This is a genomic window from Armatimonadota bacterium (genome assembly GCA_013314775.1).
GTDB lineage: Bacteria > Armatimonadota > Zipacnadia > Zipacnadales > JABUFB01 > JABUFB01.
This window is the reverse complement of the sequence record JABUFB010000004.1, coordinates 1-57,671: the sequence shown is the minus strand read 5'-3', so window position 1 is coordinate 57,671 and position 57,671 is coordinate 1. Positions and strand designations below refer to the sequence as shown.

At 63.0% G+C, this 57,671-nt stretch carries 39 protein-coding genes (1 of these 39 running past the window's edge); 21 read left to right on the top strand and 18 right to left on the bottom strand.

Annotated features, from left to right (window positions below; translation table 11 throughout):
• The 6 genes from HPY44_04330 to HPY44_04305 form a co-directional block, all read left to right on the top strand.
• Nucleotides 1-172 carry the end of a DUF488 domain-containing protein gene (locus HPY44_04330; protein ID NSW55214.1) on the top strand. 350 nt of this gene lie to the left of the window's left edge, so 172 of the gene's 522 nt are visible here — the last part of the coding sequence; its start codon lies beyond the left edge, outside the window; the stop codon is at nucleotides 170-172.
• Nucleotides 173-186: 14 nt separating this feature from the next.
• Nucleotides 187-621: a DUF488 domain-containing protein gene (locus tag HPY44_04325; GenBank protein ID NSW55213.1), complete on the top strand. Its 435-nt coding sequence runs from the start codon at nucleotides 187-189 to the stop codon at nucleotides 619-621.
• A 130-nt stretch (nucleotides 622-751) separates the two neighbouring features.
• Nucleotides 752-1,369: a hypothetical protein gene (locus HPY44_04320; GenBank protein ID NSW55212.1), complete on the top strand. Its 618-nt coding sequence runs from the start codon at nucleotides 752-754 to the stop codon at nucleotides 1,367-1,369.
• Between the two features lie 39 nt (nucleotides 1,370-1,408).
• The gene (locus HPY44_04315; GenBank protein ID NSW55211.1) at nucleotides 1,409-1,486 is read left to right on the top strand and encodes a hypothetical protein; all 78 of its coding nucleotides are present in this window, start codon (nucleotides 1,409-1,411) and stop codon (nucleotides 1,484-1,486) included.
• Nucleotides 1,487-1,658: 172 nt separating this feature from the next.
• Nucleotides 1,659-2,786: a hypothetical protein gene (locus HPY44_04310; GenBank protein ID NSW55210.1), complete on the top strand. Its 1,128-nt coding sequence runs from the start codon at nucleotides 1,659-1,661 to the stop codon at nucleotides 2,784-2,786.
• A gap of 137 nt (nucleotides 2,787-2,923) precedes the next feature.
• Entirely contained in the window at nucleotides 2,924-6,757 is a 3,834-nt protein-coding gene (locus HPY44_04305) for a DUF4962 domain-containing protein (GenBank protein ID NSW55209.1), read from the top strand.
• Nucleotides 6,758-6,808: 51 nt separating this feature from the next.
• Here HPY44_04305 and HPY44_04300 read toward each other — a convergent pair whose 3' ends face one another.
• The 3 genes from HPY44_04300 to glyQ form a co-directional block, all read right to left on the bottom strand.
• On the bottom strand, nucleotides 6,809-7,873 hold the full coding sequence (locus HPY44_04300) for a deoxyguanosinetriphosphate triphosphohydrolase (protein ID NSW55208.1): 1,065 nt from the start codon (nucleotides 7,871-7,873) through the stop codon (nucleotides 6,809-6,811).
• 112 nt (nucleotides 7,874-7,985) lie between these two features.
• The gene (locus tag HPY44_04295; GenBank protein NSW55207.1) at nucleotides 7,986-10,124 is read right to left on the bottom strand and encodes a glycine--tRNA ligase subunit beta; all 2,139 of its coding nucleotides are present in this window, start codon (nucleotides 10,122-10,124) and stop codon (nucleotides 7,986-7,988) included.
• Nucleotides 10,125-10,177: 53 nt separating this feature from the next.
• Entirely contained in the window at nucleotides 10,178-11,056 is an 879-nt protein-coding gene (gene glyQ, locus HPY44_04290; protein ID NSW55206.1) for a glycine--tRNA ligase subunit alpha, read from the bottom strand.
• 540 nt (nucleotides 11,057-11,596) lie between these two features.
• On the opposite strand from glyQ, the gene HPY44_04285 reads away from it, so the two are divergent.
• From HPY44_04285 to HPY44_04270, 4 genes are all read left to right on the top strand, one after another.
• A complete protein-coding gene (locus HPY44_04285; GenBank protein ID NSW55205.1) occupies nucleotides 11,597-12,187 on the top strand; it encodes a ribonuclease HII in 591 nt (196 codons plus the stop codon).
• Nucleotides 12,188-12,200: 13 nt separating this feature from the next.
• Complete coding sequence (locus HPY44_04280) at nucleotides 12,201-12,857, top strand: DUF1559 domain-containing protein (GenBank protein NSW55204.1); 657 nt, start codon at nucleotides 12,201-12,203, stop codon at nucleotides 12,855-12,857.
• 701 nt (nucleotides 12,858-13,558) lie between these two features.
• Nucleotides 13,559-15,109, top strand: coding sequence for a hypothetical protein (locus HPY44_04275; protein ID NSW55203.1), 1,551 nt, complete (start codon nucleotides 13,559-13,561; stop codon nucleotides 15,107-15,109).
• A gap of 34 nt (nucleotides 15,110-15,143) precedes the next feature.
• Nucleotides 15,144-16,217, top strand: coding sequence for a M42 family metallopeptidase (locus HPY44_04270; protein ID NSW55202.1), 1,074 nt, complete (start codon nucleotides 15,144-15,146; stop codon nucleotides 16,215-16,217).
• Nucleotides 16,218-16,292: 75 nt separating this feature from the next.
• Here the strand turns inward: HPY44_04270 and HPY44_04265 are convergent, their stop codons facing one another.
• The 3 genes from HPY44_04265 to HPY44_04255 all read right to left on the bottom strand — a co-directional run bounded on the left by HPY44_04265 (nucleotide 16,293) and on the right by HPY44_04255 (nucleotide 21,526).
• Nucleotides 16,293-19,607, bottom strand: a complete 3,315-nt coding sequence (locus HPY44_04265) for a hypothetical protein (protein ID NSW55201.1) — start codon at nucleotides 19,605-19,607, stop codon at nucleotides 16,293-16,295.
• A gap of 2 nt (nucleotides 19,608-19,609) precedes the next feature.
• Nucleotides 19,610-20,788: a hypothetical protein gene (locus HPY44_04260; GenBank protein ID NSW55200.1), complete on the bottom strand. Its 1,179-nt coding sequence runs from the start codon at nucleotides 20,786-20,788 to the stop codon at nucleotides 19,610-19,612.
• 333 nt (nucleotides 20,789-21,121) lie between these two features.
• The gene (locus HPY44_04255; GenBank protein NSW55199.1) at nucleotides 21,122-21,526 is read right to left on the bottom strand and encodes a hypothetical protein; all 405 of its coding nucleotides are present in this window, start codon (nucleotides 21,524-21,526) and stop codon (nucleotides 21,122-21,124) included.
• Between the two features lie 247 nt (nucleotides 21,527-21,773).
• On the opposite strand from HPY44_04255, the gene HPY44_04250 reads away from it, so the two are divergent.
• Both HPY44_04250 and HPY44_04245 read left to right on the top strand, forming a co-directional pair.
• Entirely contained in the window at nucleotides 21,774-22,658 is an 885-nt protein-coding gene (locus HPY44_04250; GenBank protein ID NSW55198.1) for a thioredoxin family protein, read from the top strand.
• 107 nt (nucleotides 22,659-22,765) lie between these two features.
• A complete protein-coding gene (locus tag HPY44_04245; protein ID NSW55197.1) occupies nucleotides 22,766-24,115 on the top strand; it encodes a sulfatase in 1,350 nt (449 codons plus the stop codon).
• Between the two features lie 421 nt (nucleotides 24,116-24,536).
• Here the strand turns inward: HPY44_04245 and HPY44_04240 are convergent, their stop codons facing one another.
• From HPY44_04240 to trpD, 3 genes are all read right to left on the bottom strand, one after another.
• Nucleotides 24,537-25,196 (bottom strand): DUF1559 domain-containing protein, encoded by a 660-nt coding sequence (locus HPY44_04240; protein ID NSW55196.1) that lies wholly within the window; start codon nucleotides 25,194-25,196, stop codon nucleotides 24,537-24,539.
• A gap of 107 nt (nucleotides 25,197-25,303) precedes the next feature.
• Nucleotides 25,304-26,125: an indole-3-glycerol phosphate synthase TrpC gene (trpC, locus tag HPY44_04235; protein NSW55195.1), complete on the bottom strand. Its 822-nt coding sequence runs from the start codon at nucleotides 26,123-26,125 to the stop codon at nucleotides 25,304-25,306.
• 89 nt (nucleotides 26,126-26,214) lie between these two features.
• Entirely contained in the window at nucleotides 26,215-27,234 is a 1,020-nt protein-coding gene (gene trpD / locus HPY44_04230) for an anthranilate phosphoribosyltransferase (protein NSW55194.1), read from the bottom strand.
• Nucleotides 27,235-28,175: 941 nt separating this feature from the next.
• On the opposite strand from trpD, the gene HPY44_04225 reads away from it, so the two are divergent.
• A complete protein-coding gene (locus HPY44_04225) occupies nucleotides 28,176-28,676 on the top strand; it encodes a YbhB/YbcL family Raf kinase inhibitor-like protein (protein NSW55193.1) in 501 nt (166 codons plus the stop codon).
• A gap of 85 nt (nucleotides 28,677-28,761) precedes the next feature.
• On the opposite strand, the gene glmS is transcribed toward HPY44_04225, so the two are convergent.
• From glmS to HPY44_04210, 3 genes are all read right to left on the bottom strand, one after another.
• Nucleotides 28,762-30,636, bottom strand: a complete 1,875-nt coding sequence (gene glmS / locus HPY44_04220; GenBank protein ID NSW55192.1) for a glutamine--fructose-6-phosphate transaminase (isomerizing) — start codon at nucleotides 30,634-30,636, stop codon at nucleotides 28,762-28,764.
• Nucleotides 30,637-31,396: 760 nt separating this feature from the next.
• Nucleotides 31,397-33,307, bottom strand: a complete 1,911-nt coding sequence (locus HPY44_04215; GenBank protein ID NSW55191.1) for an ABC transporter permease subunit — start codon at nucleotides 33,305-33,307, stop codon at nucleotides 31,397-31,399.
• Between the two features lie 75 nt (nucleotides 33,308-33,382).
• Nucleotides 33,383-36,427 (bottom strand): extracellular solute-binding protein, encoded by a 3,045-nt coding sequence (locus HPY44_04210; protein NSW55190.1) that lies wholly within the window; start codon nucleotides 36,425-36,427, stop codon nucleotides 33,383-33,385.
• A 382-nt stretch (nucleotides 36,428-36,809) separates the two neighbouring features.
• Between HPY44_04210 and HPY44_04205 the strand changes: the two genes are divergently transcribed.
• Both HPY44_04205 and HPY44_04200 read left to right on the top strand, forming a co-directional pair.
• The gene (locus tag HPY44_04205; GenBank protein ID NSW55189.1) at nucleotides 36,810-37,820 is read left to right on the top strand and encodes a PEP-CTERM sorting domain-containing protein; all 1,011 of its coding nucleotides are present in this window, start codon (nucleotides 36,810-36,812) and stop codon (nucleotides 37,818-37,820) included.
• Nucleotides 37,821-38,258: 438 nt separating this feature from the next.
• The gene (locus tag HPY44_04200; GenBank protein ID NSW55188.1) at nucleotides 38,259-41,027 is read left to right on the top strand and encodes a heparinase II/III family protein; all 2,769 of its coding nucleotides are present in this window, start codon (nucleotides 38,259-38,261) and stop codon (nucleotides 41,025-41,027) included.
• Between the two features lie 116 nt (nucleotides 41,028-41,143).
• On the opposite strand, the gene HPY44_04195 is transcribed toward HPY44_04200, so the two are convergent.
• Entirely contained in the window at nucleotides 41,144-42,229 is a 1,086-nt protein-coding gene (locus HPY44_04195) for a hypothetical protein (GenBank protein NSW55187.1), read from the bottom strand.
• Between the two features lie 21 nt (nucleotides 42,230-42,250).
• Nucleotides 42,251-44,221: a hypothetical protein gene (locus HPY44_04190; GenBank protein ID NSW55186.1), complete on the bottom strand. Its 1,971-nt coding sequence runs from the start codon at nucleotides 44,219-44,221 to the stop codon at nucleotides 42,251-42,253.
• Nucleotides 44,222-44,388: 167 nt separating this feature from the next.
• On the opposite strand from HPY44_04190, the gene HPY44_04185 reads away from it, so the two are divergent.
• Nucleotides 44,389-45,867 (top strand): fibronectin type III domain-containing protein, encoded by a 1,479-nt coding sequence (locus HPY44_04185; GenBank protein ID NSW55185.1) that lies wholly within the window; start codon nucleotides 44,389-44,391, stop codon nucleotides 45,865-45,867.
• Between the two features lie 94 nt (nucleotides 45,868-45,961).
• On the opposite strand, the gene HPY44_04180 is transcribed toward HPY44_04185, so the two are convergent.
• Complete coding sequence (locus HPY44_04180) at nucleotides 45,962-46,306, bottom strand: roadblock/LC7 domain-containing protein (GenBank protein NSW55184.1); 345 nt, start codon at nucleotides 46,304-46,306, stop codon at nucleotides 45,962-45,964.
• A 225-nt stretch (nucleotides 46,307-46,531) separates the two neighbouring features.
• Here HPY44_04180 and HPY44_04175 point away from each other — a divergent pair, with 225 nt between their 5' ends.
• The gene (locus tag HPY44_04175) at nucleotides 46,532-47,620 is read left to right on the top strand and encodes a GHMP kinase (GenBank protein ID NSW55183.1); all 1,089 of its coding nucleotides are present in this window, start codon (nucleotides 46,532-46,534) and stop codon (nucleotides 47,618-47,620) included.
• Nucleotides 47,621-47,632: 12 nt separating this feature from the next.
• Here the strand turns inward: HPY44_04175 and HPY44_04170 are convergent, their stop codons facing one another.
• From HPY44_04170 to HPY44_04160, 3 genes are all read right to left on the bottom strand, one after another.
• Nucleotides 47,633-48,712, bottom strand: coding sequence for a hypothetical protein (locus HPY44_04170; protein ID NSW55182.1), 1,080 nt, complete (start codon nucleotides 48,710-48,712; stop codon nucleotides 47,633-47,635).
• A gap of 94 nt (nucleotides 48,713-48,806) precedes the next feature.
• The gene (locus tag HPY44_04165; protein NSW55181.1) at nucleotides 48,807-50,036 is read right to left on the bottom strand and encodes a PD40 domain-containing protein; all 1,230 of its coding nucleotides are present in this window, start codon (nucleotides 50,034-50,036) and stop codon (nucleotides 48,807-48,809) included.
• A gap of 118 nt (nucleotides 50,037-50,154) precedes the next feature.
• The gene (locus HPY44_04160) at nucleotides 50,155-51,453 is read right to left on the bottom strand and encodes a hypothetical protein (protein ID NSW55180.1); all 1,299 of its coding nucleotides are present in this window, start codon (nucleotides 51,451-51,453) and stop codon (nucleotides 50,155-50,157) included.
• A gap of 144 nt (nucleotides 51,454-51,597) precedes the next feature.
• Here HPY44_04160 and HPY44_04155 point away from each other — a divergent pair, with 144 nt between their 5' ends.
• From HPY44_04155 to HPY44_04140, 4 genes are all read left to right on the top strand, one after another.
• Nucleotides 51,598-53,217, top strand: coding sequence for a DUF2961 domain-containing protein (locus tag HPY44_04155; GenBank protein ID NSW55179.1), 1,620 nt, complete (start codon nucleotides 51,598-51,600; stop codon nucleotides 53,215-53,217).
• A gap of 142 nt (nucleotides 53,218-53,359) precedes the next feature.
• Nucleotides 53,360-53,833, top strand: a complete 474-nt coding sequence (locus HPY44_04150) for a GNAT family N-acetyltransferase (protein ID NSW55178.1) — start codon at nucleotides 53,360-53,362, stop codon at nucleotides 53,831-53,833.
• Nucleotides 53,834-53,888: 55 nt separating this feature from the next.
• Nucleotides 53,889-55,115, top strand: coding sequence for a DUF2088 domain-containing protein (locus HPY44_04145; protein NSW55177.1), 1,227 nt, complete (start codon nucleotides 53,889-53,891; stop codon nucleotides 55,113-55,115).
• A gap of 58 nt (nucleotides 55,116-55,173) precedes the next feature.
• Nucleotides 55,174-57,333 (top strand): hypothetical protein, encoded by a 2,160-nt coding sequence (locus HPY44_04140; GenBank protein ID NSW55176.1) that lies wholly within the window; start codon nucleotides 55,174-55,176, stop codon nucleotides 57,331-57,333.
• Nucleotides 57,334-57,671: the final 338 nt, after the last annotated feature.

Genomic DNA, 57,671 nt, shown 5'->3' with positions numbered 1-57,671 from the left:
TCTCATGTGCAGCGAAGAGGACCCCGTGCGTTGCCATCGACACGTGCTGCTCGGCAAGGTGCTCACGGACGCCGGGGCGGACGTGCTGCACATCAGGGGCAATGGAGACGTGGAGACCGAAACCCAGGTTGAGATGCGACGAGCACGTGGGCTGCAACCCGCGTTGTTCTGAACGGAGTGACCGGATTGATCCTCTATACGATTGGGTTTGCGAAGAAGAGCGCGTCTGTCTTCTTCGGCCTTCTCAAGGAACATGGGATAAAGCAGCTAATCGATGTGCGTCTGAACAATGTGTCTCAACTCGCAGGCTTCACAAAGCGAGACGACTTGGCCTACTTTCTCAAAGCCATCTGTGACGCTGACTACCGGCACGAACCCAAGTTCGCCCCGACCGCGGAGATGCTGAGGGAGTACCGTGAACTGGAAGACTGGTCGCGATACGAGGCGGAGTTCGTGGCGCTCATGCGAGACCGCCACATTGAGGACGTCATCGACAGAGCTGAGTTCGCCCAGCCATCAGTCCTCCTCTGCAGTGAGGCTGCACCGGAACAGTGCCACAGGAGGCTAGTGGCCGAATACCTCGCGGAGCGCTGGGGGGACCTGCAGGTCAGGCACATATAGGGGGGGCGACAGCGTGCGGATGATCTGTCTCGCGAATTCTAGGAAGCACAATGGACGCTGCATCGCCGGACTGCGGATCGATGGCAACGGTTGGGTTAGGCCTGTCTCCGCCCGCGAGCACGGTGAGTTGATGCCGTGTGACTACAAGTACGAGGATGGGGGTGAGCCTCAGGTACTAGACGTCGTTGAGGCGCCCCTGAGGGAAGCGAGCCCGAATGCTCACCAACCTGAGAACTGGCTGATCGACGATGAGTACTGGTGGGAAAGGGTTCGACCAGCGGATGACGATGACCTTGGCCTCATCGCCCGCGAGCTCGCAGCCCCTAATACCCCGATCTTCGGGTGCTCAAGGGATCGGATATCCGAGAGCGAACTGGTCCGCCGGCATCTGAGGTGGTCGCTCGCATTGGTCGCTCCAGCCAAGGCAACTCTCATCAAGGAATGGAATGAGTTCCGCAACCGGCCGCGTCTGCGGATGCGTTTCGAGATGGGGCGCCATGTGTACGTTTTCGCGGTGACCGACCCAAGTCTCGAAGGCACCTACCTGAGGCAACAGTACGAGTTCGGCGAGCACCAGTTGTACCCCAACGGACCGATATGCGCTGACGATGAGGCTCTGGTGCTGACGGTTAGCCTTGGAGAGCCGTTCCAAGGGGCATTGTACAAACTGGTAGCGGCGGCGTTCGCGGTACCAGACTGGGTCGTCAAAGAAGCCAGTATGCAGCGAACGGTGGGTCTGCGCCGTTGAGGGGCCCGTGTACGCCGCTGCATTCGCGTCACCTGCAACATGGGGTTCCTGGACGGCCACGCCAAGTGGATGCGGCACAACGAGGCCATCGTCGCGAGCCACTGGGACTGCAACTAGCCGCTTTGCGCCTCACGCACTTCGCGGGGAGCCTGGACCACCGGGCTCCCCGTTGTCGTGTGTGCCCGCACCCCGGAAGGTCATTCCGCGATGCGTGTCGAACCAGCGGCTCTGCAAACTCCAACGAAAGGCGGCACTCACCTTGACCCTCCGGCAGCGCTTCAATCGCGTCATGCATTACCAGAAAGTGGACCGCATTCCGTTCTTCGAGTTCGGCTACTGGGCGGAGACCCTGCCCAACTGGCACAAGCAGGGCCTGCCGCCCGAGATCGACAATGAAGCGAAAGCCTATGAGTACTTCGGTATCGAGAACTGGGGCGGATTCCCGTGCAACGTGGGCCTGCTCCCCGGTTTCGAGACGGAGATTGTTGAGGAGACTGACGACTACATCGTCTACCGCAATGGCGACCGCACGCTCATGCAGGAGCGCAAGGGCGTCATTCACACGATTCCGCATTACCTGGAGTTCGGCCTGAAGAACCGGGACGACTGGGAGCTTTTCAAGGAGCGTCTCGACCCGAATGACCCGCGCCGCCTGCCCCAGGGCGACGACTGGGACGCCGCGGTGAAGCGCGCCAATGAGGCCGAACACCCGGTGTCTATCAACATCGGCAGCATGATCGGCGTCCCGCGGAACTGGATCGGATTCGAGAACATCGGGCTCATGTCCTACGACGACCCGGATCTGCTGGATGACATCATCGAGCAGCTGTGCTTGGTCTGCTGCACGGTGATTGAGAAGGTGTTGAGTGAGGTGGAGTGCGATTTCGGCGCCGGCTGGGAGGACATCTGCTTCAACAGCGGCCCGATCCTGTCGCCGGCGTTCTTCGACAGGCACGTGGTGCCCCGGTACAAGCGGATCACTGACATCTGCCACATGCACGGCGTGGACGTAAACTGGACCGACTGCGACGGCAATGTGGTGCCGATCATTCCGCAGTTCCTCGCCGGCGGCATCAACTGCATGTTCCCCATCGAAGTGCGGGGCGGTTCGGATCCGGTGGCTATGCGCGCCCAGTTCGGCAAGCAGTTGCTGCTCTGCGGCGGCTTCGACAAGATGGCCTTCTATACCGGCGCTGATGGCATCGATGCTGAACTCATGCGCCTGAAGCCCACGGTGGACGAGGGGGGCTTTATCCCCTTCTGTGACCACCGCGTACCCGCGGATGTGCCCTACGACGCCTATTTGTGGTACCTGAAACGCAAGCGAGAGATATTCAAAGCGGGCATGAAAGAGCCGCAGTACGACGAGACGAAAATCGCACGGCCGGCGCCGGGGAAGTGGACGGGCGAGGAGTAGCGATGTGAGCACCGACGACCCACGCGCGGCGGCGCCTGAAAAGGCCATCCGCCGCGCTGTCGTTTCCGCCGGCCGCCAGGGTCCAGGCGGTGGAACAGCGAAAGGGAATGGAACGCTTCAGTTGGAGTTGATGCCCCGTGCTCAGCTTGATCCTCGCCGCCTGGGCGCTCACGATTATCACGGTTCCGCTCCACGCCGAAACAGTCTTCCAGTACGACTTCGAGCAGGGGACGGACCTCGCAGCTTACGAGGGCCTGCAATTCCAGGATTGCACCGCCGAGATTGTCCCCTTTGGTCCGAATGGCGCAGGGCATTGCCTGAAGATAACTTCAAAGCGGGCTTCGCGCTACTGCACGGTGACCATCCGGCGGCCCATGAAGCTCCTGCGCAACCTGGTGCTGAGTTTCGACCACCGGGAGGAGATCGAGGAGGGCAAGCGCGCCGCGTATCTGGGCCTGCTGTTCTTCGACCCCACGGGCAAGCAATGGTTCGGGAGCGACAAGTTCAACTCGGATTGGAAAACCGCGGAAGTGCGGGTGGCTGGGCTGAACTCGCCGAACGGCGGGGTGCTCACGCTGGGGAAGGAACTGAGCCATCTCAACCTGTATGGGCGAGCCGAGGGCGATACACAAGCCTTGATGACCGTCTGGCTGGATAATATCCGTCTCGAGACCAAAGAGTTCGCCGGCAGGCGCTCCGAGGCATCACGGGTGTCCACCGCGAACCCGCCCCTGTTCAACTGGTCGCGCACGGCCCGGCCCTCGCGCCTGGAATACTCGCGGGACCCGGACTTTCCCGAGAACGCCACTGTGAAGGTCACCACATCCCTGAACTTCCACACTCCCGATGCCCCGCTGGAACCAGGCGATTGGTACTGGCGCGTGTGGTCCGAAGATGAGCTGAGTTCGGGCTACACCGAGACCGCACGCATTGAGATAACCCCGGAAGCTCACCGGTTCACCACGGCCCCGGTGCCGGTGGCTGAAATCAAGGCCCGCAAGCGTCCGTGGGTCGTGCCGGTGCGTGAAGTGACGGATTCCGAGCGCGCACAGCTTGTAAGGCAGGCCGAGAACCTGCACCGCCAAGGGGTGCCGGACGACCCGCCACCCTATGCGCCGGGTAACCCCGACTGGCCCACGTGGATCGACTGGTACGGCAAAGTGCACGGGGGCATCACCAGCGGCACGGGACGGCGTCTGCAGCAGATCGCCGAAATCTGCGCTATCACGGGTGACCCGAAAGTCCGCGAGATGGCCCGAGAGATGGTACTGAAAGCGGCCTCGTGGGATCCTGAAGGCGGCAGCGCAATGAGCCGGGGAGACATTGGCGCCCATCACCTCCTGCGCGGCCTGGTGTGGTGTTACGACGCACTTCACGACAGCCTGTCCGACGCCGATCGGGAAAGGCTGCGAGACATCATCGTGATCAGGTCGGAGCAGTTCGCTTCCAGGCTCAACCCCTTCCCCGGTGGCGGGCGAGAGTTCAACAATCACGCGTGGCTCAACGCCTTCGGCCTTGGCGAGGCCGGGCTGGCATTGCTGGGGGAGCACCCGGCGGCGGAAGAGTGGGCCGAGTATGTGCGCCAGCTTTTCATCGGCCGGTTCCTGTGCGCTCTCGGCTACCAGGGCGACAATAACGAGGGCATTTCGTACTGGGGCTACGGTCTGTGGTTCGTCATCGACTACTCGGACATGATGAAACGGATCTGCGGGATCAACCTGTTCGAACATCCGTGGCTGGCGCGGACTGCGCGCTTCCCCATGTACTGCGCGCCGCCTGGCGCGTGGGCAGTGTCTTTCGCGGATACCGGTATCCCGAACCATGGCGTGCGTGGGCCGGCGCAGCAGTCCCACGTGAAGAACCTGGCTCTGCGCACCCGTGACCCCTATGCGCTGTGGTACAGCGGCGCTCCCGGGCCTGTGGATAATCTCGACCCGAAACCGCCGGTGGATCTCCCGCAGTCGATCCACTACAGGTTTATTGGCTGGACCATCCACAACACCACGCTGGTGGACGGCCGGGACGGCGTCACACTCGCACTGCGCAGCGGCCCTTTCTACGCGGGTCACCAGCACGAAGACCTGAACTCATTCGTGCTCCATGCCTACGGCGAGAAGCTGGCAATCGACGGTGGGCATTATGACTGGTACGGCAGCCCGCACTTTGAGGGCTTCTCGACACTCACCCGCGCCCACAACGCAATTCTCGTGAACGGGCAAGATCAGGGCTCGCGGAAGCTCGGAGCGGACGGGAAGATCACCGGGTACTTCGACTCCACCGCCTGCGGATACACCGAAGGCACAGTCGCTGACCCCGACGTCTACGCCGGGCAGGTTGAGCGCTGGGTGCGCAGGGCGCTGTTCATCAAACCCGGCTACGTGGTGATCCAGGACCAGATCGAGGCGACCGAGGGCCCGGCGCAGTTTGACTGGCTCCTGCATTCGGTGGCGGACATTTCAACAGATGCGGACGCGCAGAGTTTCAGCCTGGAGTCCGGGCGGGCTTCATTGCAGGGCCGGTTTATACAGCCCGCGGGACTGCAGCTTGAGGTGAAGAAGGGCTACCCGGTAGAACCTGTGGACGGCTACAGCACCCGGCCGCTGCCGCCGGAGCGCTACGTGGATGAGTGGACGCTGACCGCAACGCCCGGCGAACCGCGCAAGAGTGAGACATTCCTGACGGCCATGCAGGTGCGCCGCAATGAACCGGGAGCAGTGAACGCCGTTTTCGAGCCTTTGCAAGTCACCGGCGGACAGGGCGTTCTCATGCGTGAGGGCGAGGTAGCACACGCGGCCGCATTCCGGGGTCAAGGGGAGACCGGCGAACTGGCCGCAGCCGGCCTGAGCACCGACGGTAACCTGCTGTGTGCCTCCTTCGGGGCGGACGGGACCATCACCCGGGCAGCCGCGGTGGACTGCACGGTCCTGCGACACGACAACAGGGGGCTCGTGAAGGCTTCCGCGCGATGCGCCGGGATCTCCGTGCTCAAAACGCCGGAGGGGTCCCTGTGCGAGGTTTCCCTCAGCGAACCTGCAGGCCTGGAACTGGACACCGGGCAGCCCGGGCGGGTACTCGTGGACGGCAATGTCACCAACGCGGCCGGCGGCGTGCTCAAGGTAGACCTCCCCGCCGGCGACCACACAATTACCTGGGGCGATGCGCCGGAGAGTGTGATGTCCCGGCCGATTGGTGCGCTGGTGGTGGGTGAGAGCCGTCTTGCAGGATACGCCCAGAGACGCGCTGACGGAGTCGCATACTACTGGTGGGGCCCCTTCTCCGTCTTGAGGGACGACCGCTACGCCCTGTCCTTCTCCCCGGCCGATGAGGCCGCGGCGCTGTCCGTGGTCTGCGACGGCCGACCGCTGGAACTCACTCCGCACAACGGCGGCGCCTCGGCGGAACTTTGGCTGTCATCGGGACCTCATTTCCTCACCATCTCCGCCCGACAGCCAGTCCAGAGCCTTGCCGTGGATCCGAGAGGGCTTGGAATCACGGACGCGACGATGCTGCCCGCCGAGTTCCGCCCTGCGCAGGGCAGCATCATCATCGAGGCTGAGACGCCTGCCAGCGAGGGCGCGATCAAGGGCAAGATCATGGAGAAGATCGGGGCCTCGGGTGGGCTCAGCCACGCGGTCTGGGATACCGACGGCCAGTGGGCGGAGTGGGAGTTTGAGGTCCCGCAGGAGGCCAGGTACCGGCTCCTGATCCGGGGCGCAGGGGAGCACGACCGTGTCCTGCGCCTGCTGGAACTGGACGGGAAACCGCTGGTCTCCGACGGGGGTGTGGTCCGGATGAGGTCGACAGGAGGCTGGTGCCGGGTCACCGACGACTGGCGCTACTTCCTGGTCAATGGCCCCGACGGCAAGCCCGCGAGTATTCGGCTGGCACCCGGCAAGCACCGTATCCGCCTTGAGCGGCTGGGGAACTCCATGAACCTCGACCTGTTCGCCTGGGAACCGGCGCAAGATTAGGGCCACACGGGGCACCGCCCCGGAGCCATTGGGGAAGGGGCCGACAAGGGCCTACACATCATCCGTCGCCGGGAACCCTCTTGGCAGGAAGGCCCGAGCGTACTGCTGCACGGCGAAACGGTCAGTCATCCCGGCCACGTAGTCACAGACAAGGCGCGCCCGGAGTTTCAGATCGGTGGGCACGAACCCGATGCCCTCGTGAAGTGCGTCGTCGGATTCCATGTACAGCTCAAACAGGTTCCGCACGATGCCTTTGACCTTGCGCGCCTCCACCTGCAGCACTTCGGACAGGTAGACCTGGTCATACAGGAAGTCCTTCAGGGCATCTGTCGCCTGGCAGACCTCTTCGCTCATGGACAACGCAGGTGCGTCCAGGCTGGACTGGATAACGTCTTCCACCATTCGGCCCACCCGCGCGCTGTGGTGCCGTCCGAAGACGTTGAGCACATCTTCGGGCATGTCTTCGAGAGAGACGATCCCCAAACGCAGGCAGTCGTCGATATCGTGGTTCACATAAGCGATGCGGTCCGCCAGGCGCACCACCAGAGCTTCCAGGGTGGCGTCCGGCGGGCCCTGCAATGTGCCGCGCAAGTCCGCCCGGCCCTTGGAGTGCAGCACAATCCCCTGCCGCGTTTCCTCGGTAAGGTTCAGCCCCGAACCCTCGCGCTCCAGTTCGTCCACCACTCGCAGGCTGTGCTGGGTGTGCTTGAAATGCGCGGCCGGGTCGTACTCGCGCCAGGCCTCGTCCAGCGCCTGCTCGCCCGCATGTCCGAAAGGCGTGTGGCCAACGTCATGGGCGAGTGAGATCGCCTCGGTGAGGTCCTCATTGAGGCGCAAGGCCTTGGCAATAGTGCGGGCGATCTGGGCGACCTCGAGGGTATGACTCAGCCGGGTGCGCAGGTGGTCCGAGGTGGGCGCGAAGAAGACCTGAGTCTTGTAAGCAAGCCGGCGGAAGGCGCTGCACTGGTGGATGATGCGGTCGCGGTCGCGCTGGAACTCGGTGCGCACGGGGCAAGGGGCCTGCGGGTGCCGCCGCCCGCGCGAATCTGCGCTCAGCGCCGCGTAGGGGCTGAGGGTCTCGCGCTCGGTCTGCTCAATGCGCTCGCGGATGGTCATCAGAACTCGTCTCGTGACACCAAATGGTTACGCGGAGTGCGCCAGGCGCCCTGAAAGCTGGTCAGGGGCGTATTTCATTCAGAGAGCTTCCTCGCGCAGCCGTCGCTGCCGGTCAGTCGCCCTCGCGCACGATGTGCAGGAAGTCTGCGACCCGTCGGAACACCCGGTCGATCTCGCGGAGCATCAACAGGCGGTTGGTCCGTAATGCCGGGTCGTCTACCATCACCATGACGTCCTCGAAGTACTGATGTATCGGTGTGGCCAGGGCCGTGAGCGCTGTGACGGCCCCATTGTAATCATCCGGCACTCTCTCAAGCGCGGACTGAACCGCACCGGCCGCAGCGGAGAAGAGCGACCAGAGTTCGCGCTCGCGGTCGTGCTCGAAGAGGTTCTCATCGACAGGCTGATCAGCGGGCAACTCCTCGGGCCGAGTGATGCGTGCCGGGCGTTCCGCCGCCGTGACCAGCTGGTTGAACCGGTCGGGATCCTGAGTGCGCAGGTCGTGCAGGAACCGAGCGCGCTGGAAGACCTCAAGAACGTCAGTCCATTCGGTCCCAAGTACCGCGCGGATGACGTCGTAAGTCACGCCCTCCTGGGTCAGGAGGTACTCGATGCGCTGGCCGAAGAAAGTGAGCAACGCATCCACAGCCTGCGCCGGTTCGAGCACGCGCTCCCGATCCTTCTCGCGTTCCAGGGCCGGTTCGGGCAGGAGATCCACCGCCAGGACCAAGAGTTCGCGCAGGTCCAGGTGTAGCTGCCGGGCGGTGAGCATCTCCACAATTCCCTGGGCCTGGCGGCGCAGGGCGAAGGGGTCATTGGAGCCCGTCGGAACCGCGCCCAGGCGGAAGCAGGCAGCGAGATTGTCAACCTTGTCCGAGATGCTCAGGAGAGTTCCGGCAGGACTCTCGGGGATGACGTCCCCCGCGCCGCGGGGACGATAGTGCTCCGCGATCGCAAGGGCAACAGCGGGGTCCTCGCCCATCCTGCGGGCATACTCGCCGCCGATCTGCCCCTGCAGTTCCCCCAGCTTGCTGTCTCCGACCATCAGCGTGACCAGGTCCGCCTTGCTCAGGTGCGCGGCACGCTCAACAACGGCGCCGGCATCTTCGGCATAGAGAGGTATCGTCACCGCAAGATGGGTAGCGAGACGCTCCAGCCGCCGGGTCTTGTCCAGCAGGGTGCCCAGGCCTTCCATGAAGGTCACCCGCTCCAGGCTCTGCACGCGCTGGTCAAGGCTCTGCTTCAGGTCCTCAGTCAGGTAGAACTCGGCATCCGCAAGGCGTGGCTCGATGACCTTCTCATTGCCCTTGCGCACAGTCTCCATGCCCTCGGTGCCACCATTGCGCACGGTGATGAAGAAAGGCATGAGCTTTCCGTCAGCATCTTCCACCGGGAAATACCGCTGGTGGCCCTGCATGACGGTGACGATCACCGGATCGGGCAGTTCCAGATAGCGCGGGTCGAAGCGCCCGTACAGACAGGTGGGCCACTCCACCAGGAAGCTGACTTCGGTGAGCAGGTCTTCCTTGATGCGGACGCGGCCCCCCAACTCTTCGGCGGTCCGGGTCGCGGCGGCGCGGATGGCCTCGCGGCGCTCCACGTGATCAGCCATGACGTACGCGGCCCGCAGGTCGTCCAGATAGCTGTCCGCGTCGCCCAGGCTCACGTCACCCGGATGCAGAATGCGATGACCCCGGCTGGTGCGACCGGCCTGGACGCCGGCGATGCAAAGGTCCAGCACACGGTCACCGAGAACCGCTACCAGCCAGCGCAGCGGCCTTGCGAAGCGCAGGTCCAGGTCGGCCCAGCGCATCGTCTTCGGGAAAGTGAGGCCGAGGGTCACGCGCTCCAGCAGGCCCGGCAGCAACTCCTCGGCGGGCCGCCCGGCTTCCATGACCGTGACGAAGACCCAGCTTCCCTTGTCGGTCTCGCGCACCTCGAGCTGGTCCACGCTCACGCCGCGGGTATTGGCGAAACCCTCGGCGGCCTTGGTGGGCTTGCCGGCCTCGTCAAAAGCCCGGTCCGCAGGCGGACCTTTGTACTCTTGCTCGATGTCGGGCTGGGCGTCGGCTACCTGTTTGACGATAACTGTCAGGCGCCGGGGAGTGCCGAAGGTGGAGATATCGCCGTGGCTCAGGCGCAGGTCGGCAAGGCCCTGCCGCAGGCCTTCCTCAAGCTGCTCCAGGGCCGGGAGCACGAACCCGGCCGGGATCTCTTCAACGCCGATTTCATACAGCAGGTCTCTGGGCATCTGTGACGACCTTCCTGTCATAAGGCGGAAAACCCGCCGGGTTCTGCGGCAGTCTACTGCGCGGCTTCCTTGAGGAGCGGGAACCCAAGCTCCTCGCGCTTGTCCACGTAGGCTTTCGCGATGCGCCCGGCCAGCCTGCGCACACGGGTGATCATCCCCGGGCGCTCGGTGATACTCACGGCGCCCCGGGCGTCCAGCAAATTGAAGGTGTGTGAGCACTTGAGCACATAGTCGTAGGCGGGCAGGGGCAGGCCGTTGTCCATCTGGGCGTAGGCTTCCTTCTCGTACATGTCGAACAGCGCCCAGAGCATTTCCACGTTGGCGGTCTCGAAGTTGTACTTCGAAAACTCGAACTCTTCCTCGAAACGAAGTTCGCCGTAGCCGATGGTGTCCGACCACTTGAGCTTCCGGTAGTCATCCACTTCCTGCAGATACATGGCCAGTCGCTCGGGGCCGTAGGTGATCTCGACGGTCACGGGTTTGCATTGGATGCCGCCCACCTGCTGGAAGTAGGTGAACTGGGTGATCTCCATCCCGTCCATCCACACTTCCCAGCCTACGCCTGCCGCACCGAGTGTTGGAGATTCCCAGTCGTCCTCGACGAAGCGGATATCATGCTCGCGCAAGCGGATGCCCAGGGCTTCGAGGCTTGCGAGATAACGCTCCTGAATATCATTGGGCGAGGGCTTCATGACAACCTGGTACTGGAAGTAGCGCTGGAACCGGTTAGGGTTTTCCCCGTACCGCCCATCAGTGGGACGCCGGCAGGGCTGAACGTACGCGGCGTTCCACGGTTCCGGCCCCAGGGAGCGCAGGAAGGTATCGCCGGACATAGTACCGGCGCCCATCTCAAGCTCGTAGGGCTGCATGACGGCGCATCCCTGGGCGGCCCAGAAGTTGCTGAGTGTGCCGAGAAGGTCCTGAAAAGTCATGTCTGCGGCCTCCCGCCGGGGTGGTAAGCGTTCCTCCAACTCCCGGGCATAACAAACGGCCCCGACGCATGCGCCGGGACGGTATGCGGGCGGGCCCCCGCCTCGCACGGTGCCCAGTCTACCAATCCAAAGCCCCAGCGTCAACGAGCGGGTGGCCTGGGGTCAGGAGCATCGGTTTTGCGGGATGCGTGCCGGCTGAGGCCGACTTGGCGTTCAGCGTGCCCTTCGCCCTGCGCCGTTGCCTCACAGCCCGCGGAGCGGGCGGCGGACTGTAGCCGGGGGCGGAATCCCCCGGGACTGCCGACCCGGGATGCGCCTGCAGGCATGGTGGCAAACGGTCTCGTCCCACTTGGTTATAATGACAGCAGGTTACCTTGCCGTGGAGCGGAACTGTCCTGATGATTGGGCCGTTATAGTGCATGGATGTCCGACCATCGCGCGCGAGATTGGATACCACAAGACCGAGGACCACGCACCCTCATGGGGCTCCAGATCAACCATCGACCAGCGAGCGCGCCGCGGGACATCGAACTGCGGCTCATGCAGCAGGGGTTTCGGCTCATCGCCGGGGTGGACGAGGTCGGCCGCGGCCCCCTCGCCGGACCGGTGGTGGCCGCGGCGGTGATCATGCCCGAGGACTTTCCCCTATGCGGGGTAGTCGACTCCAAGGCCCTGACCCGCGGCCAAAGAGAGATTGCGGCGGCGGAGATACAGAGCGCTGCGGTGTGCTGGTCGGTGGGGGTAGTGTCGGCGGCGGAGATCGATGCACTCAACATCCTGCGTGCCACCCATGAGGCGATGCGCCGGGCACTGGCGGCGCTCAGCCACCCCCCGGATTTCGCAGTGATCGACGGGCTTCCGGTACCGGGGCTGCCTGTGCCATCGGAAGCTGTAGTCAAGGGCGACAGACTCTGCTACAGCGTCGCAGCGGCGTCGATCCTGGCCAAAGTGCACCGGGACGCGCTGATGGTGGAGCTCGACGGACGATATCCCGGCTACGGTTTCGCTCGGAATATGGGCTATGCCAGCGCGGAGCATCGCGAAGCAATCCGGATGCGGGGGCCGTGTCCCGAACACCGCCGGAGTTTTGAGCCGGTAAAATCCCTTGCTCAGCGTGCTTTCGACCTATGACGAGACTGCGCAGATCTCCAGGGAGGGCCCACCGGTGACGAGAAAACGCGGGGCTTTCACTCTGATCGAGCTTCTCGTGGTCATTGCGATCATCGCGGTGCTCGCGGCCATCATCTTCCCTGTTTTCGCGCGCGCCCGGGAGAAAGCGCGCTCAACCACCTGCGCCAGCAATTTGAAGCAACTGGGACTTGCGATGAACATGTACTGCACCGACTACGATGGTCGCTTCCCGTGGGGCGTTGACCCCGCCGATCGGCTCACCCCCCAGATCTGGAACGGCTATCCGCAGTGGCAGGCGCAGATCCCCTATATGCCCTACCTTCACGAAGTGATTGACCCATACGTAAGAAACAAGCAAATCTGGGCCTGCCCCTCGGATGATGGATATGATGTCCTTGAAGACTCCGGGATACCCTTGATCGCGCACCCTAGTTCGTATGAGGCCTTCGGAACCAGCTACATGTGGCGCACTGAGATCGCCTTCCAGGGGGCCATGCCCGAGACTTTGCCCGACCCGGCGCGGGTAAACGTTCTTTTCGACGGGCATGGCAAGTGGCACGGGGGCAACGGTTTCAACGAGCGGCGTTGGAACATCCTCTTTGGCGACTTCCATGTCAAGAATGTTGGCCGCGAGACGTACGAAGAAGCATGGAGCACCGCTGTGCGTTGAATGGTGGGTGCGTCTCAGTCCTGCAGGCATCTGCGCGTCATCTATCTGTGTCCCGAGGGTGTCTGGACCGAACGAAGCCACGCGCTCTCGCTGTGTGGGTACGGGCTCCGCTGGACGAGCGCTTCCGGACCTGCCGAGATCACCCGGTCTCCGCGCTTGGCACGGGTTCCGCTGGCCCGGGAGGTGTTGGGACCCTGCGGGTGGGCCTCGTGCCTCACAGCTCGCGAAGCGGGCGGCAGCCTATAGCCGGGGGCAGAAGCTCCCGGATTGCCGTTCCGCGATGCGCTCTTACCCCCAACGCGAGCGACAGAAATGAATGATGAGAGCGCCGCGGGGTTGTGCCGTTTCCTCCGGGGGCTCTTGGGTAATCCTGCAGCACCTTCGTTGCCGGTTACGCATCCGGGAAGAGATGACGCCCCGACTCGACCCAACTCGCCTGTTTTCGGGGAACGCTTGAATAGTAACAAGCTTGCATATACCGGCAGATACAGGTAGAATCGGCAGTGGATCGTGGGCGACTGCCATTGGCGGCCCACGTTTCGCTTTGAACCGGACGCAGGGCGGGTAGAGGGGCGGGGTCTGACACTGATGACCCCGGGGGGGCAGAAGATGGGAGAGCTTCTGGTTGGGCCCTGTGCGCACGGTCATCCCGGGGCAGTCCTCTTCGCGCCCCGCCTGGCCACAACGGCAGGGATACCCGCGTGTCCGAAAGCACCTCGATGAACAGCCACCGTACCCATGGCCGCCGCACCAGCATGATCGCCGCTGCAGTGATGATGCTGGGCAGCTCCTACTTCGACATGGCTTGCGGGCTGGTGCGCGGCATTCTCGTGATGAACCTGCTTGGACCCACCGGGCGGGGCATCATGGGCCTCGTGGGTATGGCCCATAAGTACCTCACCCATAGCCATCTCGGCGTCTTGCACGGGATCAGCAAGGACCTCCCGCTCGCAATCGGGCGCAAGGACACCGCCGCGGTGGATGAAATCGAGGGCGTCGGCGCCGCCTTCGTGACCTTCACAGGCATTCTCGCGGGCCTCGGTATGGCCGTGTTCGGCCTCCTGATGGACTATGGGGTGGAGACGAAGGTCTCGCTGATCGCAGGTGGCGGAATCCTCGCTGCCCAGCAGGTGTACGCACTCTACCGGGTGGTGCTTCGAGCCTGGGATCGTTTCGGCACACTCGCCGTCGCCAGCGTAATCAGCACGCTCAGTCAGTTCGCCTTCATCCTGCTCGGCGCTGCGCTCTATCATGTGAGCGGCGCTATGCTGGGCTGGCTATTGGCCCTCATCATCAGCGTGGCCTACTTTGCCTACGGCAGCCGGTTCGTCATCCCCTGGCACATCGACTGGACAGTGGTCGCCCGACTGGTGAGCTCGGGATTGTTCATCGCCTTCATCATTCTCTCGGACACACTCCTGCGAACCGTCGACGGCCTGGTGATCGTCACATCCTATCCTGACAAGGTCTACAAGTTCGGACTCTATTCCGTGGCCGTACAGGTGGCGACATATCTCTACCGGATCCCAGAAGCCGGCGGCTTTGTGATCATGCCGCGGATCCTGCAGAGCTACGCCGCGAAGGATGACGTGGAGGGCGTACGGCGTCACGTCATGCTTCCCACCATCGCTTCGGCGACGATCCTGCCGGTGGCGGCCGGATGCGCCTTCGTCTTGCTGCCGCCCATGGTGCGCACGGTTGTGCCCAAGTTCGAGAGCGCCATCTACGCTGCCCAGATTCTGTCGCTGGCCAGCGTTCTGCTGGCCCTGCCCGTTGCCAGTAATACGCTGCTCATCGCCCTGAACAAAGACTGGTTTGTGGTGATGAACAAGTGTATTGGCGCCGCGGTCATCTGGGGCTTCGGCACCTGGTACGCAAGCCGGGGCGGGCATTTGAGCACGATTGCCATGGGCGCCGGGCTGGGCTACTTCGTCGCGAGTTTCATGTCGCTTTACGAAGTGCTGTCAAGGTACTACAGGCCTCGCAGCAAGATGCTCGCCCAGCTTGCCATGTGCTACCTGCCCCTGGCATGGTGCGTTGTCGCCTTGAAGGGCTCGGGCATCGCGGCGGATGCTCTTGTGCCCCACGTGGAACATGAGTGGCTGTCAGCGGGCATCCGGCTCTGCATGTTCCTCATCGCAGCCCTGCCTGTCATCCTTTATGGGAACGCGCAGACGCGCCTGCTGCACGAGGTTCTCCGGCTCGCACGCAAGACTCTGGACCAGCGCAACGGAAACAGGAACGACAAATAGCCCGTCTTGAACGTGGAAGACCAAGGAGACTGCCATGAGCGAGTACCGTGAGCTTCTCACACGCCTGTCCGACGTGAACGGCATCCCCGGTTTCGAGCGCCGGGTCGCTGCCATCGTGAAAGACGAACTGCAGGACATCTGCGAGATTCGCAACGACCGCCTGGGGAGCATCATCTGCCGGCTGAAGACGTCAGGTCCCGGGCCAAAGGTGGCCCTCGCCGGGCATATGGATGAAATCGGCTTCCTGGTGAAGCACATTGCCAAGGAAGGCACGATCAAGTTTCAGAATCTCGGCGGCTGGTGGGATCAGGTTCTGCTTGGACAGCCCGTGATTATCGAGACCCGCAATGGGCAGGTCCCCGGCGTTATCGGCGCAATTCCGCCGCATCTCGTGGACCCGGACAAGGCGAATACCGTGGTGAAGGCCGCCGACATGTTCATCGATGTGGGCGCGTCTGATAAGGAGACCGTGGAGAAGCTGGGTGTACGCCCCGGCGACCCCATCGTTCCCAGCGCCACCTGCATCAACCTGGCGGTGGAGAACCGCATGTTGGGCAAGGCCTGGGATGACAGGGTCGGCGTAGCCCTCTTCGTGCATGCACTGAAGCGGTTGAACGGCCAGAGCCTGCCCTGCGAAGTCTACGGTGTGGGGACGGTACAGGAAGAGGTCGGGCTGCGCGGAGCGACCACCTCAGCCTTCGCCATCAACCCCGACGTGGCCATCATCCTGGAAAGCGCCATCCCGGGCGACGTGCCGGGCATCAAGGAGGAAGACTCATCGGTGAAGCTGGGCGAGGGAGCCACCATCTACCTGATGGACGGCAGCATGATCGCTAATCCTCGCCTGCGAGACCTGGTCATCGACGTCTGTGAGCAGAACGAGATCAAGCATCAATTCGCCATGCTGTCACGCGGCGGGACCGACGGTGGCAGGTATCACCTGACTGCCGAAGGCGTGCCCAGCATCGTCCTCGGTGTCGCCGCCCGTCATATTCACAGCCACTTCGGCATCATCGACCTCAACGACTACGCGGTGACACTCGACCTGATCTGCAAACTGCTGGAGCGGCTGGATGCTGACACGGTGGCGAGCCTGACCGATCTGTAGCCTCTTTTTCGGGGCAGGAATGGAACCGGGGACGCGCATCAGTTGCCCGATGTTCGTCCCCGGTCCGCGTTCTGGCTATCTGCCGACGGTCAGCTCGAACTGCGCTGTCATTGGCTCATGCGCTTTGAGGTGCACTGGCTCACCGTTGAGCAGCGCATAGAAGAGATGCATCGTTTCCGGGCCGCCATCCAGCAGGAACGGGTTTTGCGGCAAGCCCGGATCTCCCGTGAAGCCCCCGACCGTCAGGCTCTTCCCCGGACCAGACAGACGGAACTCCACCGATCCCAGCTCTTCCTCCCGGCTCGCCTCATACACGCGCTTCCCCCGTTGGTCTCCCAGTCTCCCGGACGGGTTGCCTTCGCCGCCGGTCACACTCCACTGCTCGAAGCCCGTGAATGGGATGCGGTAAGCGAAGAATGCCCTGGTGTCCGGGCGGTCTGTGAGCGCCGTAACGCTCAGCGTGACCCGGATCCTGGGCGACTGGTCCACATCGTAACGGATGCGATAGGCTACATGCGGTCCCGGGATCGGCGCGGTCTGCACACCGTTCCACGACGGCCCGTGCAAGTGGCCCCAGAAGGTGATCTGCTTGCCCGTGTCTGTGTCGCGAACGCTCATGCGCGGGCTGGTGTCACCGTCGCTGGAAACGTGGTAGCGCTCCTTGAACAGCCCCCAATCGGAGTACACCTCGGAAGGTCCCTGCAGCCAGGATTGCTCATCGCCGGCCGCCGAGAGGTGTCCGATCGTTCCGCCGTGACGCCTTGCTAGAGCCATCCGGTAGTGGTCATTGTGCACCTTCACCCACAGGGGATCGACATCCACGAGCGACGCGGGCTCAGCCGATCGTCGGCGCAAGTCAGCGAGCAACGCCTGTCCGTCGGTTTGCTCCTCAATGCGGAAAGGCGTTTCGCCCGGGCGATAGTCCACAGTGATGGTGGCTTTCTCGCCCACGGAAGACGGATCGTCGATGCGCGCGTTCAGCACCCTGGGCATGTCGGTCATCACAACCCGCACCGCCCGGCCATCCGCCGCGATTGCCCCGAGCGACGGCTCGGCGCAGTTGTCCCACAGGCCGTTCTCGAAGGGCCTCCAGCAGCGCCACAATGGCGGCATAGTGGAGGCCAAAGTCTCGTTTTCTTTCGGCTTACGGTGGCGGTCGATGAAGGGGTCCGCCAGCAGGCCTTCGGCGGTCTGCACGAACCACTTCTGCACAGGCGCGAGCCGAACCGTAGCGCGGGTGGTCTGGGCATCGATTTGGGATATATCCACAGGCTCTGCCAGGTTCCCATCCTTAGCCGGAGCAGATGGGGCTGGATTCACCTGTGCCGGAAGCTCACGCAGGGCAATGATCCGCGGCCGGTACGCGGGGACTGCAACCGGCTGAGACAGGTCCACAGACTCGCCGGAGAGCGCATCAGTGGCTCTGCCAACCTGATTCGCCACATCCTGGGGCAACGTCACGCTGCAGGAGACGTCGGCGTCGCCCATGTTCACCAGCACCAACGTCTTGAGGTCGCCCATGGCCCGGAGGATCGGCAGCACCGCCCGGTCATCCACGGACACGCGGTCATAGTCCACGCTTCCCGAGCGCACTTCGGGCAACTCTCGTCGGGCTCTGAGCCACTGTCGGAGCTCCTCTGAGTACCCGATTTCTTGCTCCTGGTAAAGGAGCAGCACCCCGGGGATGAATGCCTGCACCGCAGTGATGGCCTGTGAGAGCCCCACGCCGAAGTAAGCCTGCGCAGCCACGCAGTCGTGGTTTTCGGTGAACCGCACCAGCGCGTTCAGCGCCCTCGGTGAATGTGTGGTCTGCTGGGCCGACAAGAACCGCCGCAGTTCCTGTACCCACGTCGCCCGGTCCGGGATACGTGTGGCCTCGCGACAGACCATGTACAGCGGATAGTCGAAGATCAAGTCAGCAGTGCTGAAATGCGCGGGCGACCCGGCTTCAGGGAGCATCACCGCATCCGGGTTGATCGCCCGGATCGCGTCCCGGATGAGCCCGTTTTGGCCCACTCCTCCGGCCAGCATCCCGGCGTTCATGTGCAGGCTCGTGCGGGGCTGCCAATTGGGTGTCTGTCCGGCCCCGCCGCAGTCCAGCCGGAAACCATCCGCGCCGAACTCGCGCACCCACCACGAGGTCAGGTCCACGATGTGCGCACGCCAGTCGGGGTCGGAGCAGTCCGCCGCGAGAACCGAGTCGCTCCAGGCCTTCATCCGGTTGCCTTCGCGATCCCGGTTCCAGACACTGTCCGGCAGATTCGCCACATCCGGGCTGTCCGGCGCGACGCCGTAAGTGACGAGGTCCATGAGTACGCGAATGTCTCTTGCATGCGCTGCTGATATGAAATCGCGCAGCTGTTCGGGAGTGGTCACCTGCGGGTCCATGTGGCGGAATCCCGGCAGGTGGTAGACCCACGGCGGCTTTTCGGAAACCGGCAGGATCCAGATGCCATCGACGCCCAGGTCCCGCAGGAAGGGGAGTTGGGCCTGTAGGTCGGGCATACGCGAGCCACGGTCACCCGCTCCCCAGGTCTCCAGCCTGCCCCACGGGTGGAGTTCCTGGATCACCGCGCCTTCGAGCCATGACGGGCGGTCCTCCGGCGGGCCGGGGTGCGCGAACTCGGCCAGCTTGGCACCGGCAGCGCGAACCGCCTCCTCACTTCCTTCCGACAGCGCGATCACTTGCTCCCCTGCGATGATGCTCTGGTCCTTCCCCAGCCGGGCGAGGGTGTGGAAGCGGTGCATCAGATTGACCGCGCCCGCAAGCTGCTCCACGGACACCAGCGCGGAATCCACGTGGAGTCGCCAGTTCACCAGCACTCCGGCCTTCGCCGATTCAGAGCGCGCCCAGGCGAGGCCCGTCTCCGACCACGTCCACCCACGCTCATGCAGCGCGACGCCTGGCTGGTTGTCGGCAAATGCTCTTTCGCGCACCGGGAACTCGCCCGGCACGCACCACAAAGCGTCTCCGCTGCCTTCGAAACGCACACCAGGCACGCGGAACGTGGTGCCGTTGATGAGCGCCGGAGTATCATCCAGGCGAGTGATGGTCGCGGTGCGCCGGATGATCAGCGCATCCGGCTCCAGCGTCCAGGTCTGCGCCACGCGCCAGCCGGGGGCCTCGGAAGTCGCCGTCACGGTTCCTGCAGCTTGGTCGATGACGGGAGCGCTGCCCGTCCACTGGGACGCATCGGGCCACTGGGCGCCCTCGATGGACGCCTCGAAATCCCGGGCAGAACCCGCGTCGATGAGATTGGCGCCGTCCAGGGCGAGCCCGGTCCATCTCCCCGCTGCGTCGAAGTCAAGGCGCAGGCGGCCCATTTCCAGACTTGCGGCCTCAGTGCCCGCCGTGGCGGCGATGAGAACCCCCGCGAGTAGCCATGTCACCTTCAGGTCACCCCGGTTCCTTGCGGCCGCGCGGACAGCCGCTTGGCCTCGTCAATCATCGCGTGCAGGTTCTCTTCGGGCGTCTCGCGGCCCACTTGATCGCCCGTGCCGAAGATCACCCGCGGAGTATGTTTGAAGGCTTCCCAGACTTCGCCCACTTCTCGCCGCACGTCGTCTTCGGTACCCCGGATGAGGGTCTCCACTGTGTGGATGTTCCCGTTCATGGTCACCTTGTCCGCAAGTAGCCGGGCCACTTCGCGCAGGCCCTCGAGACCCTGGACATCGCCCCCCGGCGGGCGTTCGAAGGGGCAGACACAGTCCAGTTCCAGTTCGGCGAAGTCCGCCAAAGTGTCCATGCAGCGTCCGTGGAAGTGGATATGCAGCAGTCGGCCGTGGGCATGGGCTTCCTTCGCGACGGCCTCAATCACCGGCTTGTCCCACTCCCGCCAGATTGCCGGACTGATCAAGGAATTGCAGCTCCACGAGCAGCCGATAAAGAAGCTCTCTACCGGAGTACGCTCGCAGATCACCCGGGTCTTGGACACCATGTGGTCGATGAAACGCTCCTGCAGGCCCTTGAGCAAGTCGCGATGGTCCCACAGGTCGAAGATGGTGGTCTCCAGCGCACCCTCGCGGTTGCCGCCATAGAAGTCCACAAAGGGCACGCCGACCATGGCTTCCAGCAGATACGACTCGCCCACTTCCTCCCAGGCCCTGACGAGTGGCGCGACATCGGTGTTCTCCGGGTCGGGCAGGGCGTGTATCTCGAAGGCCGGCAAATCCCGCTCGGGCTCCTTGATCAGCCGCTCTGTGACCCAACCCGGCTCCTCGCGGTCCAGGAGCGACGCACAAGTCAGGTCGCCGCGGGGAGTGTGAATAGTGCTGCGGATCTCCAGGCGGGTGTCGCTGATCCAACGCTCTTGCGCGTCGCCTGTCACCTGATCATTGCCAATGGGTGCCAGGCCGATGCCCCAGCCCTCGCAGTCGAAGGCCTCGAATGTGCGCTGGAGGGCCTGATGGAAGGGCACTTCGCGCTGAAACTGGATCATGTCCACCCCGAGGAGCTTCGCAGGGTAGTAGTACCAGAACTCGGGTGCAACGGGTGCGCGGTCGCTGTATTCACCGCGATAGGCATTGAGCATCCGCTGCTTTGGGGTGAATGCGGAGATGTTGCCGGTCATGAGTGGTCACCCTGGTCTCGGGATGTCGCTCGCAAGAGAGAGTTCCCCGTTCGGGTCGGAAGGCCTCCCGGAAGGGTCGGCGCCGGACCGAGGGGAACAAAGACCCGTTCGCTTCCAGGAGGAATGCAGTATGGCCCGCGAGTCCATCACGCAATCCCACGCGCAGCTTGCCATCAAGCTCCGCATGGCAGTGCGGCGCGATGCGAGACTTCGCGCCGGGTGACTACGTGGACCTGCACTGGGAAGCTGACACCCGGACGCTCATCGCCCGGGGACACGAGGCCAGGGTGGATGCATACCGTCTCCCTTGGGCGCCGATGACGCGGCACGCAGTCATGCCGTCGTTCCGGGCAGATTGGCGACCAGACAGTTGCGCCCCGCGACGCCCGAGTGATACACATTGGCAAGTCGCTGCAGGGCCGGCAGGTAGGGGCTGTCAACGGGAAGCCAGTACGTGGGGTCGCCGTTACCCTGGGACACCTGCAACACACCGCCCGAGACCAGTGATTCGAGCCCCTGGGCCAGTTCGTCCAGGGGATACCGCAGCCGCAGATGGAAACCCTCCAACGTCTCGCAGGCAGTGGGGTCACGCTTGAGCAGCATGAGCACGCATAGCCCTGCCCGGTTCCACGCGCAGGCCAGCAGCGCACGTAGTTCGGGATCGAGTACCGGGCCTAAAATCCGGCCCAAACGGGTGGTGAGCGCGGGTATCTCGCCCGTGTACTGCCGTCGAGCCATTCTCTGGTCCACCATGTTCATCACCCCGCATGTTTGCTCGGACGCTTGGATACTATTCCCGGATTGTTTCGCGAACGTTTCGCGCGACATACGAGTCTTCGAGGAAATGTGACGGTCCGCGCGCTTCCGGCCCTTGATTTCGGCTGCATTCATTTATATAATTGGGTGATATTTTCAACCAGATGGAACGTCTACCTGGCCAGATGGTGTTCTTAATGGGCATGCCGTAACATCTAAGGAGATGGTTATGCGGACAGTGGCGATCCCCGTTGCTCTGCTGATGATGTGCCTGGTCTCTGCCGGCTGGGCCGAACCAATCGCAGACACGAAGCCGCAGGCGTCGATCAAGTGGGCGGCGAGCCTCGAGGAGGCGCTCGAGCAGGCGGAAAAGGCCGCGAAGCCTGTTTTCGTGGATGTCTACTCCGACCTGTGCTACTACTGCAGCAAGATGCACCGCGAAGTCTTTCCAAACCGCAAGATTATCGATCTGAGCACCAAATTCGTCTGCGTCAAGGTCAATGCGGATAAGCGCAAGGATGTGCCCCGCAAGTACAACGTGGGCCCGCTGCCCACTTACCTGTTCTTGACAGCCAAGGGTGACCTTGTCAGCCAGTCCGTGGGATATCTGCCCGTAGACCCGTTCAGCGTGAAGATGCAGCGGGCGCTTGAGCTGTTCGCGGCACAGGCAGAGCTCGCGGAGCTCAAAGTGAAGCGCGAGGACGGCACCGCAACGGGTGCGGAGCTGGTCCGCCTCGCATATCTTCTCCGGCGCTCTGAGAAGATCGGTGAAGCCCGGGCAGTGGCGACTGAGGCCATCGCGGCCCTTCCCGAGGCTCATGCGGCGCTTTCAGACGCCAAGCTTGAGCTTGCTCTGGCGCGCCTCGCAGATGAGGAACGCGGCGCATCAGCCGCCATCGAGGAGTGGATTGCGGTCAATCCTGACAGCGCGCGACGCTGGGAGGCCAAGTACGAGCTCGGCATGGCCGAGGCGCACGCGAACCGTCTGGCAGCCGCCGCGAAGCTGTTCAACGAGGTCATCCGCGGCAGCCGGGACAGCGAGTTCGGCATCATGGCGGCGCACTACTCGAAGATTATCGATGACATCCTCGCCTGCCCCACCGGCGGAGGGTGAGGTTAGCCCCAGACCGGGCCGGTCGGTCCGGAAGCGAAGGTCAAGAACGGACCCGCGGTGAACTGCCGCGGGTCCGTTCACTTGGGGGGACCGTTGAGGAGGCCACCATGAACTGCATCTGGATCACCGTGGACAGCTTCCGGCAGGACCACGTCGGCTGCTACAGGCCGCAAGGCACAACCGATCCTACCGCGCCCGGGTTCAAGGTCCACACGCCGAACATCGATCGCCTGGCCGCTCAGGGGGTGATGTGCGAGCGACTGCGCAATGAGGCTTTGCCAACTGTACCCGCCCGCAGGGGGATGTTCACCGGGCGCCGCGTGTTCCCGTTCGCTGAAGAGCCGACCCACAAGGGCATGTACATCACGCTCCCGGGCTGGCGACCAATTCCCCAGAACGATGTGACCGTCGCCGAGCACCTGTCGGCCAACGGCTATACCTGCGCTCTCATCTGCGACTGCTACCATCTCATGAAACCCTCGCAGAACTTCCACCGCGGTTTCCAGTGTTTCCAGTGGGAGCGCGGCCAGGAATATGACATGTACCAGAGTCAGCCCTTGCCGGAAGGCTATCTTGCGCGGTTTCTCAAACCAGGGACAGAGCTGACGGAGGCAAGGGCGCGTGTGCTCACCCAGTACCTGCGCAACCAGATGTACCGCGAGGGTGATGAGGACTACCAGGCGGCGAAGACTTTTCGTTCAGCCATCCGATGGCTGGAGCGCAACAGTGGATCGTGCCCTTTCTACCTGCACATTGAAAGCTTCGACCCCCACGAACCGTGGGAAGCGCCACGCCGGTTCATCGACATGTATGACCCCCGCTGGGACGGCCCGGAGTTGATCTACGCCAATCTGTACCGAAGAGAAATGCTCACCGATGAAGAACACCACCATGTTCGCGCAAGATATGCCGCGGAATGCACTATGGTGGACTACTGGATTGGTCGGTTGCTGGACACAGTGGAGTCCCTCGGACTGGCCGATGACACTCTGATCATCCTGTTGTCCGACCATGGCAAGATCATCGGCGAATGGGGCTGCTACGGGATGCCCCAGTCGTGTACTGGCCTGGAACTCAATGCGGTGCCGTGCATCCTGAGACATCCTGCTGGTGAGAACGCCGGCACACGGTTCGCGAGCTGGCTCTACAACACGGACGTGACGGCCACCATGCTGTCTCTGCTGGGCCTTCCTGACAAGCCTGAGACGGACGGCAAGGACTTCTGGCCGGCGGTCGGGGCGGGTCTTGAGTTCAGGGATCACGCAGTCGTGGGGCACGGCGAGTTCGTGTCGGTGTGGGAGCAAGACTGGCTGTACCTGCTGGATACCCAGCGCGGCGAAGACGCCCTGTATCATCTCGGAGAGGATCCCTTCCGGCAGACGGACCTATCCGAAAGATATCCGGCGGACCGCCACCGTCTAGAGGAGCGAGTCAAATGGCTGACAGGATCCGCATAGCGAGGGCACAGCGGGTAAAATTGAATTTAGATTGAATGGGATTTGAGAATCATCTGATGTACCACGGTTATTCTATAGACCATAACTCGGGCATACCATTGCCCGGGGTCGGGGGGAAGCAGGTCTCGGGCCGGTGAGCGATCGGGGGGTGCTCACCGGCCGGGGGGGGCAGACCCGCGACTCAAGTCAGTGGATGATGTGCTCCTTCGTCCACGTCACTCCGGGGGGCGGGTGAAAATACGACCAACCGGGGCAAGGTCCAGGCGCGGGCGAGATGAAGACCGCGCACGATCCGGCCCTTAGCGCGACGAGACGGGGGGACACGTCTCGAGATGGTACCAGCGCAAACGCCGCCCCTGCGAGGGGGCGGCGTTTGCTTCTGCCGGCGGTTTGCCGACCAGTTCATACCGGTGCGCGACCGCTATAGTGTGGGGTCCCACTTAACCCAGATCGGGTCGGCGCTCGAGCGCGGGTTGGGGGTGACCCAGCTGTCAAGCTTCTCGGCCTTCGCATGGCCATCTACGAAGCCCATGTTGAGCATATCATTGTGGCGCGGGTCCGGCCGGTAGTCGTTGTCCGTTGTGCTCGGGTCCGGGGCCATCAGGTAGTAGTCGCAGTCCGCGATCATCGGCATCTCCGCGGGCGCCTTAACCTTCGCGAGGGCGTTCATCGGCGGTTCGTTGTAGTACCGACCCAGCCAGCGGTTGTACCCGTAGGAAGCGCCATTTGCCCAGAAGTAGCCTCCGGTGTAACGACCCATCTCGCTGGGGCAGTTGTAAATGCCGGCATTCTTCGTATACGGGTAAATCATGTGGATCCACAGCCAGGCGCCAGCGCCGGCGGTGGTGCCGTCCGGGAAGGTGCGGGTTCCGGCAATGTTGTAGTAGTTCATCGGGAAAATGTCGTCGTAGTCCCCTGCATACATCAGAACACCGAGGGCAAGTTGTTTCACATTGGACAGACAACTGGACTGGCGCGCTTTCTCCCTTGCCCGGGCGAATACGGGGAAGAGAATAGCAGCGAGGATCGCGATAATCGCAATCACGACCAACAGCTCGATGAGTGTGAAACCGCGGCGCATGGCATCAGTCTCCTTTTCGGTTGCCCCCATCTGGGGTTTCTCGGGCCTCGACAACGCTATGGTGACGCAGCCGTGTTTCCGACTTACTTCGCGACAACACCGCACAACTAGACGTCTCGTCTCATGGGTCTCCTTCCCGGCCGGGCGTCCACTGATGTCAGCGGCCGCAGACGCCAGCCCGGGTCGTCACTCTCCATCAGGATCGAGCCCACCAGTACGGCATCCACACCCGCATCTGCCAGTCTCTGCACATCTTCGACCCCATTGATACCACTTTCACTCACCAGCACACGGTCCTCGGGCACAAGGTCCGCGAGCGAGATCGTATGCGCCAGGTCCACCTTCATGGTCTTCAGGTCGCGGTTGTTGATTCCGATCACCCGTGCCCCGGCGCGCAGAGCACGGTCGATCTCCTGCGCTCCGTGGGTCTCCACAAGCACTCCCATGCCCAAGTCTTGGGCGAGGGTCATTAGAAGGCGCAACTCCAGGTCAGTAAGCATTGCGACGATGAGCAGGATGGCGTCGGCCTCAAGCGCCCGGGATTCGTATACCTGGTAGTCGTCGAAGATGAAGTCCTTCCGCAGCACGGGAAGCGGCATGTAGCTGCGCGCGCGATGAATCATGAAGCCCTCGCCGCCGAAGTACTTCCCCTCCGTCACGCAGCTAATGGCAGAGGCGCCGTTGCCCGAATACTCCTGGGCCAGGACCCGTGTATCAAGAACCTGTTCGAAGGGCCCGTGGCTGGGGCTGGCATGCTTGACTTCCGCGATCACCTTGACCTTCGGACCGCGCAGCATGGCCTCGAAGTTTCGGGGTGGGTCGTTCCGCGCGATACGCTCCTGGAGAGCCGCCAAGGGAACGCGTTGCTTCAGTTCGGCGATTTCCCTGCGTCGGTTGGCGACGATGTCATCCAGCACTGTGCCGGTCATCGGGTTATCCGCATGATGCCTGTCTGGTCCCAACGTTCGTCCTCACTTTTCTTGAGCGCTCCGGTGGAAGGTGCCCGTTCCCGCACCCACTACTGACCCCGGCAAGTCTCTCGCACGGCTGCAAGACTTGCCAGCGCTGCCCCGGATTGAACCGCCTCGCGCGCCATCAGAATGCCGTCTTGAATGTCCGCCGCCTTGCCCCCCACGTAGATCGCAGCCGCCGCGTTGAAGATCACGATGTCCGCGGCGGGTCCCTCCTGACCTTCCAGGACAGATGCGAGTATCGCGGCCGAACGCTCCGGGGTGTCACCTGCGAGCGCTTCGGCACTTGCAGGCGCGATGCCGTACTGCTCCGGGGAGTACAGGGCGCTGTGGATGTCTCCATTGCGAACTTCAGTGACCTGGGTATCGCCGTAGGTGGATATCTCGTCCATCCCCACCATACCGTGGACGACCAGGGCGTGCTCGGACCCCATGAGATGCAGCGCCGTGGCGATCAACTCGGTGTACTGCGCCCCTGCCACTCCCACAACGAACCGGCTTGCGCCGGCGGGGTTTGTGAGGGGGCCAATCAGGTTGAAGACGGTGCGCAGGCCGATTTCCGCGCGCGCATGGACCACGTGCCGCATCGCGGGATGAGATGACGGTCCATAGAGAAAAGCCAGACCGGCTTCATCAAGGCACCGCGCGGCGTCGCGTGTCGCACCGGACAGGTCAACGCCAAGCTCCCGCAGCACGTCGGCGCTGCCGCAGTGTCCGGCGACTGGTCCGCTGACCTGCTTGGCGACGGGGACGCCACACGCGGCGGCGACAATGGCCGCGCCGGTGGATATGCTGAATGTGCGCACTGATCCGCCCCCGGTGCCGCAGATCTCGACTATCCCACGGGTATCGCAGGGAACGCCCACAGCTCTGTCACGCACCGCCAGCGCCAGACCGGCGATTTCCTCAGCAGTCTCGCCTTTCATCCGCAGTGCCGTCAACAGGGCCCCAACCTGAGCGCCGGTCGCCCGGCCGTCCAGGATGGCGCCCAGAGCATCTCGGGCCTGCGACAGACTCAGGTGCTGGTGGCTGACAACGTGCCGGATGCAGTCCTGCAATACAGACATCGCGAAGACCTCCGCCCGCCCGAAGCAGCAGTGACCGATATGGTTATCACCGCACTCATGTAACGCAGCCAGGCAATTGTTGCATACCACAGGTGAGACGGTCAACTTGGTTCGCAGACTGGCCAGGAGCAACCGTCTTGCGGGATTGGCTGAAGCCGAATTCCCGTGCAGCGTACGCTCCGCCCGGAGCCGTTGTCTCACAGCCCCGGAGCGGGCGCCAGCTTGTAGCTGGGTGCGGAATCCCCCAGATTGCCGCCCAACGTTCCGCCTTGAGCCCCTGACGAAGGCGACAGACCCTTTCCCCCTCCCCGGAGCGCGCCGCCCATTCGAGACATGTGGCCCGCTAATGAGGCCGGAATCCTCGGTTTCCGCCGAGGGCTGCAGGCCGCGGCTCCAACACCGCGGGTACCAGACGCTACCTGCAATAGAATCAGGCACGCATCCCGTGGATCGATGGTTCTGCGTGCACGGGGTGCGTCCCTCGAGAGTAGGCTAGTTCGGTCGATCCGCAGACTCGTCTCATTCTTCGGGTGTACCCGGCAACTAACATAGACGCCGCCGTTCCCTCAAAGTTCGCGCAGCGGGAAGCAGCCTCCGGACACCGGCGCTCCAAAGCCACCCAGAGAGCGGATGATTTCGTCAGGCCAGACACGCTCGGGGCACCGATAGATGACGCGTAGATGCCCCGGGAAAAAGAAAGGCAATCCGCAAACTATTTCAGGTTTCACGAGGAGGTGCACGATGGGTGTCGAACTAGTTAGGACAGGTCTTGGGATTTGGCGCGGATCTGCGGGTATTGTCGGGCATTCATGAGAGGAGGCTCGTCGATGCCGTGGCGATGGTTCGTCGCTGCGATCCTTGAAGTATTGTGTCTTGCGCTGGCTTGTTCGGGGGGATGCGGAAAACAACAGACCGACCAGTCAGTGGCGCCGGGCGGGACGATGGGCATCCCAGGCGCCGGGCAGGAGGGATCTGTAGTGGCGTTCTCACTAACCAGCCCAGCCTTCAAGAACGGCGATCGGATTCCCACCAAGTACACTGCGGACGGGGCCGACGTTTCGCCGCCTCTAGAGTGGACTGATCCCCCCGAGGGAACGAAGCAGTTCGCACTCCTGTGCGACGACCCCGACGCGCCGGTAGGCATCTGGAATCACTGGGTGATCTACGGATTGTCGCCGGAATTGCGCAAGCTGCCGGAGGGGATCGCGAAGACGGAGAAGCTGTCCCATCCTCGCGCGACTCAAGGAAGCAATACGTGGCCCAAGACGGGCTATTGGGGCCCCGCGCCTCCCAAGGGACAGACCCACCGCTACCAGTTCAAGCTCTATGCGCTCAGCACTGAGCTGGAGCTGGACCCGGGGGCCACGCGTGATGAGTTGCTCGCGGCCATGGAAGGTTCCATACTCGCGATGGCGATGCTCGAAGGCACGTACTCGCGTTGAAGGAACGTGGTGAGCGGAACGCAGCAGCCCACCTCCTGTTGTCGGAGGCGGGCTGCTTTTTTTCGCGCACCGCGACACGAATGGGCTATTTGACGGTAACGGTCTTCGCCAGATTGCGCGGCTGGTCGATGTGCTCGCCGCGCAGGTCCGCCATGTGGTAAGCCAAGAGCTGCAGCGGGATGGCGATGGTAATCGGCGATACGTACTCGTGGGTCTTCGGCACGTAGATCATGTCGTTGGGCTGGCTGGCCACGTCGGACGGGTCCGCGTCGGGGTCCACGCCGGTCTGGGCGATCTTGGTGTCGCCATCGTAGGTCACCGCGATCAGCGGGCCGCTGCGGGCCTTGATCTCCATGATGTTGCCGATCATCTCATCGTAGGTCGGGCCCTCGCAGGCGATGGCCACAACGAACATGTCGGGGCAGACCAGGGCGATGGGACCATGCTTCATCTCGCCGGCGGAATATGCCTCGGCGTGGATGTAGCTGATCTCCTTGAGCTTGAGAGCGCCTTCCATGGCCGATGGCAGATTGATCCCGCGGGCCAGGTAGAGAGCATTGGGCTTCTCGTAATGCTTCTTCGCGAGTTCGATGATATCGTCCTCGCGCTTGAGGAGTTCCTCGGCCTGCTCGGGAAGCTTGAGCAGCCACTCCTTGATCTCGCGGATCTCCTCCGGGCTGGCTGTGCCGCGGACTTCGGCGAAGTAAAGCGCGAGCAGTTCGATGGTGAGAATCTGCAGGGTGTAGGCCTTGGTGGAGGCGACGCCGATCTCCGGTCCCGCCTGGATGTAGGCCACCCCGTCGCTCTCGCGAGCGATGGAGCTGTCAACCACGTTGATGACGCCGATAACCTTGGCGCCCTTGCGCTTCATCGCGCGCAGGCCCTCGAGGGTGTCGGCGGTTTCACCGGACTGGCTAACCACGATGCAAAGGGTATCGTCCAGGACAACGGGATCGCGCTGCTGCAATTCGGCGGCGAGGTCGGCTTCCGCAGGGATCCGTGCCAGCTTGTCCATGAGGAACCGACCGACGACCCCTGCGTGATACGCGGTGCCGCAAGCGGTGAAGACAACTTTCTTCAGATTCTTGATCTCATCAACCGTCAGCCCGATGTTTTCGAAAGTAATGGGCTTGTCGGCGCTGCTCAGACGCCCCGCGAGACACGCGCGAATGGCGTTGGGCTGCTCGTGGATCTCCTTGTGCATGAACTTCTTGTGCCCGCCCTTTTCGGCGGCATCCGCAGGCCAGGGAATCTCGTAGACCTCGCGGTCAATCGGGTTGAGTTCCAGATCGGTTATCTCAATGGCATCGCGGGTGATGCGGCACAGTTCATCGTCGCCGATGACGTAGACCTTGTCGGTCTCCGCACGGATCGCGCCCATGTCCGAGGCGATGTAGTTCTCGCCCTCACCAATGCCGACCACCAGCGGGGAGAAGCGGCGGACGGCGATCATCTCGTCGGGGCTGTCGGCGCAGATGATGCCGAAAGCGAAGGCGCCCTGCAGGTCGAGGACGGCCTTGCGTGCGGCTTCGCGCAGGTCGCCATCGTAGTACTTCTGCACTAGGTGCGCCATGACTTCGGTGTCGGTCTGGCTCTTGAATACGAAGCCCTCGCTCTCAAGCTGGGCACGCAGTTCCTGATAGTTCTCGATGATCCCATTGTGGACAACGGCGATGCGGCCGTTGGTGCTCAGGTGGGGGTGGGAGTTCTCCACGGAGGGCTTCCCGTGAGTGGCCCACCGGGTATGGCCGATGCCCAGGGTCCCCAGCAGTGGGTTCTGCTCCAATGTCGCCTGCATGATATCCAGCTTGCCCACGACCTTGCGCACGTCCAGTTCGCCCTGATCGGTGACCACGGCGATACCGGCTGAGTCGTACCCGCGATACTCAAGCCTGCGAAGCCCTGCCAGACAGATGGCCGGAGCTTGCCTTCTGCCGATGTATCCGACGATTCCACACATCCTGCGTCCCTTCTTTCGATTTCACAATTGCTCTCATGCAGATTCGGTAGGCATCGGCCCTGGCGCGACGCGCTTATTGACACGCTCGTGTCGCGCCCGTGTCGCGCCGTTGATTCTCCGCATGCGCCCCGAACGGCAGCCTGAGGCGAAAACCGTGCAATTATACTCACAGGCGACACTGAACACAAGCGTCACTCGAGCAAAGAGAGCCCCCGCCCGACGCGGGAATCTGGCCAAAGCGGCTGCCCCGCCGGCTTAGGGTATTTCCGCTATTGATTATCGGAATCAGGGGAAAGACCACATCGACGTAACAACTTACATAGATTTATTGACATTTCTTTCTTTTTATCTACAATAGCGGCCACAACATATCGGAAAGTAGACGATGATGTCTGATCTGCGTTCGGGTGGTTGCCATGCACAATCGGCCAGGTGCAGCACTCGAAGTAAGGGCCTTTCTGTTCATCTTTTTCGTGCTTGCCGCGTCGTGGGTGTATGCCATGATCTGCTGGCATGTTCCCTGGATGACCTGGTAGGCGCGTAACCGGTTTCCCCGGGACTCCCTCCCCCACCAGACAACAGGGGGCGCCGTCGCTAACCCGGGGGCAGAGGCATCACGTGACGGCGCTCCCGCCCAGAAGCCGGACGGACGGGACAACTCCCTCGGACCCCAGCTTCCAAGCCGTCTCGGGCAATGAAAACGCCGCGGTCCCTGCAACCGCAGCGTTTTCGCACTTGTCGGTCGCCCCCCGTGCCCGTGCTACTTCTCCATGGGGATAATAACCCCCCGCATGATCACGTCCTGGGCGAAGATGAACACGATGAGCGTTGGTATCGCTGCCAGAACCAGTGCTGCGTACACCATGGACTGGGGCGCCCAAGACTGCATCTGCTGGAGCCAGACCATGAGCGTCCACATGTTCTTGTCCTGGCAGACGACGAAAGCCCACAGAAAGGAGCCGTACGCAAGGGTAAAGGCATGCAGTCCGATGACTGCGAGAACCGGTTTGGACATGGGCAGGCAGATACGCCAGAACATCTGGGTCTCGGATGCCCCGTCCAGTTCCCCCGCCTCGTAAAGGTCGCGCGGGAGGCTGTCGAAGAACCCCTTCAGAAGGAAGATCGAGAAACCGTTGGCCGCGCCGGGCAGAATCAGTGCGAAGAAGGTATTGAGCATGTGCAACTGTTTCATGAGCAGGAAGTTGGGGATCGCCGTGACTTCCGGGGGGAAGGCCATGGTGGCCAGGAAAAAGAGCAGGATCTTGTACGTCGCGGGAAGGTCATAACGACTCAGCGCGTAGGCGGCGAGCGGGTTGATGGTCAGCGTGAGCAGGACCGTGCAGACCACCAGAATCAGGGTGTTGCGCATGGCTCGCCCGTGCACTGAGATGTAGGCGATCACGTCGCGGTAGTTGCGCGAGATGAAGTCCTTCTTGATGGCCCTCTTGTCCGCGAGCATGTACTTCCATTGGGCCTCGCGCACGGGGATTTCCACGTCATCATAGCTCGAGTATCGGGTCCCATAGGCCGCGTTTACGGCGGCGATATCATCGCCGTACTTGCCGCGCAGATAGTTGCGGTAGCGGACCTGCGGGGTGTCGAGGCGGATAAACTGGGGCGATACGCCCGCGTCATCTTCCAGGAACATGCCCCAATCCGCGGCAAGAATGCCGTCCCAGGGGTAGCGCGCGGAGAGTTTGACATCCTGCCAGTTCACATCCGAACCCAGTCCGAGAACATTCTTGTAAGCTGCGCGCAGGAAGCTCAGGTCATTCTGATAGCGTTTCTGCAGCCAGCGGGTGAACTCCGCCTGTGCCCCGGGTTCGAATACCACAAACTGGTAGGGGATTTCCTTGCGGACATAAGCCAGCCAGTCCTTGGCGAAGTTGGCGTTGCCTGTGGGATAGCGTTCGGGTAAGTGGATTTCAGACAGCCGAGTGATCGGCCTGCCGTAGCGCTTGGCGTAAGTCTCGGGCTTTCCGGGGTCGCTGCCGTCCTCAAGCTCCTGGTTGAGCAGAAACTCCGCGAACATGCCCTCGACGGGGGCCGGGAGGTAGAAACGGTTGGGCAGGCCCTGCTTGAACTCCATCATCTCCTTGTGGCGCAGGTCCTTGAGCGGGTGAAATACCCTCTTGTGCCATTCCTCGCGGCGCAATTGCAGGTCAAAGTACTCGCGGTCCTCTCTGTACGCCTTGTTCATCAAGTTGATATCGTTCTTGTAGCGGCTGCGCAGAAAGGCGGCATAGCGGTGGGCGCCTTCAAGGCTGATCTTGGGCTTCGACACCGAGTAAGCGTGAGCGGTGAAAGTGTAGGTAAGCGGGAGTTGCTTGATCCATGCGTCGTAGTCCTCGAATCGCTTATCACTGACCTGCTCCGGCGGGGTCACATCCAGGAAGTCCCCGATATCCTCGCCTGTGCTGTAGTTGTACAGCACCGGATCCTCATTGAAGGCGCTCTCCATGTACTTCTGAAACAGCGCGGCGTCGCTGTAGAAGTAGGCAGGGACGAGCCGGAAATCGTGGGAGTCCACGTTGCTGGTGAACGAGCTGCTCACCATGAGCCAGAAGGGGACGACCATGGTGATCGCCCCCAGTGACAGGACCAGATAGATGGCTGCGATGAGCAGCCGCTGCTTGGGCGCCTGGCGTCCGACGACGGCGATGTGTGGCATCTGGGGACCTCCGGAACGGCACGTCAACGTGTATAGAGCCGAGGCTCCTTCTGTTCGAGTGAATGCGTCGGCGGGCTAGTCCTTGGCGCTGGCCGTGCGGAACTGCAGGCGGCTCAGGATGCGCAGCTGCATGACCGTGAATCCGATGAGCAGCGACCCGAGTACCCACGCCATCGAGACCGCGAAACCGTATTTCAGGTACATGTATGCGTTGCGCCAGATCTCCAGACCGAGAACCAGAGTGGCGTTCGCAGGCCCGCCACCGGTCATGATGAAGATCGCTTCGAAGGCCCGGAACGCCGCGATGAAAGCGCCTACGAAGTTGATGATGATCAACGCCCGCAGGAAGGGGATGGTGATGGTCCAGAACTTCGTCCAGAAGCCGCCACCATCCAGGTCCGCGGCCTCATACATCTCCTCGGGGATCGAGCGCAGCGCGGCCAGGTAGATGATGCAGCCAGGCCCCATCCCCGCCCAGATCTGGGGCAGGATCACGCAGACCATAGCCACCGCGGGGAACATGGGCACGCCGAAGACCGGGGAGGCATCGTTGAGGAAGTCCTGCACGTCGGCCCTGAAGAACTCGGGCCAGACCGCCTTGACGCCGTAGCCAATGATCCCGATCGCGACCACCGACCAGACTAAGCCGGCAATCTTCCAGACGACGTACCGAGGGTTCCCCGGAATGCCGCCAAGACCCAGGCTTCCGAGCTGCGCCCACCATGGCGGCCTCTCAGACTGCTTCGGGTTCGTGCTCAACAACAGAAAACCGAGCGAGGCCGCGAGCCCGGCGAGTATGAGCACCCACACCCCGGTGTACCGGATGCCTTGCACAAGCACGATTACGCCGATGATCATCCAGACCACCGAGGCGATGGCGTTCATCACATACCAGATGCGGGTCGCGCGGGCGCCGGAGGAGCGAACGTAGAGCATCGGCGGAATGATCCCGTATGCGAGCCACATCCACCAGGAGACCCGTTCGGGCTCGCGCTCCCTGCCGTGGTGGAAGCTAGTCGCCATGCCCAGTGCGATGCCCGCGATGAGCAGAACCATGAGTTCTTGCACGATCTCGGAAGCCGGGCCATATACCTTATTCAGGAACCCTGCCTGGCTTGGATCGTAGAACTGCTTCCACAGCATGAAGATAACGACACCGGTAGTGACCGCGGGCAGGTAATACATGGTGCGGTAGAAGACCTTCGCCCGGGGCACTTCGTGCAGCAGCAGCGCTAGGCCGATGGGCGCTGCGAAGCCGAACCCGATCATCATTGCAGCGTACCAGAGCGTGCGATACATGGTGAGCCAAAAGTCCTTCGAGAAGAAGGCCTCGGTAAAGTTCTGCAGGAAGATCCACCTGGCACCCAGGATGATGCGATAGTCCTGGAATGCCATGAGCGTGCCGCGCGCCAAGGGATAGTACTGCCACAGGCCCACGAGACAGATGGCCGGGAGCAGGATGAGCCATGCGTACATGTAGCGCTTCTGCTTGTAGCCTACGGTCTCGGTTTTCGCGCCGGATTCCTGGGATTTGATCTGCGTGGTGTAGTGCGAAAGGCTGGTGCGCATAAGGAGCACGAAGGCGATGCCCATGAACAGGACCGCGAGCCCGGTGACGATGGTGCGGATACGCTGCACCTCGGGCGGGACGCGGCCCAGGAGCTTGGCGTTGGTGGCCGCGACCTCCTTCTTGAGGATCGCGCGGATGTCGTCGCGGGTCGGTGCGTCCAGTTGCAGCGAGCGCTCAAGCGGCACTGTCATCTCGACATAGATGAGCTGGCAGTTCTTCCCATACGGCTCCGGTTTCGAGTTCGCAATCGTCTCCTTGAGCACCTCGGCCCACCCCTTGGGCACCTCGCGCAGGTACTCCTCGTAGCCGAACTCTCTGAGCCAGTCGGGATTCACGAACTTCGCGAACCCCGCGTCGATGAAGGCCTTGGTCTTGATGCGTTTCGCCTCGGTGGAGGCGTAGAAACGGATGTAGTCCCAGGCGGCCTTGCGCACCTCCGGGTCGGTGATTGTGGAGTTGATGCCGTACATCGTGGCGTTTATCTCGGAGTGCCGCTTCCCCGTTGGGCCTTTTGGGACAGGACAAATGCCGACCTGGTTGGGGTTCACCTGCGCGATGTACTCGTCGCGCAGGTACTGAAACATCATGCCGATCTTACCCCTCTGCCAGCCCAGGCTCCCCGCCGGGTCGCCGTCAACAACGCCCTCGTACAGACGCTGTTTCTTCTTCAACTCGTCCACTGTGTAGGTGCGGCCGCACTTGGGGCAACGGACTTCACTGGCACCGCGCTCGAACACGCACGGTTCATCATCATCCTCACAGCGCGTCCATCGCCCGCGCCGAAGCTGCCAGTAGTAATCCACCGCTGTAACGGCGCCCTCGTCATCGTATGCCGCGCGCCACTCGCCGTTCTCGTCCTGCACGACGGCGTCGCTGCCCGCTGACCACAGGAAGCTCATGAAGTTCCACGCCGCGCTGCCTTTGGTGTACATGCCCAGCCCATAGATGCCGTCTTCGGGCCGGGTGATGCGCAGAGCGTAGTCGTACATCTCATCCCAGGTCTGTGGAGGCTTATTGGGGTCCAGACCAGCGCGCTTGAAGAGGTCCTTGCGATACTGCAGGGACATGACCACGACGCCGTAGGGAATCGACCACACGTGCTCCTTGCCGTCCGGGCCCTCCCGCCGGATGACCTCCCAGACCTGAGGCGGGATCAACTTGTCGAGGTCCTCTTCCTTCTGCCACTCTTCCACGTACTCATCCAGGGGGTGCAGGAATCCCTGCGAAATGTAGGTCTCGGACTGCCTGAAATTGACGTAGAGAACCTCCGGGGCAACGCCGCCCGCCATGGCCATGAGCGGGCCGGAGTCCATGGCGCCCACCCCCTCGACCACCAGCCCCTCGAAAGGCAGGAGTTCCACGTTGGGATGGGCATCGCGGTACGCGTCGGCGATGGCGAGAATTGCCTTCTGGTCCGGAGTGACCGCCATGTCGCGGGTTGGGAGAAACTGAACCTTGAGGGTGATCTTCTTCGCGAACGCCGGCTGGGTGGGGGCGAAGAGAAAGGCCCCGCACACAGCAAGCGCCGCTGCCAGCTTGACGCGGCGCAATTTGAACGCCTCCTGCCGTGGTGGGAAGTGAGCCTGGAGCTCAATGATCAGGGCGGATCTGAAGTATACACACCAGCGACGTGTCGGGCAAGCGTGCATGGAAGCGCCGAGACCGTCCGCCGACCGCAACCCAGACGCCAACCGACGGAGGGGAGGCAGAGTTGGGCCGCCAATGGTACAGGTCTGCCGTTTGTCTTTATGAAACCTTTCATGGCTTTTCAAGGGAGTTATATGGAACTATCTGTAACCAGTTTGATTGTCTGTTGACTCGCTCAAGCCACATGCCTAAACTGCAACCACTATGTGCATGAGAGCGGTCCTGATACTGACTCTGATCATGGTTGCATCGACGGTCACGTGGGCAGCCACGTGGACGGGCGGCATGCTCTACTCCCGCTTCGGCGTCACACTCGAGACCGAAGAGTATGACATGGATCCGGGACCCGGCACGGCCCTGATCAATCGCTTCGTCAACTCCTGGACCCCATCTCCCGACCCCAACGCAGCCGCTGGTGTGGAACGCGCCTTCGTGGTGGACGATTTCTACGGCTACCCCAGCTCCACCGCCCTGAACCTCGACGACTTATACACCTACGAAGAGGGCCAGACTGACGGGAACACTCCGAATGAGCCGGCGAGCTACACAAAGCCCGCGGGCGGCGAGGTGTTCGACACTGAGGCCATCTACATGACCAACGATGAGCGCGCGCTTTACATCGCGATCATCACATCCACGCCGCCGCCGCCCGGTGTGCCCACACCATTCGGCACGGTCATGACCGGAGACCTCGCAATCCATACCCAGGCAGACCCGCTGGTTCACAGTGGCGAGTACGCATACGGTCTGAACCTGAACATGGCCGATATTGACGAAGATTTCTACGACGACCAGGAAGATACCATCGGGACCGGCCTGTACAAGACGGACTACAATGGCCCAGGCGACCTTGACGACGACTGGTACGTGGGCAACCTGAGCCTGAGTGAGGTGGCCGGAAACGAAGAGACCAACTTCTACGGCCAGGGGCTGGACAGCGGGAAGTTCGTGGGTAACAGTAGCGACGGCATCGTGGTGAAGTACCTGAACACGGGGCTGCTTGAGGGCTACGAGACGGGCACTACTGATCCGTACGCTTCCACGTGGGAAGTCAACGTCATTATCCCGCTGGCGCTGCTGCCGGAGTACCAGAACCTGGAGTACGGCGAGAGCCGCATGATCGGCGTCTCATTCATCCCCGGGTGCCGCAATGACGGCAACGAGGCCACCGCGAATATCCGGCTGGACTACGAGTACCACGACGTGCCGGAGCCTGGTACCTTTGTGCTGATGGGGCTCGGCCTCGCGGGGATCGCATGGTGGAAACGCCGCCGGAACACCGAGATGAGCCAGTAGAATACCAGCCGTCTCCTTTCATCCGACACCAGACGGCCCCGCGCGAAGCGGGGCCGTTTTGCGTGCGCCGTCCCTGATTGCCGCGTCCTTCGCCTCAGGTCCCTACGATGCAGCACCCCCGATAGTGTCTGCCGGGCGTACCGTCCTCGGTCGCCCCGAGTGCCAACAGCATCGCCTCGGTCCGACTTGTGTTCTTTTCCATTCCGGACTTCACGCGGCACTTCCAGAACACGCTTTTCTCCAAGCAACAGCAGGAAGTCTGCCAAAGACAGCGAATAATAGCGCCCCAGGCCGCAAAGGGCGTGAGGATAGCCCACGAAATGATGCCATCTATGGCCGCAGGCAATAGGGCTGCGCATCGGCCGGACTCGCCTGAGGGGCGAGTTCCTAAAGCAAACTCGCAAGCGACACCCCCTGTCTGACTGGAGGCACTTTCGCATGGACACAGCCCGCGCCGTACTCATACTGGTCACCCTGGTGATGCTTGTCTCCACCGCACCCGGTCTGGCCGACCGCAAGGCCAGCGTCTTCATGCCCTCGTGGCTGGCCAACCGCGCGCGAGCCAATGTGGCGCGGTTCCCGTGGGCGGCGGAGATTCGTGATGGACTTGTCGAGCGCGCCCGTCCGTGGGTTGAGATGAGCGACGAAGACCTGTGGGACCTCATGTTCGGCAGCACCATCACACGGTCATGGATGGTCTGGTCCGATGGTTACTGCCCCGCCTGCAAAGAGGGCGTACCCATGTACAACTGGGAGATGGACCCGCTGGAGCGCCCGTGGAAGGTGCGCTGCCCCCACTGCAAGATGCTGTTTCCAACAAACGACTTTAGTGCATTCTATCGGTCGGGGCTCGACGAGAAGGGTGTCTTCGACCCGAAACGTGCCGACCGATCACTGTTGTTCAACCAGGAGCACCCGGACCCCAACGACCCCCTGCACCGGTTCGGCGTCGATGATGGCGAAGGGTATGTAGAAGGCGACAAGCGCTGGCGGTTCATCGGAGCATACCTGATCTACGGCCAGTGGAAGCAGGGCATCCTGGGGGGTATCCGAGCTCTCGCGGACGCGTACACGGTCACGGGAGACCAGCGCTACGCCCACAAGGCCGCGGTACTCCTGGATCGCGTGGCGGACCTGTATCCGACCTTTGACTTCAAGACCCAGGCGCTGGTCTACGAGCGCGCACTGGGGAGCAACGGGTATGTGTCGGTCTGGCACGATGCCTGCGAGGAGGCCCGGGAACTGGCGCTTGGGTATGACCAGGTGGTGGAAGGCATCGCGGATGACCCGGGGCTGGTTGAGTTTCTCTCGGGCAAGGCGAAGCAGTACGGGCTGGAGAACCCGAAGGCGTCCTGCGCCGAGATCCGGCGGAACATCGAAGAGCGCATTCTCAACGACACCGTCAAGAACGCGCATAAGATCGCGTCAAACTACCCGAGGACGCCCATCGCACTGGCGACGATCCACGCGGTCCTGGGGTGGCCGGAGAATCGCGAGCAGGTAATGGGGATCATCGCCGGATTCTTGCAGAACGCGACTGCGGTGGACGGAGTGACGGGAGAGAAAGGCCTTGCGAACTACTCGGCCTTCGGGCCGCAAAGCATAGCCCTGTTCCTGGCAGGCTGGGAGCAGGCTTCGCCCGGGTTCCTGGCCGACATTCTCCAGAGGCAGCCCCGTCTGCACGACTTGTATCGTTTCCACATCGACACGTGGTGCTTCGCGGACTACTACCCGCTTTCGGGTGACAGCGGCTGGTTCGCCCGGCGCATCGATCAGTACCAAGGTGTCGTCTTCCAGCGCCCGGGGCATGAAATTGGCTACAGCCACAAGCCGCCGCCACTGGCCCCTTCCATGTTTACCTTCATGTGGCGGCTGTATGAGATGACCGGAGACACAGCCTTCGTGCAGGCCTTGCACATCGCCAATGACAACACGGTGGAGGGCCTGCCCCACGACCTGTTCGCGGAGAACCCGGACCGGATCCAGGAGCAGGTGCGCGAGGTGATCGCCCGCGAGGGCGGCATCCCGCGGCAGGAGAGCGTGAACAAGCAGCAGTGGCGCATTGCATTGCTCAAGTCGGGGAGCGGGCCGGATTCCCGCGCGGTCTGGCTGGACTACGACTCGGGCGGCGGGCACGGGCATCTGGACGGCATGAACCTGGGGCTGTTCGCGCGCGGGCTGGATCTCATGCCCGATTTCGGGTACCCGCCCGTGCAATTCGGCGGGTGGGGTTCACCGCGCGCCACCTGGTACAGGTTGACTGCAGCCCACAACACGGTTGTCGTCGATGGAGCCAACCAGGCGGAGGCCGGTGGCCGCACTACTCTCTGGGCGGACGGTGAAGTCCTGGGCGCGATCCGCGCGAGTTGCCCGGAGATGATCGGTGGACAGCAGTATGAGCGCACGGTGGCCAGCATCGACATCTCTCCCGAGAGTTTCTACGTGCTCGATGTGTTCCGCGTGGTGGGCGGGAAGGACCATGCGAAGTTCATGGGCAGCCATTTTGGCACAGTGAGTTCTACCGGGCTTGACTTGCGCGATCCGGTGGAGTACGGCGGAGGAGCGCAGGTGCGCAAGATGGTGGCTGACCCGTCGCCGCAACCAGGCTGGCATGTAGACTGGCAGGTCGAGGATCGCTACGGCCTGCTGCCGGACGGGCAGCAGGTGGGGTTGCGGTACACGGACCTGACCCCCGGCGCGCTGGCGGCGGTGGGAGAGGCGTGGGTGACTGTTGGCGGATATGATACGAATGACCAGACGTGGGTTCCGCGGGTGATGATCCGTCGCACTGACAAGGGTAACGGGCCGCTTGCGTCGACTTTCATTTCGGTCATCGAACCCCACGGGGGACGACCGCAACTGGAATCGATCCGGAGGCTCAGGTTGACCGATGCCGGTGGGCAGGTTCTGGGTGAGAACCACCTGGCGCTTGAACTGGTGAGCGTGACGGGTGTGCGCGACGTGGTGATCGCGCTGGATGTGGAGGATCCGCTTGGACCCACGCCGGCATGGAAGCCCGGCGAGCAGGTCCTGATTCCGGACCTGGACATCGCTACGGATGCCGAGCTGGCCCTTGTGCGGCTGGACGCGTCGGGACAGGTGCTGCACGTCGCTCTGTGCAAAGGAAGCCTGTTGCGCATCGGAGCGGCCGAGTGGCAGGCCGAAAAAAACCAAGAGTTCGTCGAGGGGCGTTTCCCCCCGGAATAGGTGGTTCCACGGCGGCCAAAGCAAGAGAACCGTCTTCCGCTTTGTGGCGCTTGGTCTGCGCCGCCCCATTCGGGCGCAGCGACATCAGGTGGTGGGGCGAGGACGTCGCCCCACTTCTACCCTCTCCCCAGTCTCATCATCAGGTATTCCATGTACTCGCACATGTTCGGCCAGGAGATGTCCGGCGGGGCGGAGTGGTCGATCTCGGGGATGTAGCCGCCGCTCTCGACCACCGGCATGATTCGGTCGACCTCATCACGCATGGTCTGGCCGCCGACAGCCAGCACGCGCTTGTCGATGCCGCCGATCATGTTCAGGTCCCGGCCGTACTCGCGGCGCAGGGCCACCACATCCATGCCCGCCGCCACTTCCATGGGCCAGACCAGATCCAGCCCTGCTTCCAGCCACAGAGGAATCAATTCGCTCACGTCCCCGTCGCTGTCCACGCCAACGTGTTTGACCCCCCGGGAGCGCAGCCATTCGGTGACCCGGGCATACCGGGGCACCATGTATTTGCGGACCATAGCGGGGCTCAGGAGCGACGCAGTCTTGAAGCCCATGTCTTCCCAGAAGCCGAAGGTGTCAATCTCCACCTCGTCCAGCACCCTGCCGGTGATCTCGATGATCGCCTCCACCCGCTGATCCATCATGCGCTCGATGAGCTTTGGATTGTCGTAGAAGGCGATGCACAGGTTCTCCACACCCATGAGATTGCGCAAGGGGCCGAAAAACCCGCCCCAGCGATCAGCGAAGTTCATCAGGGGCTTGTCTCGGTCGCGGAAAGAAGCGACCAGCTCCGGCCAGTTGCCGGGCGCGCGCTGGTCGAAAACCAGTTGGAGGCGTTCGGCGCAGATCTTCTCGAAATCCTCTTCGGACTCCACAGGGAAGCGAACGAACTGGGGCATCGAGGAGTTGCCGTGGAAGTCTTTGAACTCCCGCATGATGATGCCTTCGTGGTTGATGTAGACCCGGGTGGTCTCGGTCTCCTCCAGAACCTCGTTCTCGAACCGCGGCACGGGGCCGTAGTAGACGCCGGTGCCCAGAACGATATCGGTGCCGAAGATCTCGTGGAGTGCGGTACCGTCCCAGCCTTCGGCCTGCCAGCGCTGGCCGGTCTCCAGCCAGCCGCCGACGGCTCGAACGAAGGGCTTGTCCACGGGCTGGAAACTGAAAGTGGCGAGATAGCGCTCGCGTTCGGTCATGGGAAGCCTCCGGGATTGTGCCTACCAGTTCACCGGGTAGACGTTCATCTTGCTGATGAAGCAGGCGATAAGTGTGTAGAAGCCGCCATTGAGGAAGTCGCCGACCACAAGGCCAAAGAAGAAGGGCAATGCTTGCCGGTACATGCGCGGGCCGCCGTAACGCAGGATCACCGTTTTCACTGACCAGGCGATGAGGAACGGGAACCACTGGCTGCGCATGCTCTGAGTGCCGGCGATGGCGTAACCCACGGGATGCAAGGGCCATGCGACGAACTGGGTGCGCAGGACGAAGAGGGCCACGGTGATGAGCGCGCCCACGCCCACGAAAACGAGGCCAAGCAAGTCGGGCGGCTGCGGGGCCTGCAGGTATCCCTGAAGGCGATCAAAGACTGACTTGCCCATGAGCGTTCGCCACGTGTTCCCCTTTGCAAGAGCCCCCACGTTGTGCCAGACGGCCAGCGCTCCCCAGAAAGCCACGGGGATTCCGAACGCCAGCCCCGCGGCAAGCGCCCCGGTCAGTCCACCTCGGGGAATCTCCCGCACTTCGGCCATCTTGTAGGCGTCAAGCTGGTGGGGCATGGACACGCAGCGCATATCGAAGCTGGCGAAGTTGGACAGATACGCCATGATGGTCAGATCACTCGGGGCAATATTCCGCGACCCCAGCGAAGTGACCAGGATTGTCTGCGGGTCGATGCGCGGGCCGAAGAGCCAGGCATTGCCGGTCTCGGCGCGGATCCGGGTGGCAGCCACGAGGTAGACGAGGGACAGTACCAGAAGCAGGGCGGGCATGATGAAGCTCATCCCGGCGGCGCGGCAGAAGGCGATCATCCCCGCAAAACTGGCCATCAGGCACCAGACAGCCCAGCGCGGGCCGATATGCCATTCCGGCTTTGCTTCCGTGAGTCCGAGAGCCGCAGCGAAAGTCTGGGTCAGTTGCTTGCGGCCAATCCACAGGGCGAGGGCGCTGATGGCAATGAAAGCCCCGGCGCCCTGGTGCTCTTCGAAGGGGAACTTGGTGAGCGCGCCTGTGCCCCAGTCAGAAAGGCCGAAGATCGCACCCATAACTCGCTCGGCTTTCGTGGCCAGGAAGAAGAACCAGGATGAGAACGTCACTTCGCTGGAAAGAAGGAAGGCGATGCCGATCACGAAAGGATAAAGGGACAACTGCAGCCCGCCCATGGCGTTCCACGGCGGGTCCTTGAAGGTGCTGGAGACGTCGATGTTGCGCACTTCCAGTTTGGGGATGGTGGGAAAATTGAGATTCAGGGTGTTCAGCGTGCCGATGAGGAAAGGGATAGCGATGCCGATCCACGCCAGACGGTTGCGCCAGAAAGAGCCGTCGGCGGCGGTGATATTCAGCGGAACGTAGACGGTCGGGAAAGTGAGGCGCTCGCTCTCCACCCACTGCCGGCGCACGAGGGCCGCGATAGACAGGCTGCACAGGGCATACAGGAAAATGAACAAGCACCAGACCACCGAGGGGCCCAGCCAGATGCCCACCGGAACCGTGTCGCCTCCCTCGAAGAAGCGCTCCAGAAGGCGCAGATTGGTGGGGCCGATCCACTCGGGGATGTACTGGTGGAACAGGCTCTCCCACTTGTTCTCATCTGAGGCGAAATAATACGGGGCGGCGAGAGCGGGAACCATGAAGTGGATCGCGCCCGAAGAAGCCAGGCCCGTGGCGACCGCCGTCATGGTGTAAATGACGATGAGTTCGGACTCGTTCAGTTGCCAGCGCCTGCGAATGCGCCCAAGAGCGCCATTGAAAACAAGAATGACGATGAGCGCGGTGAAGGCCCCGACCGGGATGCTGGTATTGGCCATTGCCGTGTGACCCCGGGCGCCGCCGAGGACCAGTTCGGCCCAGTGGATCAGGAAGATGACGCCGGTGATGGAGGCGAGACCGGCGGCAATCGCGCGGCCTGTGATTGCCGGAGCGCTGCGCATCTGCGGGGCTGTAGTCAGGGCCTGCGTCTCCGCTGCGGACAAGAGGTCATCACCGGACGGGAACGGTACAGGATTGCGCGCTGAGCGTCAAGGAGCCTGATACACCGCACCGCTGGACGGGGCATCTGTGCGCGGAGGAACGTCGCCCGGAGGCGGCGAAGGGTTCAGTTGTCGTCTTCGACTCGCCTACCTTCGCTGGAGGCATGCGCGTGCGTCTTGTCTCTTGCCTGATTCTGCTGGTGATCTCTTTCGGGCCCTTCGCTTTGGCTCAGGAAGCGCCTCTAGATATCCCCGCCCAGGTCTTTGATCTGCGCTCCCCGCGTCAGGGGCCCACGTGGATCGCGCTGGAATGGGATTCGACCTCGGTGCGCCATGACGTGCTGTTTGGCGAGATCCCCCGACTCTGGCGGCGGGCCCGGAAGCTCCAGACCATTCAGAATGTGTACACTCTCGGCTACAGCATCCACGGGCTGAAACCGGAGAAGCGTTATGAGATCAAGGTGCGCGCGTGGCCCAGGGGCAAGGGCCCGGCTTTCGAGTCCCCCTCGATCACGGTGACGACTTCATCCACCGCGCCGCGCAGCTTCGCAGGCCTGCAATTCTTGACACCGAAACCGCTTGGCACATTCCGCCGCGCCATTACAGAGCCGTGCCTTGAGGCCTATCGAGGCAAACTCTATGTGATGGAGGCCCAGGAGTGTGCGCTTCACCTGTCGCGGGTAGACCCGGAGAGCCTGACCGTGGACTGGACCCAGGAGGTCACCCCGGCGGTGGATGAGGAGCCCCTGTGTCCACAGGCTCCCGACATGTGCGTGTTCCAGGACCGGCTCTGGGTGACATGGCATGTGCTGAAGCCTAACGTAACCGGCCCAGGCCCGTCGTCTGCGCGCCAGAGAATGGTTTACTACGACCTCGCAGCTGAACCCGGCACCTCCGCCGCAGACCAAGCCGCGGAGCTCGTCAGCCCCCTCATGGAGATCGTCCCGGAACACCCAGGTGCGAGCACAAGCCACGGTTCTCTCGCGCCCTACCTGGATAAGCTCTGGGCAGCCTGGCTGGAGACCTGGACCAGCCCGGACGGGGAGCCGGAGGGGATGATCATGCTAGCCGCCTATGAGCCCTGGCGCGGTGCCTTTTCCGATCCCGTGGCATGGACGAACTGTCCGGTGCGCAACCCGCGTAGTGTCAGTATCGGGACGTATGGAGGCAGCCTTGTTCTGCTCTTCTCGGGGCTGGTGGAGGGGGAGCCTGAGTACGCCGGCGAGGCCTTGTGGTTCGCACAGTTCGATGGCCGGCGCTTTTTCGACGTACGCATGGTCCGCAAGCTCGGAACCAATATCCGCGGCCGTGGCGTGCAGTTATATGACCGCTTCTACTTCGTGTTCCAGTCCGACGCCGACTACCCGGCCGCTGGTGGGGTCTATTTCGACATCGATCTCGGCCGGCTCAAGCCTGGAACGCGCTTGGGCAGGGGGCAGGAGGCGACGGTTGCGGCATTACCGTACATGGCCGACATGAAGCACAACCTCAGCCCTGACATCGCGGCGATCGGAGACACGATGTACGTCGTCTTCGGCAAGCGCGATATGCCTCCGAAGGAATACCCGCAGGCCATTGCGCGGGGATATGGGACCTGGATCGGGAAGGTCACGCGAAACACAGGGGCCGAAGTCGAGGACGTCTACTGACCGCGGGCGAGCAAGCAGACACGGAGTGCTGCCCGTGCCATCGGAACGTGCAGCACTCCGAAGCGCGCTCTCATCTGAAGGGGCGCGTGCCGGCCTACAAGGTCTCCAGCAGCCGCGGAACCTGCTTTCGCACCTGGTAGCGGATGAAGCCCAGATTGCCCTCGGGCTCGGCGACAACCGCCAAGATTGCCCGGTCACCAATGCCGCTGAAGATGATGAGGCCCTTGTCGTATTCGAACATCGCCTGGGCCAGTTCGCCCAACCCGAGTTCGCTCCCCATGATCTGCCCAGAGCCGATCCCGCTGGAGATGACCGCCCCTACGGCCTCCACGTCCACCTCATCCGCTGAGACCGAGTCGATTGTGAAACCATCCCAGCCGATTACCACGGCTGTCTGAACGCCCGGCACATTCAGCAGTTCCTCGAGTATCGCCTTCACTGCCTCCACCATCCTGTCCGTGGTTGGGCGGCCTGAGCCGCCCGTGTTCCCGGTTTGTGCCCACAACCGGTGACATTCATGCTAACACATGCTCAAGAAAAGCTCAAGGAGATAGCCATCCTGACTTGACGAAGGATGTTCGCATGGTTACACTCCCAACATCACGAGGGCCGGGGATCATCTCCGGGCCCTCTTGTTTTTCCACCAGGAGGCTGCGCGGCGCCCATGCCTGTTGAAGTGTCGGCTCCGGGACGTTTGTGTCTGTTCGGCGAGCATCAGGATTTCCTTGGGCTGTCGGTGATCGCCACGGCCATCGACCTGGATGTCAGGATCACCGCTACCCCGCGCGCGGATAGCATCTTCGCGATCCGCAAGCCTGACCTCACAGACCGGGACGAGGACGACTACGACGAGTTCGATGGCTCCAGGAAGCTCCCATACCGGCACAAGCGCGACTACCTGCGCTCGGCAACCAATGTCGTCCGCGAGGCCGGGTTGACCATCTCTCGCGGTTACGACTGTGAGATCCGTGGTCGCATTCCTATGAACGCCGGCACTTCCAGTTCGTCGGCGCTGACCATCGCGTGGACCACCTTTCTCCTGGCCACCCAGGAGGGGGAGGTGGACCGTTCGCCCGAGCACATCGCGTGGCTGGGGTATATCGCCGAAGTTGAGGAACACGGCGAAGCCGGCGGAATGATGGACCACTACACGTCCGCGGTGGGAAATCTGCTGTACATCGACTGCAGGAAGCCCATCAATGTCTTTCCGCTGCCCGCAAAGCTGGACGGATTTGTGCTGGGCGATACGGGCATCCCGAAGAACACCGTCTGCACCCTTCGCGAGTCGCGGCAGGCAACCGAGGCGGGCGTGGCGTTCCTCACGCAGAAGATCCCCGGGTTCGACCTGAAGACCACGCCGATGGATCAGGCCGCCGAGTACTTCCCCGAACTGCCCGAAGGCACGCGGCATCTGGTGCAGTCTCATTTCATCAACCGGGATCTTTGCCAGGAGGCCCGGGCGATGCTGGGCTCGGGACAGGTGGATGAGGCGCGCCTGGGGCAGATGCTCTACGAGCACCAGGTGCAATTGCGCGACGGCATCGGCGTCAGCCACCCGAAGCTGGACGAACTCATTGACGCCGCCATGGAGGCCGGCGCGCTGGGCGGGAAGCTCAATGGTTCAGGCTGCGGCGGCGCTATGTTCGCCTACGCGCCGGGTAAGCAGGAGCAAGTCGCCGAGGCCATCAACCGCGCCGGCGGGAAGGCCTACATCGTCCACCAGCGCGGCGGCGTATCGGTAACCATGGACTGAGGCGGAGCAAATTCAGGCCTCGGGCACTCCCAGGAATCCGTCTCCCCAGAAGACAGGTTCGTACCCTCTTTGCGACACCCACTCCACCGCGGTGCGCACCTTGTCCTTGATGGTCGGTTGGTAGATCCCCGATTCGTGCCAGAAATACTGCTCGTGAATGAGCAGCTCGATCATCTCGCACGTGTGCGCGGACGCCTCGCGCTCGTCCAGCATCGGGCCGATCTCCTCCACAGACCAGGAGTTCACCACCTGATCGCAGGAGATGAAGGTCAGGCCCGTATCCCGGTCGTGCCAAGCGTCTCGGGAGTGGCAGTACTCGCACTGTTCGGGCGAATGGTAATAACCCGTCGTGCAGACGCCGTTCTTCACCCAGAACAAGCCGATCAGATTCTCGATGCCTCGGTCGCGCAGAGCCAATGCCGCCGGCTTCGGGCATTCTGCCCAGTGCACCGTGGTGGTGTTGCTGATCACTTCATTTCCCGCGAAGCGCCGGATGTGCCCGCACACCAGGTCATAGTCATGGGCGATCTGCGTGTAGGTGGCGTTGCGGTAGATGCGGTTCGGGTTGTTCTGCAGGGCGTGGAAGCTCAGGTGCAGCCACGGCGAATTCTCGATCCACTCGTCCTTCCACTTATCCGGCATCTGGGTGAGGTCGAACAGTTCGGTCTGGTAGTAGATATTGATGTGGACCTTCGTCCCGTACTCCCGGTGGATGTCACGCCAGAAGCTCAGGAACCAGTGGTCGAAGATCGAGGCGTAATCCTCCGGATGCAGCCCCAGGTCCCGCAGCCACAGGATATTGTCGTCGATGCTGAACCGGTAGCGTTTGAAGCTGCCCTTGTTCCAAAGCACCAGAATCTCGTGGCGGGAGTCTCCGGCGCAGGCGGTGATGAAGTTGCGCTTGCGACTGAGGGGCACATCGCAGGCGAACTCGCCGCCGGAGACGGTGGCGGGCAGACCGTTCACGGTCACCTGCGCGCCGGGCGGGCATGTGCCGCGAACGGGGATGATTATGCTCTCGGCGGTCTCAGTCCCGTCGTGTCGGTTGAGCACGTCGCCGTCACGGGGGCTGATGATGGTTACGGCGGACATGACAGGTACCTCCAATCGTGGCGGGCGGTAATGCCGCAGATAGCTTCTATCGCCCCGCAGGAAACCCTTCTAGCCGACGACGCCTGTGCCCGGCTCAAAGGCCCCGGATCATATACGCCTGCAGAATCCCGGTCTCGTCAGAGTTGAAGAACCCCAGCCTGCCGTCTGGTGACAGGAACGGGTGCAGGTGCGTACTCTTTTGGCAGGTGCAGCGAGCGGTCACGAGATAGCGCCAGTTGCGCAGGGCGTCCTGACCGGGCTCGCCCAACTCCGCGCACCAGACAGAGGCGTTCTCGTTCAGCGGACCGCAGTCGGTGATGAGACGTCTCCCGTGGATATCGGTGGCGAAATGGTAGAACTGCGGGTTGTCGAAGTCACGGCTGAGGTCGTTGCGCAGGCCGCCGGGAGTGTTCAGGCCCACGTGCCCGGCGTAGTCGGCCTCGAAGCCCTCGATGAGCTGGGCTTCAGGCGGCTGTTTCGTGCCGGTGCTGGTGATGCCCCAGCGGGTCCGTCCGCGCCAGCACTGGTGGCCCTGGCAGAACTCGTTGCCGTCTCGCCCCCAGGGCATGTTGCGGAAGTGGGTGCCGTCATCGCGGATCACATGGATGTCCGCTCCGAGACCGCCCACGAGCTGCGTGATTGCCCCTTTCTCGTCGGCTTCATTATCGTGGTTTTCCTGCACGAGAATGTCGTGGGACGCTTCGGCATCCAGCGACCGGCTATACTGCGGGTGCAGGTTGCACCACGAGGGTCCCTGCAGCACCAGGCGAACACTGGGGTCCTCGACGTCGAAGACCATCAAGCCGTAGGGGGCGCCTTTCGTATTGCCGTCGCCGAGGTAGCCGGAGATCGCCACGCGCTTGCCGTCCGAAGAGATCGTGGACAGCGGGTAGATGCGGCTTGGTCGGTAGTCTGTGTCCGGCAGCGGGGTGTCCAGCACGAAGAGAGTGTCTCGCCCGGATCCGTCCAGTTGAACGCGCTTGAGGGTTAGCGTGCCACCGCCGACTTCCGTCTCGTTCACGAAGTAGTACAGGTACCTGCCATCCGGCGAGACCGACGGCCCGGTGGCCCCGGTCTCTTCCGTCAGCGGGCTTAGTTCGCCGCCATTGTCCAGATCACACAGCAGATAGCGGTGCTGTGGATCATGCTGGTCGCTGCCGTGAGCATGGGCAGAGCGGTGTACGACGAACCGCCGGGAGTCCGGCGTGAATATCTGGGCCTCCATATAGATGTGGGAAGAAGGCACGTCGGGTTCAGTGGTAATCTGGAAAACCTCGATGCCTTCGGCGGATCGCGGGTCAATCAGGTCAGGACGCGGGATCATGTTGGCCATCTCCTGTGTGCAGTCGTGTCGAGAGAGGAACCTTATCGAGCGGGACGCTCGACCTGCGCGGCTGAAATCCCATTTTGCATAGGCCGACCGTCTCGGTCGGCACATGGGATCACTCAAACTGCGGCAGGTTCGCCCGGTGAGCGGCCAGCAGATCATCCGCCAGGGCATTCGCGGCCGCGAGATCGGACACGCAGCGGTCATACAAGAGCGCCTGCACCAGCAAGCCCCTGTCCCCGCGCACAGCCGCCTCCACGGTGATCTCCACCCCGTAGAGCGCTTCCGTCACCCAGGCGAGAATCCCCGGCTCAAGCAGCGGCATCCCCACGGGCAGGCAGCCGGCCTTTGCTGCGACCACCGGCATCTCCAGCACGAATCCCCAGGGAATGCCGGCCTCGGTGCGGTTGGGCACGTTCATCGGGAAGATCTCCTGCCGGTCGAAGTGCATCGACTCCAGGATCGGGATCAGCGCCTCGTGTTCTCCGGCGGTGCGGTTGAACAACCCCGGATCGAGCTCCTCCTCCCCCTTTGACTGCCGGATCATCTTCTGCCAGCGCTCGTGGCCACCGCGGATTACGCCCAGGATGTCCATGACATCCACGCCCAGCCTCTTGCCGTAATACTCGCCGCCGGCGAACCGCTCCGAGAAGAACTCGGTGACATGCCTATCGAGAACCGCCGGGAAGGCGCCGTAGGAGTCGAACAGCTCCCACGAGAAGGGATTGTCGTCGGGTGAGACGGAAGCCCTTTTCTCGCGGACCAGCGGCCAGAGGTCCTCCCCATCGCGGGTGAAGTGGGTTATCCAAGTCAGGTGGTTCATGCCGACGTACAGCGATCGCACTTCCGGGTACGGCACATCGATCAGCCCGCACAAGTAGCGCAGTGTGCCTTGCACGCCGTGGCACAAGCCGATGACGCCGGCATCCGTGTGCTTGTTGATGGCCCGGCAGATCGCGGCCATAGGGTTGGCGTAGTTGAAAAACACGGCATCCGGGCAAAGCCGGTACACGTCCCGGGCAATGTCCAGCATGGCCGGGATCTGGCGCAGAGCGCGGGAGATGCCACCTGCCCCCACCGTATCTCCCACGGGCTGGAAGATCCCGTGCTTCTGCGGCACCACCACGTCCGCTTCCCAGCCCTCCCTTCCGCCCACGGCGATTGTGCTGACGATAGTGTCTGCGCCCGGGAGCACGTCGCAGCGGTCCGTGGAGGCCTCGACCTTGACCGCGCGCCCGGTCTTCTGTACCATCCTGCGAACGAGGCCCTCCGCCACCGCGAGGGCTTCTTCGTTGATGTCGACCAGGCCCACGGTCCACTCGGCTTCGATCTGCGATGCGAGCAGGTCGGCTACGAGGCCCACCGTGAAGGAGGCGCTGCCGGCACCAATGAGGACGATCTTGCGTTGAGTCATCGGGATCCTCCGGGAAGAATGTGCGGCGGGAGTCCGCTCGCCCAGCTGCACTCGGAGCCGGGGTTCGCCTCCGATGCGCCCCCCTCCTTCCCGGGAAACATCATGTGATCCCCCTCTCACACATACCACGGGAGGTCTTCGCCAGTGTTCCGGCAAGCCCTGATCCTCGTCGCACTCGCAACCGTCTCACTCTCATTCGCCGCTCCGCCGGGACTGCATGCGATCCTGCAGCCCGAAGACCTGCTCTTCCCCACTTCCCCTGTGAAAATGGTGGGGACCACCGCGGGCGACGGCGAAGGCCAGGACTACAAGCCTCTGAAGCCCGGCGAGAGCGTGTCGATCCTCACCGTGAAAGGCCCGTGCCTGATCCACCGCATCTGGTCCACCTCGCAGTTCACCGACCAGACGAAACTGGTGGTCAAGCTGGACGGCAAGGAGCAGCCCGTCTGGGTCAAGGCAGCCCTGCCTGCGGGACAGGCCGCGAATGATCCGCTGCGCGCCATGGACGGGCAGGCGTACTGGTCGTACATTCCGGTGAAAGTGAGCGTGAGCGCCGAGTTCATCGCCACCGACCTGCGCAAACCCGGCGGCGGCACCCCCGAGGCCACCGAGCCCAACAAGTTCTACTTGCAGGTGGCTTATTCCGCGGGGCACGAAGGCGCGCTCACCGATGCGGAGCTGGAACAGGTTCGTCAGCGCCTGCGCCTGTACACCTCGAACCCCTTCGCAGGATCGCCCGACGTAGTGGTCGAAGGATCGGCACGGGCGGCCAAGAGCGAGACCATCACCGTGACCCGCAAGGCCCCCGTGAGCCTGTCCGGAGACAGCAAGGCCTTCGTGCAAGCGATGATCATCGATGCGGGCGAACTCGACTTCGAGAAGCTGTATCACACCCGGCTCGTCATCCGTCCTGCGGGCTCGAAGGACGCCTGCGTGGACGTACCGGTGCCCGCGCTTTTCTGTTCTTTCTGGGGCATGGACGAATATGCCGGGCCCATCACCGCGATCGCCAGGAACAAGCTGGTGTTCCGCCTGCCGATCCCCATCGGCACGGGTCTTGACCTCCAACTGGATAGCTTCGGGGGCGATGGCGCTGACAGCCTGCCGATCACCCTTGTGCGAGGGACCGCGACGAAGGAGGTTCCCTACACATTCTGCGCTGAGTACCGGGAGGTGATTTCCGAGAAGGGTAAGCCCATCCCCTTGGCGGACGTGTCAGGCGAGGGCGTCTTCGTGGGCTGCACCTTCGCCGGCGGCGCTACCCACCATCGAAAGTTCGCGTTTCTCGAGGGGAATGAACAGATATACGTGGACGGCGAGGAGAAGCCCTCCTGGGAGGGCACCGGCACTGAGGACTTTTTCAATGGCGCGTGGTACTTCAGCGCCGGGGTGCAGTCGCGGCCCTTCCACGGGCTGACCCATCTCGACGAGGGCCCGCCTCCGCAGATGTCCGCTTACCGGTACCTGATTCCCGACCGCATCGCATTCACCAAGGGGATCCGAGTGGATATGCAGCACGGCAGCCGCAATTCCGTGCCGGGAATTACCTACAAGTCGGTCGCGTTCTGGTACCAGGCGGGCCCATGCAAGGTTGCCGAACCAACCGAAGCGGCGGAACCTTCGGGCGGTCCTGAGGGGCTCGGGGCGGGCGAGGAGGACAGTGGCGCGCCGCTTGACGTGGTGACCCCGGCGATCCTGGCCGTCGTAGCTGCACTGTTTGTGCTGGCCCTGGTTCGGTACATCCTGAAAGGTCGCAAGGAGTAGCCGCTACTCGAACGGGACGTCGGCTCGCGCGAGTGTCTGCAGCGGACGCGCACAGGCCGGGCCTGCCCGGCGCCATCGGCCGCAGGGAAAAACAAGCTCGCCGGCGAAACCCTGACGATCCGATCCGAAAGGACGATTGCCGATGCCCGACATGCTGGTGAAGCTGTACGAACTGCCTGACCTCGAACCCAGTCTGGCTGCCATGCGCGAACAGGGCGTTGTGATCCGACATGCCATGCCCTACGAAATCAGCCAGGTCACTAGCTGGGTGCGTGAGCACTTCGGGCAGGGGTGGGCCGACGAGTGCGCCTGCAGCTTCGCCCGGCAGCCAGTTTCGTGTTTCATCGCCCTGGACCGAGGCAGGCTTTGCGGTTTCGGCTGCTACGAGGCCACCGCGCCGAATTACTTCGGCCCCACCGGTGTGCAGGAGAGCGACCGGAAGCGAGGCATCGGGAAGGCGCTCCTGCTGGCGTGTCTGCATGCGCTCCGCGCCATGGGATACGGTTATGCCATCATCGGCGGCGCAGGACCGGTGGACTTCTATGCGAAGGCGGTGGGGGCGACCGTGATCGAAGGATCCAGTCCCGGCATCTACCGGGACGGCATCAAGGCATAGGGCAGCATCAAGGCATAGGGCAGCGGATCAGGTCGCAGCACCAGGGAGATCACAGATGACCATCGGACAGACCATCCGCTTGCGTGTGGGCGCCGCGCGCCAGGACCGCGTGGAAGAGTTCCCGCTACCGGCAGGCTGGGATGCAACGGTCTACTCGCCCCGAGACCGCCGGGCGATGACCGACGATGAAGTCTGCAGAGCTCTGGACAACCCCGCCGGATCGCCTCCTATTGCCGAGGCCGCACGAGGGGCCCGGAGCGCAGTGCTCCTCGTAGACGACTTTCGGCGGCCCACTCCCGCCGAGACCCTGTGCAATGCAGTGATCGACCGCCTGGAATCTGCGGGTCTCAAGCGCGACCAGATAACCATCGTTCTGGGCAATGGAGCCCACCGGGTGATGACCCGGGCCGAAGTACGCAAGCGCCTGGGATCGGCTCTGGAACGTGTAGCGCAGGCCATCTCCCACGACGCTTACAGTCCGCGGGTGAGGTATCTCGGGCTGACCTCGGCGGGCACACCGGTGCTGGCCAACCAAGACGCCGCGGATGCAGACTTCTCCGTGTCCATCTCGTGCGTCTATCCCCATCCCTTCGTAGCCTGGGGCGGCGGTGCGAAGATGGTCCTGCCGGGAATCTGCCACGTGTCCACGCTGCACTATCACCACGGGCGGGTCAAGGGGACGCCAAGAGCCACTTCGCCCACTGCCTGCCCTGCCCGGCGGGACATTGAGGAGGCTGCGGACCTCTTCGGGCTGGACTTCTCTCTCTGCGCGGTGATGAACTCGGATAAGGAACTGTGCGGGCTTGGTGCGGGCACCCCCAGGAAGTCCCACCAGCGCGCCATCGCCATCGCCCGCAAAGTGGGCGACACTCCGGTCCCGCGGGTGACGCACGATCTGGTCATCGCCAACGCCTACCCCCTGGATGCCGATGGCACCCAGTGGTCCAAAGGACTCATGCCCGCGAAGCATTTCGGCTGCCCGGTGCTGCTGATCAATGATTTCGCCGACCCCAGCACGTACCACGGCCTCTACGACGGCCCGGCGGGACCTTACAGGAGAAGACCCCCGCAGACTGCGCCGGCGCTAACGTCTCAACTGCTGGCCGGTGCAGATGTGTTCATGTACAGCCCGCAATACGGCGACGGTTTCATCCCCCAGGACCGCTCTTGGTTCGGTCACAGCGACTGGGAGACCCTGATTGACGCCATGTTGCCCCGGTTCCCGAAAGCGAAGGTGGCGGTGCTGCCGGTATCGCCCCTGCAGCTTCCGAGATGGGTGTGAAAGCATGGGCACAGGGCACTCGACTGACCGAACCACCGTCCGCGAGAGGAAAGCCGCCATGCTGACCGCTGACACCGCCGTGCCGTCCAGTGCCGTCACAGCGCGCGTAGCGGCCCTGCGCGACCGTGCCTGGGCGGGGGAGTTCGGGCCTTGCGAGGACCGCGGAGCCACGGTGCGCGCGGTTTTCGAGCAGCACCGCGCAATGCCTCGCAAGCTCCAGATCGCCCACGCGCTGGCGGCGGTCTGCGAGCAGGCACCGGTTCATATCGCACCGGGCGAACTGATCGTGGGCTGCCGGACGGTCTCCGGATACCCCGAGCATGAAGAGGCGATTGCGCGCGGATCAGCGGAACCCGGGTACATGATCGCCGACTACGGGGCGGTACTCAGTCGCGGGCTGCTGGCGATCGTCGACGATTGCCGGCGCGCACTGAGCGAGCTGGACGAGGCCATCCCCGAGCACCTGCCGCGCATTGACACGCTTCGGGCCATGGTGGTGTCTTGCAGGGCTGTCATGCGCCTTGCGGAGCGCTATGCCGAGCAACTCGAAACCATGGCAGCAGAAGCAAGCTGCTCTGAGTGCGCCGAACTGGCCCGCATCTGCCACAAGGTCCCCGCGCTCCCCGCCGAGACTTTCCACGAAGCCGTGCAGTCCCTCTGGCTCACTCACCTTGGCGTCTACCTGGAATGTGAGAACGTAGCCTTCAGTTTCGGCCAGATGGACCAGTACCTCCTGCCGTTCTATCAGGCGGACATTGAGACCGGGCGGCTCACCCGCGAACAGGCGCTGGAGACCATGCAGTGCCTGTGGATCAAGATCTATGAAAACGTGCGCGGGGGACTGGGGCATGTCCAGACCGTCACCTGCGCCGGGCAGACACCGGACGGCAGAGATGGCGTCAATGCAGTGACCGAATTGATCCGCGATGCCACGCGGGAGCTGATGAACGTCGGGCCCTCGGTGGCATTCAGGTACTCGGCGCAGATGTCCGACGAGTTCCTGGAGTCCGTCCTGGCGCTCATGCGGGATGGCCGGTACATGCCCCAGATCTACAATGATGAGATGATGGTGCCAGCCATCGTGAGCAAAGGCATTCCCGTGGAGCACGCCCGGCAATACGGGCTCATCGGCTGCCACGAGCCCACCATCTGCGGCATGGGATACTTCCGCTCGGCCTCGTGGCCGGGATACGTGTGCTTCCAGGACTGGCTGGAACGCGCCCTTGGCAATGGCCGGAAGCTGGACAGCGGCGCCCAGGCGGGAATCGAGACCGGCGACCCTGCCACCTTCGCATCCTTCGAGGACCTGTGGGACGCATTCTCGGCCCAGATGCGCGAGGGTGTGCGGCAGGCAGTGATCACCGCGAACCGAGGGGAGATCGTGAAGCGCGAGCTTACCCCACGCCCGTTCCTGTCCGCGTTGATTCAGGGCTGCGTCGAGAAGGGCATGGACTTCACCGAAGGCGGCGCGTTGTACAATATGAGCGGGTTTCAGGCATTCGGCCTCGGCACGTGCGCGGACTCGCTGGCCGCTATCCGGAAGTTTGTCTACGAAGAACAGCGTCTCACACTGCCCGAACTGGTGGAAATCCTGCGGGCCAACTGGGCGGGCCACGAAGACCTGCGGGCCGAGATTGTGCGCGAGACGCCCCACTATGGCAACGACATCGACGCCGTGGATGCCCTGGCGGTGCGCATGGTGCGGGAACTTGAGGCGGAGATCGAGCAGTACCGCAACATCCGCGGCGGGCCCTTCATCCTTGGCCTGTGGAGCTTCTGGAACCACGTGGGACATGCCCGGCATGTGGCCGCGTCGGCAGATGGACGTCATCACGGTGACATGATGTCCCACTCCATGGACCCCATGATGGGGCAGGGCCTTGCTGGGCCAACCGCTGCCATCCGTTCCGCCGCCAAGATCGACACTTCTCGGCTGGCCAATGGCGGGTCCCTGCTGCTGGAGTTCCAGCCGCAGCTGCTCAAGTCGCCCGAGGGCATGGCCGCCCTGAAGTCCCTGGTGCGCACGTACTTCCGCATGGGCGGTATCCAGCTGCAATTGTCGGCAGTGGACGCCGCAACGCTGGAGGCGGCCGTGGAAGACCCCGATCGTTTCCGGCATCTCGTGGTGAGGGTGGCCGGATACTGCGACTATTTCACACGCCAGGACCCGGAGCGACAGGCATATATCATCGCGCGGGAAAAGTTCGAGACGATGTGAGGGTGCAGGCCTGCAAAGTCTCCCCGCAGTCCACTCACACCCGGGGCGATGGGTGACCCGAAACGCCGTCGGCTTCGGGCGGGCCCCAGCGCATGAGTCGCGCATGTCGTCGGGGCCCACGCATGCGAACCCGGACACCCAAAGACCACAAGACAATATGGGCCGTCTGGAGGCATCTGCGCGTCATCTATCAGAGCCCCGAGCTTCCACCTGTCAACGCAAAGTAGAAATGTCCGGTTTTGTGCAAAGTAGAAATGTCCTACTGCCGTTGGGGTCGGGAGTCTCCTTTGTAGGGTTTCTTCCACGGGTGGTCTGCCTTCGGGGTGACGGCTGTGCCT

What these genes read in the sequence shown, in the direction of transcription:
- HPY44_04315 (NSW55211.1), top strand. Translation starts at nt 1,409, where the DNA reads ATGGGGTTCCTGGACGGCCACGCCAAGTGGATGCGGCACAACGAGGCC.
- HPY44_04270 (NSW55202.1), top strand. Translation starts at nt 15,144, where the DNA reads ATGAGCGAGTACCGTGAGCTTCTCACACGCCTGTCCGACGTGAACGGC.
- HPY44_04255 (NSW55199.1), bottom strand. Translation starts at nt 21,526, where the DNA reads ATGGCTCGACGGCAGTACACGGGCGAGATACCCGCGCTCACCACCCGT.
- HPY44_04145 (NSW55177.1), top strand. Translation starts at nt 53,889, where the DNA reads ATGACCATCGGACAGACCATCCGCTTGCGTGTGGGCGCCGCGCGCCAG.
- HPY44_04170 (NSW55182.1), bottom strand. Translation starts at nt 48,712, where the DNA reads ATGTCCGCCGTAACCATCATCAGCCCCCGTGACGGCGACGTGCTCAAC.
- HPY44_04260 (NSW55200.1), bottom strand. Translation starts at nt 20,788, where the DNA reads ATGACCGGCAACATCTCCGCATTCACCCCAAAGCAGCGGATGCTCAAT.
- HPY44_04300 (NSW55208.1), bottom strand. Translation starts at nt 7,873, where the DNA reads ATGACCATCCGCGAGCGCATTGAGCAGACCGAGCGCGAGACCCTCAGC.
- HPY44_04295 (NSW55207.1), bottom strand. Translation starts at nt 10,124, where the DNA reads ATGCCCAGAGACCTGCTGTATGAAATCGGCGTTGAAGAGATCCCGGCC.
- HPY44_04150 (NSW55178.1), top strand. Translation starts at nt 53,360, where the DNA reads ATGCCCGACATGCTGGTGAAGCTGTACGAACTGCCTGACCTCGAACCC.
- HPY44_04250 (NSW55198.1), top strand. Translation starts at nt 21,774, where the DNA reads ATGCGGACAGTGGCGATCCCCGTTGCTCTGCTGATGATGTGCCTGGTC.
- HPY44_04225 (NSW55193.1), top strand. Translation starts at nt 28,176, where the DNA reads ATGGGCATCCCAGGCGCCGGGCAGGAGGGATCTGTAGTGGCGTTCTCA.
- HPY44_04240 (NSW55196.1), bottom strand. Translation starts at nt 25,196, where the DNA reads ATGCGCCGCGGTTTCACACTCATCGAGCTGTTGGTCGTGATTGCGATT.
- HPY44_04160 (NSW55180.1), bottom strand. Translation starts at nt 51,453, where the DNA reads ATGACTCAACGCAAGATCGTCCTCATTGGTGCCGGCAGCGCCTCCTTC.
- glmS (NSW55192.1), bottom strand. Translation starts at nt 30,636, where the DNA reads ATGTGTGGAATCGTCGGATACATCGGCAGAAGGCAAGCTCCGGCCATC.
- HPY44_04215 (NSW55191.1), bottom strand. Translation starts at nt 33,307, where the DNA reads ATGCCACACATCGCCGTCGTCGGACGCCAGGCGCCCAAGCAGCGGCTG.
- HPY44_04245 (NSW55197.1), top strand. Translation starts at nt 22,766, where the DNA reads ATGAACTGCATCTGGATCACCGTGGACAGCTTCCGGCAGGACCACGTC.
- HPY44_04205 (NSW55189.1), top strand. Translation starts at nt 36,810, where the DNA reads ATGCTCTACTCCCGCTTCGGCGTCACACTCGAGACCGAAGAGTATGAC.
- HPY44_04175 (NSW55183.1), top strand. Translation starts at nt 46,532, where the DNA reads ATGCCTGTTGAAGTGTCGGCTCCGGGACGTTTGTGTCTGTTCGGCGAG.
- HPY44_04200 (NSW55188.1), top strand. Translation starts at nt 38,259, where the DNA reads ATGGACACAGCCCGCGCCGTACTCATACTGGTCACCCTGGTGATGCTT.
- HPY44_04285 (NSW55205.1), top strand. Translation starts at nt 11,597, where the DNA reads ATGCAGCAGGGGTTTCGGCTCATCGCCGGGGTGGACGAGGTCGGCCGC.
- HPY44_04310 (NSW55210.1), top strand. Translation starts at nt 1,659, where the DNA reads ATGCATTACCAGAAAGTGGACCGCATTCCGTTCTTCGAGTTCGGCTAC.
- trpD (NSW55194.1), bottom strand. Translation starts at nt 27,234, where the DNA reads ATGTCTGTATTGCAGGACTGCATCCGGCACGTTGTCAGCCACCAGCAC.
- HPY44_04140 (NSW55176.1), top strand. Translation starts at nt 55,174, where the DNA reads ATGCTGACCGCTGACACCGCCGTGCCGTCCAGTGCCGTCACAGCGCGC.
- trpC (NSW55195.1), bottom strand. Translation starts at nt 26,125, where the DNA reads ATGACCGGCACAGTGCTGGATGACATCGTCGCCAACCGACGCAGGGAA.
- HPY44_04195 (NSW55187.1), bottom strand. Translation starts at nt 42,229, where the DNA reads ATGACCGAACGCGAGCGCTATCTCGCCACTTTCAGTTTCCAGCCCGTG.
- HPY44_04165 (NSW55181.1), bottom strand. Translation starts at nt 50,036, where the DNA reads ATGATCCCGCGTCCTGACCTGATTGACCCGCGATCCGCCGAAGGCATC.
- glyQ (NSW55206.1), bottom strand. Translation starts at nt 11,056, where the DNA reads ATGACTTTTCAGGACCTTCTCGGCACACTCAGCAACTTCTGGGCCGCC.
- HPY44_04320 (NSW55212.1), top strand. Translation starts at nt 752, where the DNA reads ATGCCGTGTGACTACAAGTACGAGGATGGGGGTGAGCCTCAGGTACTA.